We start from the raw sequence: 49,822 nt of genomic DNA, 5'->3' as shown, positions 1-49,822 counted from the left end.
CCCGGGGGCACGAGGGTGCGGACGGGGACGGGGAGACACGTACGCATGAAGAGGTCTTCATGCGTACGTCCAGCGCTGGGCGAGGAGAATGGCGAAGCCGACCAGGATGGTGACGCCGTTGACGAACAGGAACGTCAGCGGGAACGCCAGGAACATGCGCAGCAGCTGAAGGTCGGTCGTGCCGCGCGCACCCCCTCCCGGGAGGGGGTGTGCCCGGCCCGTCCGTCAGGCCACCGTGTCGTGGGCCAGGTCGATGTCGAACCCGGTACGGCCGCCGTCCTCCAGCCGCAGCGACGCCACGGCCGGCGCGTATCCGCTGGCGATGACCGTGTACTGGCCGCCGTCCAGGTCGGTGAAGGCGTACGCGCCGTCCTCACCGGTGATGACGGAGCCCACCGTGTTGCCCGCCGGGTCCAGCAGGGTCACCCGCGCCTCGGCGAGCGGCCCGCCCTTCGGCGACCGCACGGTGCCGGTGACCCGGGCACAGGGCGCGAGCCGCGCCTCGTAATAGTTGGCCTCGCCGGAGCCGACCTCGGCCTGGAGCGCCGCGGGGCGGTGGCCCGCCGCGCTGACGGCCAGCGTGTAGCTGCCCGGGACCAGGTCGGCGAAGACGAAGCCGCCGTCCTCGCCGGCCACGGCCGTGGCGACCACGTCACCGCGCAGGTCGGTTGCCACGACCAGCGCGCCCGGCACCGGGGCCGCGCCCCGGCCGTCGCGCACCTGGCCGGTCAGCCCGGCCGCGCCCTTCAGCGCCAGGTCGTACTGGACGGGCTCGTCCCCGACCACCACGGTCGCCGCCTGCGGCTGGCGGGTGCCGGCCGACGCGATCAGGACGTACGTCCCGGCCCCCGGAGCGGACAGGCCGTAGCTGCCGTCCTGCGCGGTACGGGCGTGGCCGAGCTGGCGGCCGCCGATGTCGATCAGCGTCACCGCGGCGCCGGCCAGCGGGTCGCCCTGGCCGTCGCGCACCTGGCCGGCGATGCCGGGGCCCGTGACCGGACCGGCACTGGCCGGCAGCGCGCCGGCCGGCGCGGGCACGGGGTCGGGCGCGGCATCGGCCACGCTTTCCGTACCGGCGGCGGGGGCCACCGCGTCAACGGCAGCAGCCGTTCCGGTACCGGCGTCCGCATCGGCGCCGGCCGCCTCGCCCGCTTCCTCGGAGGCGCGCGCCTGGAGGCCGGAGACCTGCCGCAGCGGCACCTCCTTGATGAAGAGCACCAGCACGAACGCCACCGCGATGATGATCGCACCCAGCAGGAACACGCCGTGCATCGAGTCGGTGAAGCCGCGCTTGAACGGCTCGGCCAGCCGCGGGTCGAGGTGCTGGATGAAGGAGGAGTCGTTCAGGACCGACGGCGAACCGCCGCCGCCCGAGCCCTTGAACATCTCCAGCACCGGCTTGTTGGCCGGGTCCCGCAGGACCGCCGGGTCGTGCAGCGCCGCCTGGAAGCCGTCGGTGGAGACCGCCGCCCTGAAGGCCGAGGAGATCTTGTCGCCGACCGTGCTGAACAGCAGGGACAGGAAGATCGCGGTACCGGCGGTGGCGCCCATCTGACGGAAGAACGTGGACGAGGCGGTCGCCACGCCCATGTCGCCCGGCGGCACGGCGTTCTGCACCGCGAGCACCAGCGTCTGCATGCAGGAGCCCAGGCCCAGGCCGAAGACGACCATGTAGACCATGGTCTGCCACAGCGGGGTGTCCCACTGGACCCGGAAGTGGAAGAGCAGCAGGGCCGCCACCATCAGGGCCGTGCCGATGACGGGGAAGATCTTGTAGCGGCCGGTCTTCGAGGTGATCTGGCCGGTGACGATCGAGGCGATCATCATGCCCGCCATCAGCGGCAGCATCTCCAGGCCGGACTTGGTGGGGCTGGAGCCCTTCACGATCTGGAGGTACTGCGGGATCATCATCATCCCGCCGAACATGCCCATGCCGATGAACACGGACAGCAGGCTGGTCTTGCTGAAGGTGCCGTTGCGGAACAGCCGCATCGGGATGAGCGCGTCGTCGCCGATCCGCCGCTCGACGAAGATCCAGGCGATGATGCCCACCACGCCGATGACGTAGCAGCTGAGGGACCGCGTCGAGTCCCAGCCCCACTCGCGGCCCTGTTCGGCGACGAGCAGCAGCGGGACCACGCCGATGGCGATGGTGAGCGCGCCCCACCAGTCGATCCGCCGGTCGCGGCGGGTGTGCGGGATGTTGAGCACCTTGGCGACCACGAAGAGCGCGATGATGCCCACCGGCACGTTGACCAGGAAGACCCAGCGCCAGCCGGTGATGCCCAGCAGGGTCGCCTGGCCGGCCAGCGCGCCGCCGATGAGCGGCCCGGCCACGCTGGACGTGGCGAACGTACCGAGCATGTAGCCCTGGTACCGGGCGCGTTCCCGCGGCGGGACGATGTCACCGATGATCGCCAGGGCCAGCGACATCAGGCCGCCGGCGCCGAGGCCCTGGACCGCCCGGAAGACGGCCAGTTCGGTCATCGAGGTGGAGAAGGTGCACAGCACCGATCCCACGACGAAGATGGTGATCGCCGCGAGGTAGTACGGCTTCCGCCCGTGCAGGTCGGAGAGCTTGCCGTACAGCGGCGTGGCGATCGTCGAGGTGATCAGGTAGGCGGTGGTCGCCCAGGCCTGCTGGCTGAGACCGTGCAGATCGTCGGCGATGGTCCGGATGGACGTGGAGACGATGGTCTGGTCGAGCGCGGCCAGGAACATGCCCAGCATCAGGCCGCTGAGGATGGTCAGAATCTGCCGGTGACTGAGGGCCCCGGTCCCGGCCTTCGGCGCCGCCCCGGATATGTGGGGGGATTTCGTGGTGCTCACGCTGCTGCGTCTTTCTCCTTCACGGCGGTGTCCCGGCATTCCGCGGGTTCGGACGAGGGGCGGACGTGCCGCGCCTCCTCCAGATCGTCATTGAGGCGGCCCATGAGCCGGACCAGCTGTTCCCGGTCCTCCTCGGGCCAGGGCTCCAGTACCGCGGCCAGCTTGCTGTCGCGCTGTCGCCGGTACTCGCCGAAGGCCGCGTGCCCGGCGTCGGTGGCGCGCAGGAGTGTTCCCCTGCGGTCCTCCGGATCCGGGTAGCGCTCGACGAGTCCCCGGTCCACCAGCGAGCGCACCTGGCGGCTCACGGTCGAGAGGTCGAGCAGGGCGTCGGCCGCCAGGTCGGTGGCGCGCCGGTCCCCGTTGGTGACCAGCTTGGCCAGCAGGACGCGGTCGGCGGCGCCGGCGTCCGTCTTGGCGCTCCGTCGCCAAGCGGTGACCAGCCGTCCGAACCGTACGATCTCCGAGCCCAGCCCGGCGGCCGCCTGCTCCAGCCGCGCCGCGGTCTCCGCGGCGCCGGCCCCCTCTTCCTCCCGGGCGCGGACGGCGTCATCCATCGCCCCTCCCCCTTGTATTCATGGTTGCTTGTAGCTACCAATGGAGTCTCCCCGATGTTGCTTGTATTCAGCAAGCCGAGGTGGCGGCGCCGACACAGGCGCCGCGTCGCCTTCGCAAAGGGATGGACCCGAAAGCCTCAGCAGGCAGTCAGGAACAGGCAAACAGGAAACAAAAGAGCGTCCGGAACCGGCAGCAAACGCCGAGATTGTCGACCACACAGACCGTGTGTCGACTTGGTGAGTTTTTACTCTTGCGATCCGCTCGCCGCCGGAGGCAGCGGCGCTCACGTACTCGGGAGAGGCGTGCCCGGAGCCGGACTTGAACCGGCACGGCCCGAAGGCCAGCGAGGTTTAAGCTCGCCGTGTCTGCATTCCACCATCCGGGCCCGAATCCCCCCACGCCGTCACGAAGACGGCACCACGAGCCTAGCCCGCGACACCACTCGAACAGCGGCGGGAGGCCCTGAGGTTGTCTTATTTTATTGGCAACTGAGGGTGCATCAGCACGTGGTACTCGCCTTCGGCACATGCCCAGGGCCGAACCGCCCCGCTCACGCGTCAACGGTGCCGTCGCCCCCGGATTGACGGAAACTCGCTGTCCTCCACCCCCTGCTCCCCAGTCTCCCCGGGCCCCCGCCGTCGCGTCAGCGCCTCAGGGTCGCCCTCATCCCCAAGGAGGACCCAGGGGCTCACGGGTCCGACCGCAGTCCCCCCGAGAGACCGGCGCAGGGGCTGACGCCCGGCCCGATCCGTTCGCGGACGATGGAATCCGACCGTTTACACGGCCCCTACGTCCCGACAGGAGCACCATCCCGTGACCACCACCCACTCCGGCGTACCCACCGCCACCCGCGCCACCGCGGTGGCCGCCCGCGCCACGGATCTCACCAAGGTCTACGGACAGGGCGAGACCCAGGTGGTCGCCCTGGACGGCGTGAGCGTCGAGTTCCGGCAGGCCGAGTTCACCGCGATCATGGGCCCCTCCGGCTCCGGCAAGTCCACGCTGATGCACTGCATGGCCGGCCTGGACGCCATCTCCCGCGGCTCGGCACGGATCGGCGAGACCGAGCTGACCGGCCTGAAGGACAAGAAGCTCACCCAGCTCCGCCGGGACAAGATCGGCTTCATCTTCCAGGCGTTCAACCTGCTGCCCACGCTCACCGCGCTGGAGAACATCACGCTGCCGATGGACATCGCGGGCCGCAGGCCCGACAAGGAGTGGCTGGACCGGGTCGTGGAGACCGTCGGCCTCTCCGGGCGGCTCAAGCACCGCCCGAGCGAGCTCTCCGGCGGCCAGCAGCAGCGCGTCGCGGTGGCCCGCGCGCTGGCCTCCAAGCCCGAGATCATCTTCGCGGACGAGCCCACCGGCAACCTCGACTCCCGCTCCGGCGCCGAGGTCCTGGGCTTCCTCCGCAACTCCGTGCGCGAGCTCGGCCAGACCGTGGTGATGGTCACCCACGACCCGGTGGCCGCCGCGTACGCGGACCGCGTGGTCTTCCTCGCCGACGGCCGGATCGTCGACGACATGGCCGCCCCTACCGCCGAGAAGGTGCTGGAGCGCATGAAGGGCTTCGACGCCAAGCGCCGTACGAGCTGACCCGCCCGTACGTGCCCCGCACCGCCGCCCCGTCCTCCGGACCTCACCTTCAGGACTGACCCACTCATGTTCCGTACCGCCTTGCGCAACGTCTTCGCGCACAAGGCCCGGTTGCTGATGACCGTGCTCGCCGTGCTGCTCGGCGTCGCCTTCGTCTCCGGCACCCTGGTCTTCACCTCGACCGTCTCCGACGCCTTCCAGCGCTCGTCCCAGAAGGGCTTCGACGACGTCGACGTCGCCATCACGCCCGCCTGGTCCGACAGCCCCTCCGCGAACCCGGGCCAGGCCGCCCGGCTGAGCCAGGGCCTGCTGGACAAGGCGGCCGGCGTCCCCGGCGCCGCCCGCGTCACCGGCGACGTCTCCGGCTTCGCCGCCGTCGCCGGCAAGGACGGCAAGCTCCTCGGCGACGGCTTCAGCAGCCAGGGCCACAACTACTACCCGGGCAAGGACGGCCAGGACCACCGCTACCCGATGCGGGACGGCCAGGCACCGGCGAACCCGGGCGAGATCGCGCTCGACGCGAAGACCGCCGACCGCGCCGGCTTCCACGTCGGTGACACCGTACGGCTCTCCGTCGACGGCCCGGTCCGCAAGGAGAAGCTCACCGGCATCTTCACCACCGACGACGGCAACGCCGCGGCCGGCGGCAGCATCGCCCTCTTCGACACCGCCACCGCGCAGAAGCTCTATGCCGCGCCGGGCGGGTTCGACCAGATCCAGGTCAAGGCCGCGGCCGGCACCTCCCAGGCGCAGCTGAAGGACCGTATCGACGCGATCCTGCCGAAGGACCGGGCCGAGACGACCACCGGCCGGAAGCTGGCCGACGACCAGGCGAAGTCGATCGCCGAGAGCATGAGCTCCATGCGGACCAGCCTGCTGGTGTTCGCCGGGATCGCCCTCTTCGTCGGCATCTTCATCATCGCCAACACCTTCACCATGCTGGTCGCCCAGCGCACCAAGGAACTGGCGCTGCTGCGCGCGGTCGGCGCCAGCCGCCGCCAGGTGACCCGCTCGGTCCTGATCGAGGCGTTCGTCGTGGGCGCGGTCGCCGGGGTCGCCGGACTCGCGGCCGGTATCGGCATCGGCGCCGGGATGCGCTCCCTGATGGGCGCCACCGGCCAGACCCTGCCCGACGGCCCGCTGGTCGTCTCCCCCGGCACGATCCTGGCCTCGCTCGCCGTCGGCATCGTGGTGACCATGCTGGCCGCGTGGCTGCCCGGCCGCCGCGCCGCGAAGATCCCGCCGGTGGCCGCCATGAACAGCGTGCACGCCACCGCCTCCACCAAGTCGCTGGTCGTCCGGAACACCCTCGGCGCGGTCGTCTCGGCCGCCGGCGCGGCCCTGGTCCTGCTGGCCACCGGCATGGGCGACGGCGGCAAGGCCCCCATGGGCGGCGGCGCCGCGCTGCTGCTGATCGGCATCTTCATCCTGACCCCGCTGCTGTCCCGGCCGCTGATCGCGGCGGCCGCCCCGGTCCTGCGCGTCTTCGGCATCTCCGGCAAGCTGGCCCGGCAGAACGCGGTACGCAATCCGCGCCGCACCGCCGCCACGGCCTCCGCGCTGATGATCGGCCTCACCCTGATCACCGGCCTGACCGTGATCGCGGGCAGCGCGCAGCAGGCCGTCGACAAGATGGCCACCGACTCCATGAAGGCGGACTACGTCGTCAGCATGGTCAACAAGGGTCCGCTCTCCGCGGACGTCGCCGCCGAGCTGGCCGACAACCCGAAGGTCACCGCGTCCAGCCCGATGCGCAACGCCCCGGCCCGCGTCAACGGCGACATCGAGTACCTCACCGGCGTCAACGGCAAGGACCTCGGCGAGCTGACCCGGCTGGACCTCAAGGCCGGCTCCCTCGACGGGCTCACCGCGAACAGGCCCGTCGTGGACAGCGACACCGCGAAGCGGCACGGCTGGCACGTCGGCTCGACGTTCACCACGACGTACGAGGACGGCAAGCACGGAAAGCTCACCGTCGGCGGGATCTACCAGGGCAACGAGCTGATCAGCGGCATCCTGCTGGACACCGCCACCCTGGACCCGCACCAGAAGAACGCGTCCGACATGCAGGTCATGGTCAAGACCGCGGGCGGCCCGTCGGAGGCCACCCAGACCGCGCTGGCCAAGGCGCTCGGTGACAACCCGGCCATCGCGGTCCAGGACAAGAAGGACGTCTCCGAGGGCATCGCGCAGATGATCACCCTGATGCTGAACATCCTGTACGGGCTGCTGGCCATGGCGGTGATCGTCGCGGTCCTCGGCGTGGTCAACACCCTCGCGATGTCGGTGTTCGAGCGCTCGCAGGAGATCGGCATGCTGCGGGCGATCGGCCTGGACCGGCGCGGCATCAAGCGGATGGTCCGCCTGGAGTCCCTGGTGATCTCCCTCTTCGGCGGGGTGCTCGGCATCGGCCTCGGCGTCTTCTTCGGCTGGGCCGGCGGCAAGCTCATCGAGGGCGACCTGGCCACGTACGAAATGGTGCTGCCCTGGGGCCGGATGGCGCTCTTCCTGGCGCTCGCCGCGGTGGTCGGCGTGCTGGCGGCGCTCTGGCCCGCCCGCCGCGCGGCCCGGCTGAACATGCTGGGCGCGATCAAGGCGGAGTAGCCGCACCGCCGCACACGACGGGAGCCCCGGTCCATGCGGACCGGGGCTCCCGTCGTGTCACGGCCGGGCGTTCAGCCCCGCCACTCCCGTGCCCTCAGCGGCATGCCGGAGTCCCCGCCCTCCGGCGTGCGGACCGCGAGGACCTGGTTCACGCCGATGCGGTTGCGCTCGAAGGAGAGCGCCGAAGCGGCCATGTACAGCCGCCAGACCCGGGCCCGGCCCGGCGTGGTCGCGCGTACGGCGCGGTCCCAGTGGCGCTCCAGGTTGGTCACCCACTGACGCAGCGTCAGCGCGTAGTGCTCGCGGATCGCCTCCACGTCGCGCACCTCGAAGCCGGCGTCCTCCAGCTGCGTCACGGTCCTGCCGACGGGGGCCAGTTCGCCGTCGGGGAAGACGTACCGGTCGATGAACTCGTCGACGTGGTAGCTGTCCTCGTCGGCCATCGGGCGGCGGCCGATCTGGTGGTTGAGCAGCCGGCCGCCGGGCTTGAGCAGGCCGTAGAGGTCGGCGGCGTACTCGGCGTACCGGGCCCGGCCCACGTGCTCGGCCATCCCGATGGAGGAGATCGCGTCGTACGGACCGTCCTTGACCAGGCGGTAGTCCTGCACCCGGATCTCGACGCGGTCGGTGAGCCCGGCCTCGGCGACGCGCTTGCGGGCGTACGCGGCCTGCTCCTCGGAGAGGGTGACGCCGACCGCGCTCACGCCGTAGTGCTGGGCGGCGTGCAGCACCATCGAGCCCCAGCCGCAGCCCACGTCCAGCAGCCGCTCGCCCTCCTGGAGGTTCAGCTTGCGGCAGATGAGGTCGAGCTTGTCGCGCTGGGCCTCTTCCAGGGTCGCGTCCGGACTCTCCCAGTAGGCGCAGGAGTAGACCATGGACGGGCCGAGGACCAGTTCGTAGAAGTCGTTGCCGACGTCGTAGTGGTGGCTGATGGCCTGCTTGTCGCGGCGCAGCGTGTGCAGCGGGCCGTGGCTCTTGGGGGCCTCCTCGGCGGGCGGCCGGGGCGGGATCGGGGCGCCGGCGAGCGAGAGGAGCTCGCGGGCCGCGCTGCGGATCTCGGGGCGGGCCAGGGCGCGGAGGACGGCGGCGCGCTGCGGCTTGGCGTCCTCGTCGGGGTCGCGCTCCCAGATCATTTCCGCGAGACCGTCCAGGGCGGCGTAGAGGTCGCCGTCGACGTCGAGGTCTCCGGCCACCCAGGCGCGGGCCAGGCCCAGTTCGCCGGGCTTGAAGAGCAGGTGGCGCAGGGCGCGCCGGTTCCGGAAGACGAGGGCCGGGGCTCCGGGGGGACCCGACTCGCTGTGGTCCCAGGCCCGGATGCGTACGGGGAGCGGGGCGCCCAGTACCTCCTCGGCGAGCTTGGTGAGCCGTCCAGCGGCGTCGGCCATGTCGCACACCTCCGTATTGACGAGTCGGGGCGAGATAGTTTCACCCACCACGTAAACGCCTGGCGGGGCCCGGGTAGTCCCGTTCGTTCGTAAGGGAACAGCAAAGCCCGGCACCGGCGCCATTGTGAATACGCCGAAGGGGCGGCGCGCGCGGCCGGCTTGCGCACCGGCGTGCGGCCCCTTGCCACGAACACGCCGAAGGGCGCCTGCCCCACGGATGGCAGGCGCCCTTCGGCGGATGTGTGCGGCCGGCTTCCCGGCGGGGCCGGGAAGCCAGAACTCAAGAAGCCTTGGCGGCCGTCTTGTCGTCCTTCTTCTCCTCGGCGGCGGCAGCCGGCTTCGGAGCGGGCTTGGCGGCCTCGTAGAACTCCTCGCGGGGGTTCTCCATGGCGCCGAGCGAGGTGATGTCGCGCTTCTGGAACACGTTGAGCGTCCACTCGGCGATCACCCGGACCTTGCGGTTCCAGGTCGGCATCGCCAGACCGTGGTAGCCGCGGTGCATGTACCAGGCGAGACGGCCCTTGAGCTTGATCTTCATCTTGCCCATGACGATCATCGCGACGCCCTTGTGCAGGCCGAGACCGGCCACCGCACCCTTGTTGGCGTGCTTGTACTCCTTCTGCGGGAAGCCCCGCATACCGGAGACCACGTTGTCGCCGAGGACCTTGGCCTGACGCATCGCGTGCTGGGCGTTCGGCGGGCACCAGGCGTTCTCGTTGCCGTTGGCGCGGCCGACCAGGTCCGGGACCTGGGCGTTGTCGCCCGCGGCCCAGATGTAGTCGGTGCCCTGCACCTGAAGGGTGGCGGCCGCGTCGACGTGACCCCGCGGGCCGAGCGGGAGACCGAAGCGCGCGAGCGCCGGGTTCGGCTTGACGCCGGCCGTCCACACGATGGTGTTGGCGTCGACCTCGAGGCCGTTGCTGAGCACCACGTGACCGTCGACGCAGGACGGCATGGTGGTCTTCAGGTAGACCTCGATACCGCGGGACTCCAGGTGCTCCTTGCCGTACTGGCCGAGCTCGGGCCCGACCTCCGGCAGCACCTTGTCGGCGGCGTCGACGAGCACGAAGCGCATGTCCTCGCGCTTCACGTTGTTGTAGAACTTGGCAGCGTCGCGCGCCAGGTCCTCGACCTCGCCGATGGTCTCGGCGCCCGCGAAGCCACCACCGATGAAGACGAAGGTGAGCGCCTTGCGGCGGATCTCCTCGTCGGTCGTCGACTCGGCCTTGTCGAGCTGCTCGAGCACGTGGTTGCGCAGGCCGATGCCTTCCTCGACACCCTTCATTCCGATGCCCTGCTCGGCCAGGCCGGGGGTCGGGAAGGTGCGGGAGACCGCGCCCATGGCGATGACCAGGTAGTCGAAGGGCAGCTCGTACGCCTCGCCCACCAGCGGGGCGATCGTGGCGACCTTGCGGTCCTGGTCGATGGTGGTGACGCGGCCGGTGAGAATCTCGGCACCCGGCACAGCGCGTCGCAGCGGGACGACGACGTTGCGCGGCGAGATGCTGCCGGCGGCAGTCTCGGGGAGGAAGGGCTGGTACGTCATGTACGAGCGCGGGTCGACGACCGTGACGGTCGCCTCGCCGTACCGCATCTTCTTGAGGATGCGGCGTGCCGCGTACAGGCCTACGTACCCACCGCCTACTACGAGGATCCTGGGACGCTCCGTGGTGCTCATGTCATCGAGTATCCACCCCCACTTGGGGGGTCGCTCGTGAGGGCCTTCACAAGCAGGGAAGAGGGGTCTGCTACACTCCGCGCCTCCGTGATCGACGCCATAGTCACGCGGGGGAACCACAGGGTCCCGCCGAGCGTTGCACACCCCTCCTCATCAGGGCTTGCGGCCCTTTGTGAGGCTGGACCACGCGTCACATAAGCGCGTCTTTAAGCCCGCCGAAACCGCACATTCCCCGGTGCGCGCTCACAGGTGAGCCCCGAAGGGGCGAGTGCGGGTCGACTTGTTGCCCCATCGGGCGCTTTTTTCATGTGAAGAGTTTCACGAACATTTTCTCCGGCACGACGCGAAGGGGCCCCGGAACGCGTCACTCACGCGCTCCGAAGCCCCTCTCAGCACCTTCCAGAAGCCCTCAGCGGGCCGCTCGGGCAACGCTCCAGGCGATGCCGTCCGGCAGTGCCTACGAAGCGCTAATCGAGCTCGTCTGCCACTTTCCAGGCGATGCCGTCCAGGATGTCGTGCTCGGACACGACGACCTCCTCAGCGCCCGTACGCTCCATGATCGAAAGCAGTACGAGGGCACCCGCGGCGATCACGTCCACCCGGCCCGCGTGCATCACCGGGATCGCCGCGCGCTCGTCGTGCGTGGAGCGCAGCAGCCGCTCGGTGATCTCCCGGACCTCCGTCAGCGGGATCCGCGCGTGGTGGATGGCGGCCGAGTCGTACTCCGGCAGCCGCAGGGCGATGCCCGCGAGCGTCGTCACCGAGCCCGCCAGCCCCACCAGGGTGTGCGCCCCGTCCAGCGGCACGGTCTCCGCGGCCTTGTCCAGCGCCGCCGCGATGTCCGCCTTTATCGCGGCGATCTGCTCGGCCCCCGGCGGGTCGATGACCTCGCCGTCCCGGACGAGGTGCCGCTCGGTCATCCGGACACAGCCGACGTCCACGGAGCGCGCGGCGCGGACGGAGTCCGAGCCGAGCACGAACTCCGTAGACCCGCCGCCGATGTCCACGACCAGGTACGGCTTCTCAAGGCCCGCCCGTCGCCCGCCACCACCCTCCACGGGAAGGCGCTCCGCGCCTGCTGCTTCCAGGCCGGTCAGCTCCTTCGTCGCGCCCGTGAAGGAGAACTCCGCCTCCTGGTCGCCGGTGATCACCTCGGGCTCGACGCCCAGGATGTCCACGACGCCGCGTACGAAGTCGTCCCGGTTCTCCGCGTCGCGCGAGGCCGAGGTCGCCACGAAGCGCAGCCGCTCCGCGCCCAGCTCCTCGATCACGGCGGCGTACTCCCGGCAGGCCGCGAAGGTCCGCTCCAGCGCCTCCGGCGCCAGCCGGCCCGTACGGTCCACGCCCTGGCCGAGCCGGACGATCTTCATCCGGCGGTCCAGGTCCTTCAGCTCGCCGGTCTCCGGGTCCAGGTCCGCGACGAGCAGACGGATGGAGTTGGTACCGCAGTCGATGGCGGCGACGCGCTTCACTCGGAGGCTCCCTCTTCCTGGTTTCCCTCGTTCCCGCACGGGCTCACGCAGGGGCCCTTCCGCCACCACTCCGGCAGCATGGCGATGGCCTCGTCACCCAGCGGGTTCACGCCGGGCCCCGCCGCCAGCGAGTGGCCGACCAGGACGTGCAGGCACTTCACCCGGTCCGGCATCCCGCCCGCGCTCGGGAAGCCCTTCAGCTCCTCGATGGCGTCGCGGCGCCGGATGTAGTCGTCGTGGGCCGCGCGGTAGGCGTCGGCCAGCTCCGGGTCCGTGGCCAGCCGGTCGGTCATCTCCTTCATCACGCCGTTCGCCTCCAGCGTGCCGATCGCGGAGGCCGCGCGCGGGCAGGTGAGGTAGTACAGCGTGGGGAAGGGCGTGCCGTCCTCCAGGCGCGGGGCCGTCTCGACGACGTCCGGGTTGCCACAGGGGCAGCGGTGCGCGATGGCGCGCAGGCCGCGGGGCGGGCGGCCCAGCTGCTCCCGGAACGCCGCGACGTCCGCGTCGGTGGGCTCGGTGGGCTCGGTCTGGGGAGGCGGCGTGTCCATGCAGGCTTCTCTTGTCGTCAGGGTTGTACGGTCGGCCGCCCCATCATCCCCCGGCGGCGCGCCCTCGCGCGTCGGCGGAGTCCAGTCCGGACCAGATCGCTTCGTACCACGGGCGCTGCACTGCGCCCTGTCCGGCGCGCGGCCGGCTCGCGCCGGTGCCGTCCACGACGGTGTAGCCCGTCTCGCCGGGCAGTACGTAGTGCAGGTGGCGGCGGGCCTGCTGGCGCACGTACGCGGGGTCCTGCCAGCGGGCCTTCTCCTGGCGCAGCCGCTGTACGGCGTCCTGGGTGGTCTCGGCCTGGCGGCGCTGGTCCTCGATGTCCGAGCGCTGGGAGACGTAGGCCCTTATCGGGTACGCGAGGGCCACGACCAGCGAGCACAGGACGAGCGCGAGCAGCGCGGCGCGGCCGGTGAGCCGGCTGCGGCGCGGGGAGCGCGCGCGGTAGACCCGGGCCGCGGCCTGCTCGCCGAGCGCCTTGAGCCGGGTCGCGGTCGAGAAGCGTTCCGCGGACACCTGCCGCCTCCCCTGCCTCGCCTCGTACATACGTCCCCGGCAACGGTACGGGACCGCTGCCGGGGACGTACGGAAGCCGGGGCTTTCCGGCCGCCGGGGCCGTCAGCACTCAGCCTTTGAGGCGCAGGGCGTCAGCCCTTGAAGCGCGGGAACGCGCTGCGGCCCGCGTACACCGCGGCGTCGTCGAGGATCTCCTCGATGCGCAGCAGCTGGTTGTACTTGGCGACGCGCTCGGAGCGGGCCGGGGCGCCGGTCTTGATCTGGCCGCAGTTGGTGGCGACGGCCAGGTCGGCGATGGTGACGTCCTCGGTCTCGCCGGAGCGGTGCGACATCATGCACTTGAAGCCGTTGCGCTGGGCCAGCTCGACGGCGTCCAGGGTCTCGGTCAGCGAGCCGATCTGGTTGACCTTGACCAGGAGGGCGTTGGCGGAGTTCTCCTCGATGCCGCGGGCCAGGCGCTCGGGGTTGGTGACGAACAGGTCGTCGCCCACGAGCTGCACCTTGCTGCCGAGCTTCTCGGTGATGACGTTCCAGCCGGCCCAGTCGTCCTCGAACAGCGGGTCCTCGATGGACACGAGCGGGTACGAGGCGACGAGCTCCTCGTAGTACTCGGTCATCTCGGCGGCCGAGCGCTCCTTGCCCTCGAACTGGTACTTGCCGTCCTTGTAGAACTCGGAGGCGGCGACGTCCAGCGCGAGCGCGATGTCCTGGCCGGGGGCGTAGCCGGCCTCCTTGATGGCCTCCAGGATGAGGTCGAGGGCCTCACGGTTGGAGCCCAGGTTCGGGGCGAAGCCGCCCTCGTCGCCCAGGCCGGTGGCCAGGCCCTTGGCCTTCAGGACCTTCTTGAGGGTGTGGTAGACCTCGGCACCCCAGCGCAGCGCCTCGGAGAAGGACTCCGCGCCGATCGGGGCGATCATGAACTCCTGGATGTCCACGTTGGAGTCGGCGTGCGACCCGCCGTTGAGGATGTTCATCATCGGAACGGGCAGCACGTGCGCGTTCGGGCCGCCGAGGTAGCGGAACAGCGGCAGGTCGCTGGCCTCGGACGCGGCGTGCGCGACGGCCAGGGAGACGCCCAGGATCGCGTTGGCGCCCAGGGAGCCCTTGTTGTCGGTGGCGTCCAGGTCGAACATCGCCTGGTCGATGAGGCGCTGCTCGGTGGCGTCGTAGCCGACCAGCTCGGGGCCGATCTGCTCGATCACGGCGAGGACGGCCTTCTCGACGCCCTTGCCGAGGTAACGGTTCGGGTCGCCGTCACGCAGCTCGATGGCCTCGAAGGCGCCGGTGGAGGCGCCGGACGGCACGGCAGCGCGGCCGGTGCTGCCATCGTCGAGGCCGACCTCGACCTCGACCGTGGGGTTGCCTCGCGAGTCGAGGATCTCGCGAGCTACGACGACGTCGATCGACGGCACGTTGTCTCCTTCATGGGTGTCATCTGGAGTTCTGCAACACGAGCCTAACGGCCCGGGGACCGTCCGCCTGCCCCTAGCCCCTTCCGTGAGACGAAAAAGGACCCAAAGGCCCTCAATACGGGAGGTAAGAACCGGTTTTCATGGCGGACATCTCCGTCATAACAGGCACTACGCATCTGAGCGGCGGCCCGCCCGGATGCCTGCACGCAGAAGCCGCCCCGCAAACGTGAAGCCCCGCCGTGACGCGCTCGGGGGCTTCGCGTCGCGGCGGGGCGGTCACACGGGCCGGGCCGCGCGCCGATCGTGCACCGATCGGACGGCGGCCCCGGCCGGGGGCCTGTCAGGACCCGTCAGAGGCGGATCAGACCTCGAGCTTCTGGCCCGGGAAGATCAGGTCGGCGTTGTCACCGACGGTCGACTTGTTGTTCTCGTAGACCGTCTTCCAGTTCTTGCCGTGCGCCTTGGCGATCTTGCCCAGGGTGTCGCCGGACTTCACGGTGTAGTTGCCGTGGCCCTGCTTCGGGGCGGCCTTGGGCTGCACCGGCTGCGGCTTCGGGGCGGCCTGCTGCTTCGGCGCCTCCTGCTGGGGGGCGGCCTGCTGCTTGGGGGCCTCCTGCTTCGGGGCCTGCTGCTGGGCCTGGCCGGAGCCGGTGTCCACCTGCGCGGCCGGGCCACCGGAGGTCAGGCCGCCGGCACCGGCGCAGCCCCAGGCACCCGGGCCCTGCATGGCGAGCAGCTTCTCGGCGGTGGCGATCTGCTGGTCCTTGGTGGCCAGGTCGGCACGCGGCGCGTACTTGGTACCGCCCGCGGCGGCCCAGGACTGGTTGTTGAACTGCAGGCCACCGTAGTAGCCGTTACCGGTGTTGATCGACCAGTTGCCGCCGGACTCGCACTGGGCGACCTTGTCCCAGGTGGCGACCGAGGCGGCGTTGGCGGAACCGGCGGTCATCAGCGGGACGGCCACGGCGGCGCCGGCGACACCGGCGAGCGTGACGACGCGGACGGCCTTCGAGGGGCGGCGGTGCTTGCCCTTGAGCATGGTTGTTCTTCCTCACCGACGCCTGCGAGGTGAGCTGTCGGGTTCGGGCTGTGAGTGGCCCGGCCGGATGCGCTGTCCGCACACCCGGCTTCACCCCAAGCCGCCCGCTGCGTTTCCACTGCGGTGACGGCACTTACCTTGGGTCCCCCGCTCCTGCCTACGGCGCTTGCGCGACGGTTGTCCGACCGATCACCGGCAGGATTCGGCGAATGATCGGCGGGCTCGCTTGGTGCGAGCGGTGAAGAACGTAAACACACACCCCTCGGCGGTTCAAACCACTCTTTCGTAGGACAGTTGACCGTTTTCGATCATCGAAACCATCCGTTTGCGCAGGTCGAACACGGTATGGAAACAACGGACACGGCGGGCGGAAACGCTCCGGGACGAGACCCATGTCTCACTTTCCCCAATTGGGTACAACCCGGCCGCACTTATGCCGCCCGCCCCCTCCGTCACTGCCCCAGAACGAGCCGCTGACCAGGGTGGATAAGGTCCGGATCGGTCCCGATGACGCCCTCGTTGGCGTCGTACAGGCCGGTCCAGCCCCCGGCCAGCCCGCGCTCCTCGACGATCGCGGACAGGCTGTCGCCGGGCCGCACCGTGTACGTGTCGTCGCCCCCCGAGGTACCGCGGTGCGCGTCGCCGCCGCGCGAGGCGTGCCGCCCCGCGGAACGGCCGTCCTTCCCCTTGCCGTCCGCCTTCTCGTCCGCGCCGTCACCCGCCGAACCGCGGTGGCGGCCGGTACCGGGGGCCGAGGGGTCGCCGGAGGGCGCGGACGCGTCGCCGGAGGGCGTGGAAGCGTCGCCGGAGGGCGTGGAAGCGTCGCCGGAGGACCGGTCGGCGGAGTCGCCGGCGCGCTGCCCCGCGGAGTCCTCGCCGGAGCCCGCGCCGGAACCCTTGTCGGCGTCCTCGGCATCCCCGGCGCCCTTGTCCGTGGCGCCGTCGGACGGCTTGGAGGTGGCGTCGCCGGACGGCTCGGCGTCGGGCTCGTCCGCCGACGGGCTCGTGGCGTCGCCGGAGGGCTCGGCGGAGGCGTCGCCGGACGGCTGCGCCGTGTCTGCGCCGTCTTCGTCGCCCGTACCGGCAGAGGCTTCGTCGCCGGACTCCGAGGGCTGCGGGTCGGGCGTCTCCGACCCGCCCGGGTCCACGTCGGGTATCAGGCCGTCCACGTCCAGCCGGGCATTGACGGCGCAGCTGGGCCAGGCGTCCGGGCCGCGGTCGTTCAGGATCGACTCGGCGACCGCGATCTGCTGGGAGCGGCTGGCGAGGTCCGGGCGCTCGGCGTAGGACTCGCCGCCGTAGTCCCGCCACATCTGGAGGGTCAGCTGGAGCCCTCCGTAGAAGCCGTTGCCGGCGTTGGCGCTCCACATGCCGCCGCTCTCGCACATCGCGACGCGGTCCCAGGTGGCGGTGTCGGCGGCCTGCGCGCCGCCCGCCGTCAGCAGCGGCAGGGCCAGGCCTGCACCCGTGACGGAGGCCGCCACCAGGAGGGCGGGGGCCTGGCGGGGGCGGCGGTGTCTACCGTTGCCGGAGCGCATGCGAGTGCCTTTCGAGCGGCGGCTTGAGTTGTCGCACGCAAGGTAGCGGGGGCCCGGTCCGGTCTCAAGCCGGTGTAGCGGAGATCACGCGTAGATCACGCCGCTGACGCCACGTCAGTTCAGGCCCTGGTCCGCACCCTTGTCTCGTTCCGGTACCTGCGGGAATGCCCGTTCTGACGCCCCGTCCGAAGCGCCCGATTGCTCCGGTGTGAACCGCACCGGCAGGGCCCGGAGACCGCGCATGATCAGGCCGCCGCGCCACCGCAAATCGTCCGGATCCGCAGCCGCCTCCAGATCGGGCAGCCGGGCCAGCAGGGTCGCCAGCGCCGTACGGCCTTCGAGGCGGGCCAGCGGCGCGCCCAGGCAGTAGTGGATGCCGTGCCCGTACCCGAGGTGCTGGTTGTCGCGGCGCCCGAGGTCCAGCGTGTCCGGCTCCTCGAAGCGCTCCGGGTCCCGGTCCGCGGCCGCCAGCACGACCAGTACGGGGTCGCCAGCGGCGACCGTCTGCCCGCCGATGGTCAGCTCCTCCGTCGCGAACCGCCAGGTCGCCAGCTCCACCGGCCCGTCGTAGCGCAGCAGTTCCTCGACCCCGGTCGCGAGCAGTTCCTCGTCGCCCGCGGCCAGCGCGGCCTGCAGCCGCGCCCGCTGCTCGGGGTTGCGCAGCAGCGCGTACGTACCGTTCCCGATCAGGTTGACCGTCGTCTCGAACCCGGCGAAGAGCAGGATGAACGCCATCGCCGCCGCCTCGTTCTCGGTGAGGTGCTCGCCGTGGTCGGAGGCCCGGATGAGGGCCGAGATCAGATCCTCGTCCCCGGTCTCCTCGGCCGCCAGCGTCTCCCGCTTGCGGTGGATCAAGTCGGCCAGATACGCACGCATCTTCTTCACGGACCGGGCGACCCCGCCGCGCGGTCCTCCGCCGTGCCGGATCATCATCCCGGCCCAGTCCCGGAAGTCGTCCTGGTCCTCGCGCGGCACGCCCAGCAGGTCGCAGATCGCGTAGATGGGGAGCGGGAAGGCGAACTCGTGGATGAGGTCGGCCTCGCCGCGCGCCGCGAAGCCGTCGATCAGCTGGTCGGTCAGCTCCTGCACGCGCGGCGCGAACCGGGCCACGGTGCGTGGGGTGAACGCCTTGGCGACGAGGCGGCGCAGCCGGGTGTGGTCCGGCGGGTCGATGTTGAGCAGGTGCGTCATCAGGTTGGCGCTGCGCTCGCCGGGGATGCCGACCTTGCCCTTGCCGTGCGCGGCCTCGCTGTGGTGCTGCGGGTTCTTCGACAGCCGGGGGTCGGCCAGCGCCTCGCGCGCGTCGGCGTAGCGGGTGACCAGCCAGGCCTCGACGCCGCTGGGCAGCGTGGTCCTGCGCACCGGCGCGTGCTCCCGGAGCCAGGCGTACGCGGGATACGGATCGGCGGCGAACTCCCAGGTGAAGAGCTCGGGACAGGCGGGGGCGGAAGCAGTGGAGTCGTGCACCCCTTGACCGTAACCGGTTGTCCACAGGGCCCGGTCACTGTCAGTTGCGGCCGGTAGCGTTTGTGGGAGTGCGGTGGAGGTGGGGGAGGGGCTTTCGCCGTGGGGGTGGGGGGTGGGTGGGTGTGACGCCGTCCCCGGCTCGACTCCCTGTGGTTGGGGAGAGGGAGGGGTCCTGCCAGGAATCAGCTAGAGCGCCCGCTCCGCCGCCACAATCGCGTCCCGGTACGTACGTGCCGCCGCCCGCAAGGCGGTTTCCGGGTCGGTGCCCTCTTCCTGGGCCCGCGCGGCCAGCGCCAGCAGTTCGTAGCCGATGCCCTCGCCCGTGACCGGCACGTCGAGGCCGGCGGTACGGGCCCGGGAGGCCAGCTTCGCGGCCAGCGCCAGCGCCGGCTGCCCCAGCGGTACGCCGTCCGTCACCGACTCGCGCTGCTTCTCCTCGGCCTTGGTGCGCAGCCAGTGCGCCCGGACGTCCTCCGGTGTCGCGGCCTCCTCGTCGCCGAAGACGTGCGGGTGCCGGTTGATCAGCTTGTCGACGATGATGCCCGCGACGTCGTCGACGGAGAACGGCTCGTCGGGGTCGTCCTGCGCGATCCGGGAGTGGAAGACGACCTGGAGCAGTACGTCGCCCAGCTCCTCGGCCAGCGCCTCCCGGTCGCCCTCCTCGATCGCCTCGACCAGCTCGTACATCTCCTCCAGGCCGTACTTCGCCAGATCCTCGTGGGTCCGGACGCCGCTCCACGGGCAGGCGACCCGGATCCGGTCCATGACCTGTACGAGGTCCAGCAGCCGGGCGCCGGGCAGATCGTACGAACCGGGCAGCAGCTCCAGGTCGGGCATCGCCTCGCGCCCCGAACCGGCGAGGCGGGCGAGCCCGTCGGTCAGCGCGCTCTCCCCGGCGGCCGAGGTCAGCACGACGGCCGTACGGGCCCCGGTCACGCAGTAGTCGACCAGCTCGCGGGCGGTGGGCTCGGCGGTCTCGGCCGCGATGCCCGCCTCGGCGAGGTAGGGCAGCTGCGGGTGGTCGGGGTCGCCGCACAGCACGCGGTCGGCGGTGCGCAGCGTCTGCCACGCGGGCCAGGACAGCAGGCCGGGTGCGACCCGGTGGCTGGTGGTGAGCAGGACCAGGCGGCCGGTGGCGGAAGCGTTCACCCGTCGAACGTAACGCACCGCCGGGCCGGAGGCGGCGGCAGGCCGGGCCTGCCGCCCCGGTCTCAGACCTGCTGCTTCTGCTCCGTACGCACCCACGGGGTCTTCGCCTCGCCGAGCATGACCTGGCGGTCGTTCCACTTGCCGAAGCGCGGGTTCACGTCGATGCCGAGGTCGCGCGAGCTCTTGGCCAGTGCCTCGGCGAGCTTCTGCTGCCCCTGCGGCGTCTGGCGGTTCACGCCGAGCTTCTTCGCGATCCCGTCCATCAGGATCTGGTTGCGGGCCATGCCGTCGATCTCGCCCGGCGCGATGGCCTGCTGGAGCGACATCGCCTTCAGCCGCTCGGCGCCGCCGGCCCGCCGCTCGGCGGTGTTGCGCCACTTCTGTACGTCGGACCGGCTGGCCTCGACGCCGGCGTCCTTCGCGCTGCGTGCCAGCACCCGGTCGAAGATCATGCTGTTGAGCATGGTCACGCTGAGCCGTCCGGTGTTCTGGATCATCTGCGCGCCCTGCGGGGCGCCCTCCTGGGCGGTACGGACGTTCTTCACCCGCGCCTGGAGCTGCGCCACGGTGATCCGCTCGCCTCCCACGACGGCCGCGGCACCGGGGTGCGCGTCGCTGCCGCAGGCGGACAGGAGCGGGGCCGCCACGAGCGCGGCGGCGGAAACGGCGAGCGCAGTCCTACGGCGGAGCATTCGGCCTCCCGGCGAAGATCATGAACGCAGCGGGGGGCCTTCAGCACCTCGCGGGCGTATCGGTCCTGGCGTTGATCGATGGTATGGAGTCCGCGCGACGCGGACCAGCAATTCGACCAACGATTGCGGCACTTTTGTGTTTCGTACCCCGTGTCCGGCAGGTGTCCCCCGTCTACGAGGGACGCTGCGCCCCGGCGCCACCGCCCCGTTCAGCGGACGCGGGCCAGCCACTCCAGGGTGCGGCGCACCTCGGCCGGGAACGCGTGGTGCGCGCCGTGCACCCGCTCCGCGTCGTACAGCAGCCGGGCGAGCGTCTCCTGCGCCGCGCCGCGCTCGCCGAGCGCCAGCAGCAGGTGGCCGATGGAACGGCGTATCTCCAGCGGGCGTACGGGGTCCTCGGGCGCCGCTTCGAAGTGCGGCAGCAGCGTGCGGTACTCCTCCAGGGCGGCCGCGGCCTCGCCCAGCTGCTCCAGGCACTGGGCGGCCTCGAAGCGGAACTGCAGCGCCTGGCGTCCCGCGCGCGGCCCGGAGTCGCGCGCGAACTCCTCCGCCAGCAACCGTAGTTCCGGCAGCGCGCGGCGGTACTGCCCGTCGTCCATGAGCGTGGCGGCGTACTGCTTGCGCAGCGTACGGACGACCGGTGAGTGCGCGCCGTGCCGTGCGGCCGCGGCCGGCAGGATGCCGCCGAGGATGTCCACGGCCTGCGTGATCCGCCCGTGGTCGAGCAGCCGCTTGACCTCTTCGACGGCGGCGGCGACGTCCACGGTGGCGGCGCCCGGCCCGCCGGTCACGGCCGCGGGGGCGGGTACGGGTACGGGCGCCGGTCCGGAGGTGCGCGGGTCCGTGCTCACGGCCATCGGGGGCGGGACGGCGGCGGCAGCGACGGCCGGGGCGAACGGCACGGGGACGGCGATGGCGGGCGGGGCGAGCGGGTACGCCTCGGCCGGGGCCTCCGCCGCTGCCGTGCGCGGCGCCGGTACGGCTGCGCTCGGCGCCGGTACGGGCGTGACCGCCGTCGCCACGGCCGTGGCCGCCGCCCGGGGCGCGCCCGGCGGGCGGCCCGCCCGTCCCGGCCACGGTGCGTGCGGAAGCAGGAAGGGCCGGGTCGGGTCCATGGGCGCGACGGGCAGCGGCAGCCCGCCGGCCCCTTCGGTCCCGCCTCCCGCGCCCGCGCGGGGCAGGAGGGGAGCCAGCGCCTGGTACACCTCCTGCGCGTCGGCCGGGCGGTGCTCGGGGTCCTTGGCCAGCAGCCGCAGCACCAGCGCCTCCAGCTCCGCCGGGACGTCGGCCCGCAGTTGCCGCACCGGTACCGGCTGCTCGTACAGATGCCGGTGCAGCACGCCGAGCGCCGTGGAACCGGCGAACGGCACGGAACCGCTGAGCAGTTCGTGCAGCAGCACCCCGAGCGCGTACAGGTCGGTGTACGGGCCGACCGTGCCGCCCATGGCCTGCTCGGGCGCCATGTAGGCGGGGCTGCCGATGGGCGAGCCGGTGTGGGTGAGTCGGGTGGTGTCGGTGTCCAGCGCCGAGGCGATGCCGAGGTCCAGGACGGTGACGGTGCCGTCCGCCTTGACCATGACGTTCCGGGGCTTGAGGTCGCGGTGCACGATCGGTACCGCGTGCACGGACGCCAGCACCGCGCAGAGCTGGGCGGCCACGCACACCGCCCAGGTCCAGGGGTACGGGTCGTGCTCGGCGAGGTGGTCCGCCAGGTCGGCCCCCTCCACGTACTGCATGACCAGGTAGAGGTCGTCGCCGTCGCTGCCCGCGTCGTGCACGGTGACCAGGCCCGGGTGGTCGACCTGCGCGGTCACCCGGCACTCGCGCGCGAAGCGGTGGCGCAGCTCCTCGGCGTCCGGGGCGCCGGCCAGCCGGTCGGGGCGGAGCAGTTTGACGCCGACGCGGCGGTCCAGGCGGCGGTCGTAGGCGATCCAGACCTGGCCCATGCCGCCCTGGCCGAGCAGTGCGGAGAGTTCGTACCGCCCGGTGATGACTCTGCCGTTCACGGCCTCCCCTCCTCGTACGGCTCCCGACCCCCGCGGCCGTCACCCGCGGAGCCGTTACCCGGGGAGCCGTCGCTCCGCCGGAGGTAGTCGCTCAGCTCGTCCAGTTCGGCCCGCACCTGCTCGATGCGCTGCGGCCGGGCCGGAGCTGCGTGACCGGTTGCCGGAGCGGCGTATCCGGTTCCCGGGGCGGTTGCCGGAGCGGCGTATCCGGTTCCCGGGGCGGTTGCCGGAGCGGCGTATCCGGCCGGTGTGTTCGGGGCTGCCGTTGCGCCCGGGCCGCCGGGTGCTCCGTACGCAGCTGTGCCGTACGCAGGGGCTCCGTACGCAGGTGTCCCGTACGCCGGGGCCCCGTGGGCGGGGATGCCGTACGCGGGTGCGCCGTACGGGGCTGCCCCGTGCGGCTGCGTGGTCCGGCTGTGGTCGGGCGGGTACGCCGCGAGGGAGCGGGCGCGGGCGCGGATGTCGACGGCGAGGTAGTACGCGACGGCGGCGGCCATCTGAAGGAGGATCAGCACCATCGCGGCGTCCCCGCGCCAGTCGTTCTCGGGCACCGAACCGAGTACGGCGAACAGGGGCATGACCAGGCCCGCGTCCACGCCGAAGAGCCACCAGGCGACCGGCCGCCGGTGCACCAGCGCGGCGCGCAGCAGCGCCACCCAGGCGAGCATGCCGAGGCTGAGCACGGCGACGCCCACGAGGACCACCCGGAGCAGCACGGCCGTACCGAACCGGAGGGGGCGGGGCGGCGGCGGAGCCGGGGCTGGGCCGTGCATTGCTGCTCCTGGTCGGTATGGCCGTCGTGGCGGTTTTTGTCGGGGCGGGTCTTTCCGAGCGTATATACCGACACCGACACTGCCGCCGGGGTTGTACGGAACCGCATCGCGGTCCGGTCACAACCGCCGCCCGGCCGCCGGACGGAGACGCCGAGTGCCCGGAGAGCCTGCCCCGAAAACCTGCCGTGGACTCACCCCGGCGGCAGGGAACCGTCCGTCAGGCCGTCGTAGAGGCCCTGCGTCAGCCGCTCCCCCAGGCGGGCCGAGTCCCGCAGCGCTTCCTCGAAGGCGGCGAGCGCCCGGAAGCGTTCGCCGTACGCGCGCTGCTCGGCCGGGGGCAGCCGGGGCAGTTGGAGGCGGCGGACGTCGAGCCGGGTGGCGGTGGAGGCGTAGCTGCTGGCCTGGCGGTTGTTGGCGGTGCCGCGCAGGAACCCGGCCAGGAACCAGGGGTCCAGCGCGGCCGGGTCGGGCCGCAGCAGGAAGAGGTTCCGGCCGAGCGCCGCGCCTTCGGTGGCGGCGTCGGCGACCCGGGCGATGGCCCCGCCGCCCAGCACGGGCACGACGACGTCGCCCGCCCGGAGGAGGACGGGCTCCTCGGGGGCGTCGCCGGTGCCCGGTTCGGGGAGGGTGCCGGAGGGCGGCGTGCCGCCGATGACGTCGTGCTCGGTGAGCTGGACGGGGCCCTCGCCCGGCGCCGCGGTGCCGGGTCCGCCGGCCCGCAGCAGCAGCGCGCCGGCCCGGGCCAGCTCGCCGACGGTGGTCAGCGGCCAGCGCGCGGGCGCCGCCCGGCCGGCGGGTGCGGGGGCCGGGGCGAGGTCGGCCGTACGGGCGAGGGCCGCGGTCAGCTCCTCGTGCGCGCGGGCCAGTTCGGCGGGGCCGCCGGCCGCGGCGGGCGGCGGGAGGTGCCGGGCGGGGGCGAGGTCGACGTCGTCGTCGAGCAGGTCGATGGCGGCCAGCGAGCGCCGTACGCCCGGCCGTTCCTCGATGCCACCCGCGTGGTCGAAGGCCCGCCAGGCGTCCAGGACCGTGGAGCGCACCGTCTGCCAGTCGAGCTTGTCGCGGCCGCCCGGGGCCAGTTCGGCGGTGTCGACGACGAGGAGGTGCGGGGCGGGCGGCGGGGCGCTGCCCGGCCGGTGCAGCACCCAGAGGTGCAGCGGGATGCCGTACGGCGGGGCCGCGCCGGCGGGCAGGGCGATGACGGCCCGCAGCGCGCCGCGGCGCAGCAGGTCGGCGCGGATGCGGCGGCCGGAGCGGCGGGAGGCGGCGGCGGGCGGCATGAGCAGGACGGCCGTACCGCCGTCCCGGAGACGGGCCAGGGCGTGCTGGACCCAGGCCAGCTCCGATTCCGTGCGGGCGGGGAAGCCGTACTCCCAGCGGGGATCGTAGGCGAGGGTGTCGTGCCCCCAGTTGCGCTCATTGAAGGGCGGGTGGCTGAGGACGGCGTCGACCGCCAGGTCGGGGAAGGCGTCGGCGCGCAGGGTGTCGGCGGCCTGCACCCGGACCCGGGTCTCCGGTGCTTGCAGGGCCAGGCGCAGGGCGGTGAGCGCGGCGAGATCGGCGTCGGACTCCTGCCCGTACAGCGCGGCGGGTCCCCGCGGCGCCCCGACTCCGCCGCGGTCCGCTCCGCCCGTACCGGGTGGGGTGTGTCCCTCGCCGAGGGGCGCCGCGTCGTCCGGGCCGTCCCCGGCGGCGGGCTCCCGCAGGGGGTGCAGCAGCGTGCCGGTGCCCGCCGCCGGGTCGAGGACGGCCGCGGCGGGGCCGGCCAGCTCGGCCATGAGGGCGGCGAGGCCGGGCGGGGTGAGGGTGTACTGCCGGGGGTTGGCGTCCAGGTGGCGGCCGAGCAGGAACTCGTAGGCGTGCGGCGCGCCTTCGGCCTCCTCGGCCAGCTCCGCCGCCGCCCGCACCAGGGCGCTGGAGGGGGCGAGGGCCTCGCGGGTGAGGCCGGTGACGGGGTGGGCGGGGCCGAGCCGGGCGGTCAGGACGGCGTCCAGGGCGGGCGGCAGGAGGCCGGTCAGCTCGGCGTCGTCACCGGCCCTGGCCAGCCCGCGCCAGACGGCGGGGCGGTCGCGTACGAGGAGGAGGACGGCGCCGACGTGCCGCAGGGCGACCGCGGCGCCGGCCGGGTGGCCCGCGACCTGCTGCCACACCCGCTCGCGCAGCGGGACTTCGGCGAGCTTGCCCTGATCGCGCAGCCACTGCTCGACGGCGGTCAGCGCGAAGGCGGGGCTGGCCTCCGTCCCGCCGACCGGTTTGGGGAAGTCGGCGTGACGGCGACGCCAGTTGCTGACCGCGGCCCGTCCCACGCCTGCCAGGCGCGCGATGCCCGCAGCGGTCACCTCCGCCGCGACCGCGGCTTCCAGCGGGGTCTCCGCCGGGGTCTCCGGTGTTGCGTTGTCCGGCACCTGACTGGCTCCCGTCCCGTCGCTCCGTCGCGCGCTGTGACGCCTGTGTCAGCGAGCATACCCACGACGCCACCGCCAACCCTTTCACGGCGTGAATACACACTTTCCCGTGAATCGTGTTGACTCGGTTCACAGCCTCTGGTGTTATTGAGCCATCGCGGTACCTGCTCCACCTTTCTCGGCTTTCTCCGCTCTCTCCGTTTTTCTCCTCTTTCTCCTTCAGGTCGCTTCGCCAGAACCGATCGAGACTCCCGGAAGGGACCCACAGCCATGTCCCAGCAGATGCAGTTCCCGCCCGGTCCGCCGGCTCCGATGGGCGCCCCGGCGCCGCAGACCGCGCGCAACGGCCTGGGTGTCGCGGCCCTCGTGCTCGGCGTGATCGGCGTGCTGTCCGGCCTGATACCGCTGCTGTTCTGGCTCGCCGGCACGCTCGGTCTGCTGGCCCTGATCTTCGGCCTGGTCGGCCGCAGCCGCGTCAAGCGCGGTCAGGCCACCAATAAGGGGGTCGCGCTCGCCGGCCTGCTGCTGGGCATCGCCGCGATGGTGGCGGCGGTGATCGGCGCAGTGATCACCTTCACCGCGGTCAAGGGCGCGGTGGACGAGATCAACAAGTCGCTGGAGACGTCCACGGCGCAGCCGAAGACCGGCACGAAGGGTGAGGACGCCGCCGCCACCGAGGGCGGCGCGAGCGGCTCGGAGGGCGAGGCGCTGCACGCCGGTGACACCGCCGAGTACGACAGCGGGCTGAGCGTCACGGTCTCCAAGGCCACCTCGTACAGCCCCGACGACTTCGCCGTCGGCCACAAGGGCAGCAACAAGGCCTACAAGATCACCGTGCAGCTGGAGAACAAGGGCAAGGAGAAGTTCGACAGCACGCTGACCCTGGTCGAGGCGCGGGCCGGCGAGGACGGCAAGAACGCCGAGCAGATATTCGACGGCTCGGTCGGCAAGGGCTTCACCGGCAAGATCCTGCCGGGCAAGTCGGCCTCCGTGGAGTTCGCCTTCGACGCCCCGGCCTCCGCGAAGAACCTCGACGTCGAGGTGGCGCCGGGCCTGGAGCTGGACGCGGCCCAGTGGGAGCTGAAGCTGTAACCCCCGGAGCAGTTCCGCGACGGGGCCCGGCCACCACGGCCGGGCCCCGGTGCGTTCCCCCGCTTCATGCGGAAGCGGGGTGAGGCCCCTGCTGCGCAGGGACGCGGGACGAGGCCGCACGCCGGGCACCCGCCCGGCATGCGGCTGCGGCCGGGGACGCTACTTCGCGTGGAAGCGGGGTGGGGCCGCGGTGGGGTTGCCGCCGGTGGGGAGCTTCTCGGCCGGGCAGGTGCGGAGGACCTTGCCCATCGCGGCCTTCTCCGCCCGGGTGACCCACAGGCCGTACTTCTTCTTCACCGCGACCTGGTGGGCGATGTAGTCGCAGCGGTAGCTCTTGGCGGCCGGGAGCCAGGTGGCCGCGTCGCCGTCGCTCTTCTGCCGGTTGGCGGAGGCACCGACGGCGATGAGGTTCAGCGGATCGTTGGCCAGCGCGATCCGCTTGGCGGCCGGCCACTGCCCGGCGCCCTTCTGCCAGGCGTCCGACAGCGCCACCACATGGTCGATGTCGACCAGGCTGTCGCCGCGCCGGAAGAACACCCGCTGCCCCGTGTACGGATCCTTCGACAGCTCGCCCGAGGCCACCTTGCAGTGCCCGTCCTGGAAACGCACCCGCGTCAGGTCACGCTTGAGGATGTCCTCGCGCGTCGGGCAGCCGTTGCTGTCGGTGTCGGCCCAGGCGGTACCGAACCGCTCCCGCTCGTAGCCGGTCTTCGGGGCGCGGCCCTTGACCGTCAGCGAGCCGAGCCCCGACAGCGCGCTGCCCGGTTCGCCGGTCACCGAGGGAACGTCCGGGCTGCCCCGTCCGTCTCCCTGGGGAGAGCCGCCCGACGGGGTGCAGCCGGCCAGGGCGAGCGTCGCGGCCAGGGCGGCAGCGGGGAGCGCGGCGCGGCGCAGGGGAAGCGCGGACCGTATCAAGGGGGCATCCAATCTTCGGTTGAGGCAGGACGGGCGGCGGAGCGCGGCGGCGCGTGCCGTCACCGGGTGACCGTACGACGGCCACCCCGCACGACGGGCCGTCCGACGCAGGACGAACCGTCCGACGTGCAGCACGGGCCGTCCGACGTGCAGGACGAGCCGTCCGACGTGCAGGGCGAACCGTCCGACGTGCAGGACGAACCGCCCGACGTGCAGCACGGGCCGTCCGACGTGTAGGACGAGCCGTCCGATTCGAAGGTTTCGAGTACCTTTTCGGAAGTCGACAGAGTAAGGATCCGCATGGAAACGGCCGCAGCCACCGCGGCGGGCGACGCCGGCACCCGGACCCCGGCCGCGGCCGAAGACCGCCCCGGGCGCGGACCGGGCCGCCTTCGCGGCGCGGCCGCCGCGCTCCGCGCCCCGCGCCTGGACCCGTACTGGACGGCCGTCGTCCTCTTCGCCCTGTTCACCACGCTGTCCGTGCAGCGCTACCGCACCCTGGGCACGATCTCCTGGGACCTCGGGATATTCGAGCAGGTCATACGGTCCTACGCGCATCTCCGGGCGCCGGTCGCGGATCTCAAGGGGCCGGGCGCGAACATCCTCGGGGACCACTTCAGCCCGGTCCTCGCCCTGCTCGCCCCGCTCTACCGGCTGCTCCCCTCCCCCATCACGCTGCTCACGGCGCAGGCCGCGCTCTTCGCGCTGTCCGCCGTCCCCGTCACCCGGTGCGCGGCCCGGCTGCTCGGCCGCCGCGCCGGGCTCGCGATCGGTGCGGCGTACGGACTGTCCTGGGGACTGCAGCGCGCCGTCGACTTCGACTTCCACGAGATCGCGTTCGCGCTGCCGCTGATCGCCTTCGCGCTGGAAGCGGTGGTGCGCGGGCGGTGGACCGCGGCGGCCTGCTGGGCGGCACCGCTGGTCCTGGTCAAGGAGGACCTGGGGGTGACCGCGGCGGCCATCGGCGTGATCATCGTGATCCGGGCGCGGCGGGCGGTGCCCGCGGGCATCGCGCTGGCCGTCTTCGGGCTCGCCGCCACCGCCCTCACCCTCGGCGTGATCATCCCCGCGTTCAACGGCGCCGGCTCGTACGACTACTGGACCAAGCTCAGCGGCGACGGCGGCCCGGCCCCCGTCATCCCCCTGGACACGGCCGTCCGCACGCTGCTGTGGACCCTGCTGCCCACGACGGGCCTGCTGGCGCTGCGTTCACCGCTGCTGCTCGCCGCCGTCCCGACGATCGGCTGGCGGTTCGTCTCGCACGACGACCACTACTGGGGCACCGACTGGCACTACAGCGCCGTCCTGATGCCGGTGGTCTTCCTGGCGCTGATCGACGCGCTGCCCCGGTTCCGTACGAGCGGCCGTCCCTGGCTGCGTGGTTACGCCGCGCACCTGCCGGCCGCGGCGGCGGCCGCCGCGCTCGCGCTGACCACGTCGCTGCCGCTGGCCCGGCTCACCGAAGCGGCCACGTACCGCGTACCGGCCTCCGTCGCCCAGGCCGAGGCGCTGCTCGCCCGCGTCCCCGACGGCGCGACCGTCGAGGCCGACGTCCGGCCCATCAGCCGCCTCACCGGGCGTACGACGGTGTACTGGATAGGTGACACCCGCGGCATAGCCCCGGACTACGTCGCGGTCCAGCTCCGCGACGGGCGGACCACGCCGCAGGCCGTCACGGAGGCCGCCGACCGCCACCCGGGCACGGTCTACGTACCGGACGGCGAGGCGGGCGGCCTGACCCTCCTCAAACGGGCCGGCAAGGACTGACGGGCGGCGGGACCGCGGCCCCGCCACGCGCCGCCGGCCCCGCCACGACCCAAGGCCGGCGTCAGGATCTCCCCGGTCCTCGTCACGCCCCCAGGACCGACCAGCAACTCCCGGCCCTCGTCACGACCCCAGGGCCGACGTCAGCAACTCCCCGCTCCTCGTCACGACCCCAGGATCGACGTCAGGAACTCCCCGACCCACGACAGCAGTTCGCGGCCGACGACGGGCTTGCCGCCGATCTTGCCGGTGGTCGGGCGGGGCACCAGGACCTGGTGGGTGGCGGGCTTGATGACCGTACGCGGGTACAGCCGCTTCAGCCGCAGCTCCTGGGACTCGCGCAGCTCGACCGGGCCGAAGCGAACGTTGGAGCCCTGGAGGGTGATGTCGGTGACGCCGCAGGCCCGGGCGAGCATCCGCAGGCCCGCGACGAGCAGGAGGTTCTCGACCGGCTCGGGCAGCTTGCCGTAACGGTCGGTCAGCTCCTCGCGGACGGCCTTGATGTCCTCCTCGGTGCCGGCGGAGGCGATCGCGCGGTACGCCTGGAGGCGCAGCCGCTCGCCGGGCGCGTAGTCGTGCGGGACGTGCGCGTCGACCGGCAGCTCGATCTTGACCTCCAGCGGCGGCTCCTCCTCCACGCCGCCCTCCAGGGAGGCGCGGTAGTCCGCGACGGCCTCGCCGACCATGCGGACGTACAGGTCGAAGCCGACGCCCGCGATGTGGCCCGACTGCTCGCCGCCGAGGAGGTTGCCCGCGCCGCGGATCTCCAGGTCCTTCATGGCGACGTACATGCCGGCGCCCATCTCGGTGTGCTGGGCGATGGTCGCCAGGCGTTCGTGCGCGGTCTCGGTGAGCGGCTTCTCCGGCGGGTAGAGGAAGTAGGCGTAGCCGCGCTCGCGGCCACGGCCGACCCGGCCGCGCAGCTGATGGAGCTGGGAGAGGCCGAAGTTGTCGCCGCGTTCGACGATCAGGGTGTTGGCGTTGGAGATGTCGATGCCGGACTCGACGATGGTCGTGGCGACCAGCACGTCGGACTTCTTCTCCCAGAAGTCGACCACGACCTGTTCGAGGGCGGATTCCGACATCTGGCCGTGGGCCGTGGCGATGCGCGCCTCGGGGACGATCTCGCGCAGCCGGGCGGCCGCGCGGTCGATGGACTCCACACGGTTGTGGATGTAGAAGACCTGGCCCTCGCGGAGCAGTTCGCGGCGGATGGCGGCGCCGATCTGCTTCTCCTCGTACGGCCCGACGAAGGTGAGGACGGGGTGCCGCTCCTCGGGCGGGGTGGTGATGGTGGACATCTCGCGGATGCCCGTCACCGCCATTTCGAGCGTACGGGGGATGGGGGTCGCGGACATGGTCAGCACGTCGACGTTGGCGCGGAGCTTCTTCAGCTGCTCCTTGTGCTCGACGCCGAAGCGCTGCTCCTCGTCGACGATGACCAGGCCCAGGTCCTTGAACTTGGTCTCGGAGGAGAACAGGCGGTGGGTGCCGATGACGATGTCGACGGAGCCGTCCTTGAGCCCTTCGAGGGTGGCCTTGGACTCGGTCTCGGTCTGGAAGCGGGAGAGCGCGCGGACGTTCACGGGGAACTGGCCGTAGCGCTCGGTGAAGGTGCCGAAGTGCTGCTGCACGAGCAGCGTGGTCGGCACGAGCACGGCGACCTGCTTGCCGTCCTGGACCGCCTTGAAGGCCGCGCGGACCGCGATCTCGGTCTTGCCGTAGCCGACGTCGCCGCAGATCAGCCGGTCCATCGGGACCGTCTTCTCCATGTCCTCCTTGACCTCGGCGATGGTGGTGAGCTGGTCGGGCGTCTCCGCGTAGGGGAACGCGTCCTCCAGCTCGCGCTGCCAGGGGGTGTCCGAGCCGAAGGCGTGGCCGGGCGCCGCCATCCGCGCCGAGTAGAGCTTGATCAGGTCGGCGGCGATTTCCTTGACGGCCTTCTTCGCGCGCGCCTTGGTCTTGGTCCAGTCGGCGCCGCCGAGCCGGTGCAGCGTCGGGGCCTCGCCGCCGACGTACTTGGTGACCTGCTCCAGCTGGTCGGTGGGGATGTAGAGGCGGTCGCCGGGCTGGCCGCGCTTGGCGGGCGCGTACTCCACGAGGAGGTACTCGCGGGTGGCGCCCTGGACCGTGCGCTGGATCATCTCGATGTACCGGCCCACGCCGTGCTGTTCGTGGACGATGTAGTCGCCCGCTTCGAGGGTGAGCGGGTCGATGGTCTTGCGGCGCCGGGCCGGCATCCGCGTGGCGTCCTTGCCGGCCGCCTTCTGGCCCGAGAGGTCGGTCTCGGTGAGCACCGCGAGCTTCAGCTGCGGATCGACGAAGCCGTTGTCGATCGAACCGCAGGAGACGTGCACGACGGACGGGGAGATCTCCGCCAGTTCCGGGTCCAGGCGGGCGGCGATGCCCTCGCCGCCGAGCACCTCGACCGTACGGGCCGCGGGGCCGTGGCCCTCGGTGAGGTAGACCGTGCGCCAGCCGTCGGCCAGCCACTGCTTGGTGTCGGCCAGCGCGCGCTGGGTGTCGCCTCTGTACGTCTCGGGGGCGTGCATGCCGAGCTTGAGGGTGTCGCCGTCGTCGGCGCCCGCCTCGTCGGCGGCGAACTGGGAGACCGACCACCACATCATGCCCAGCTCACGGGCGCGGTCGCGGACGTCGGCGATGCCCCACAGGGAGGCCGCGTCCACGTCGATCGGCGCCTCTCCCCCGCCGGCCGTCGCGGCCCAGGAGGCCTGGAGGAACTCCTGGCTGGTGGCGACCAGGTCGGCGGCGCGCGTACGGACCCGCTCGGGGTCGCAGACCACGGTCATGGCGCCGGCCGGGAGGACGTCGAGCAGCAGCTCCATGTCGTCCACGAGGACCGGGGCGAGGGACTCCATGCCCTCGACCGCGATGCCCTCGGCGATCTTTCCGAGCAGTTCGCCCAGCTCGGGGTGGTCCTCGGCGAGGGCCGCCGCGCGCTCCCGTACGGAGTCGGTGAGCAGCAGCTCGCGGCAGGGCGGTGCCCACAGACCGTGCTCGGCGATCTCCAGGGAGCGCTGGTCGGCGACCTTGAAGTAACGGATCTCCTCGACGTCGTCGCCCCAGAACTCGACCCGCAGGGGGTGTTCCTCGGTGGGCGGGAAGACGTCCAGGATGCCGCCGCGGACCGCGAACTCGCCGCGCTTCTCGACCAGTTCGACGCGGGCGTACGCGGCGGCCGCGAGCCCGTCGACGACCTCGCCGAGGTCGGCGGTCTGCCCGGTGCGCAGCGCGACGGGCTCCAGCTCGCCGAGCCCCTTGACCTGCGGCTGCAGTACGGAACGGACGGGCGCGACGACGACGGAGACGGGGCCGGCGGCCGGGTCGTCCTCGCTCGGGTGGGTCAGGCGGCGCAGCACGGCGAGGCGGCGGCCGACGGTGTCCGAGCGGGGCGAGAGACGTTCGTGCGGCAGGGTCTCCCAGGACGGGTACTCCACGACGCCGTCCGCGGGCAGCACAGAGCGCAGCGCGGCCGCCAGGTCCTCGGCCTCCCGGCCGGTCGCGGTGACCGCGAGCACCGGGCGCCGCGCATCGCGGGCCAGCGCGGCGACGGCGAACGGGCGGGCGGCCGGCGGGCCGACCAGGTCCACATGGCGGCGGTGCCCGTCGACGGCGGCCTCGACCGCTTCGGCCAGCGCCGGGTCCCGTACGACGGCGTCGAGCAGTCCTGTCAGGCTCATGAAAAGGCTTCCGTCCCAGGGAGTCGGACAACGCGAACGACCGGCCGCTTCCTACCGCGGGCTGGGCGCGACGCACGGGGCGTACGTGACGCCGGCAGCCGGTGCGCGGTGAGCGGGCCGGGGTTTCCCAGGGTACGCCCGCCCGCCGACAGCCACCGGTCGTACCGGCCGCCGGCACCCGTCCGCCCCGGCCCGCCCCTTTCCGCCGTCGCCCGCTCCGGTGCGCGGGCCGTCTCGTCGCATGCGCGGGCCGTCTCGTTGCACGAGAAGCACCGTTCCGCAATCCGGGCCCGCGTGGAATGGTGTCCCGTACACGGATACGGCGGAGGGGGCACGGTGGGCGGGACCGGTGGAGGCGGCACGGCGAGCGGGGCCGGCGGACGTACGGACCCGGAGCGGACCGCGGCGGCAGCACCGGAGACGGCGGGGACGGCCGAATCGGCAACGAAGGCGGCCCGCAGGCCCGGGGGCGCGACCACCCGCCGCGGTCCCGTCGTCGCGGCCCTCATGCTCGGCATGGCGCTGGCCGCGCTGGACTCCACGATCATCGCCACCGCCGTCCCGCAGATCGTCGGCGACCTCGGCGGCTTCTCGGTCTTCTCCTGGCTCTTCTCCGGCTACCTGCTGGCCGTCACCGTCACCCTGCCCGTCTACGGCAAGCTCTCGGACACCTTCGGCCGCAAGCCCGTCCTCGTCACCGGCATCGTGATCTTCCTCGCCGGATCGCTGCTGTGCGCGGGTGCCTGGAACATGGCCTCCCTGATCGCCTTCCGCGTCCTGCAGGGCCTCGGTGGCGGCGCGCTGCAGGGCACCGTGCAGACCATCGCCGCCGACCTGTACCCCATGAAGGAGCGGCCGCGCATACAGGCGAAGCTCTCCACCGTCTGGGCCACCTCCTCCGTGGCCGGGCCCGCGCTCGGCGGCCTCCTCGCGGCGTACGCGGACTGGCGCTGGATCTTCCTCGTCAACCTGCCGGTCGGCGCGCTCGCCCTCTGGCTCGTCCTGCGCCACTTCTTCGAGGACCCCGCGCGCCGTACGCGGACGACCCGCCCGGTCATCGACTGGCCCGGCGCGCTGGCCATCTTCGCCTGCGGCGGGCTGCTGCTGACCGCGCTCGTCCAGGGCGGCGTCGCCTGGCCCTGGTTCTCCACGCCCTCGCTGCTCCTGCTGGGCGGCAGCGCCCTGTGCGCGGCCGCCACCGTGCTCATCGAACGCCGCGCCGCCGAGCCGATCATCCCCGGCTGGGTCTGGCGCCGCCGCACCATCTCCACCGTCAACCTCGCGCTCGGCGCTCTCGGCCTGCTGATGGTCGCCCCGACCGTCTTCCTGCCCACCTACGCGCAGGCGGTACTGGGCCTCGGCCCGATCGCGGCCGGCTTCGTGCTGTCCACCATGACCATGAGCTGGCCGATAGCCGCCGCGCTCAGCAGCCACGTCTACAACCGCCTCGGCATCCGCACCTGCGCGCTCATCGGCATGGCCGCGAGCACGCTCGTCCTGCTGGCCTTCCCGCAGCTGCCCTACCCGGGCGCGGCCTGGCAGCCTGCGCTGCTGTCGCTCGCGCTGGGCGCCACCCTCGGCCTCTTCCAGCTGCCGCTGATCATCGGCGTGCAGTCCTCCGTCGGGTACGCCGAACGGGGCACGGCCACCGCCTCGATCCTCTTCTGCCGCCAGGTCGGCCAGTCCGTCGGGGCCGCGCTCTTCGGGGCCGTCGCCAACGCCACCCTCGCCGGGCGGCTCGCGGACGCGCCCGCCGACCTCCGCGCCGGGCTGCCGGACGGCCTGGACGCGGTGTCCCGCGCCCTGGAACACGCCGGCGCGCTCACCGACCGCGCCGCCGACTACCTGCGCCGCGCCGTGGACGTCACCGTCGAGCACGTCTACTACGGCGCGGCGGTCGCCGGACTCCTGGCGCTGGTCGCGCTGCTCTTCGCACCGCGCCGCTTCCCCGTGCACGCGGACGCACGGGACGGAGACGTGCGCGACACGGACGTACGGGACGGTGCGGAGGCCGCGCCCGCCAAGAAGAGCTGACGGACCGCCGGCTCCGGGGGCAGCGGCCTCAGCCCTCCGTGCGCGGCAGCTCGGTTTCGAGCGTGTCCTCCTCGTCCGGGTCCACGCCACGCTTGGCGGGCGCCTCCTCGGGGGCGGAGACGGCGGCCGCCTCGGGGGCGGCCTCCGCGCTGCCCTCGTACGCGGGCGCCTCTTCGTACACGGGGGCCTCGTACGCGGGGGCCTCCTCGTACGACTCGTGCGCGGGCCCCTCTTCGTACGACGCCGCGCCGTACGAGGTCTCCGCGCCGTGAGCGGCCTCCGCGTCGTACGCGGCCTCCGCACCGTACGAAGCTTCTCGCGCCGCCTCTTGGCCGGCGTCCTCGGCCGTGTCGTGCTGCGCGGCCGGGGTCTCTTCGGTGTGCTCGCGCACGGCCTCGGGGCTGTCCGCCGTCACGTCGTACACATGGCCGGAATCCTGTGCGTCCGCCGTGCCGCCGGCGTCCGGCTCCGGCTCGGCCGCGTCCGGATCCTTGCCCATGAGGGTGGCCAGGCTGCTGCGTACGTGGGCCATGTGGGAGCGGAGCTCCTCACGGCGTTCCTCGTGCTCGCGCAGCGTCCGCTCCGTGGCGCGTTCGACGCGGGCGGCCTCGGCCTCGGCCCGCGCGATCAGATCGGCGCTGCGGGCCGCGGCCTCCTCGTCGATCTCGCGCGCGGTCTCCTCCATCTTGGCGTAGTAGCGCTGCACCTCCACGATGCGCGACTCGCCGCGCTCCTCCAGGACGGCGACCCGCTGATCCATGGCCGCGTCCTGCTCGGCCAGCTGCTGCTCGGCCGCCGCCCACTTGTCGGCCAGGCTCTTCTCCTGGTCCTCCAGCACCTCGGCGGTGCGCCGGCGCATCTCGCGCAGCGCCTCCTGGGCCTCCTGGCGCACCTCCTCGGCCTCGTCGGTGGCCGCCGCGACCGCCGCAGCGGCCTCGGCCTCGGCCGCCTCCACGGCGCGCACCGCGGCGTCCTCGGTGTCCCGGTGCAGTTCGAGCGCGTAGGTGTCGGCGGCGTCGCCCTGCTCCCGCGCGTACTCCGCCGCCTCGTCCCGCAGCCGCTCGGCGGTCGACGCCGCCTCGGTGCGCAGCCGCTCCGCCTCGGACTCCGTCGTGGTCAGGATCAGCCGCGCCTGCTCACTCAGGGATTCGTAGGTCTGGGGCGGCATCTGGGCGAGGTACTCGCGCAGCCGCTCCAGCTCCGCGGTCATCTCGTTGGCCAGCACGGTGAGGCGGGCCGCCCGCTCCCAGCAGGAGTCGCGGTCCACCGAGAGCCCTTCGACCCTGCGGTCCACGTCCTCCGGACGGTAGCCACGCCCTCGTACGACCTCGAACCCGTGAGGCGACACCGATGCACTCATCCCTCAAAGCCCCTCTCCGACAGTGACGTGGTCCGGCGCACATCTTTGTTGATCCGTCCGAAGCACCCATAACGCGACACTCCGCACCTATCCCTGCCCAAGGATGCGTCACTTTTCGGCAGAAGTCGGAATCGGCTCGTCGGCGCGCACGGCACGGAAGAGCCGCCGGGCCCTCTCCTCGTCCCACACGAGCACGTCCCCCGCGCCCGCGATCTGCTCGCCGGGGCCGGTCACCGGCACCGTCACGGCCTTCCCCGAGCCGTCCGCCACCTGTTTCATCGACAGTCCCATCTGCGTCAGGTCCACCACGCCCGTACGGTCGTCCACCCGCAGCGCCGCCAGTGCCGCGTCGAGCGCCGGCACCACCCGGAAGGGGTTCAGCAGCACTCCGGGGCCGAGCATCCGCGCCGACACCGCGCTGATCAGTGCCCGCTGCCGCTGCACGCGTCCCAGATCGCCCCGTGGATCGCTGTAACGGGCCCGTACGTACGCCAGCGCCTGCACGCCGTTCATGTGCGAGCAGCCCGCCGGGAAGTCCGCGCCCGACTTCTCGTCCTTCAACGGCGCGTCGAGGCACAGCCGGACCCCGCCGAGCGCGTCCACGACCCGGACCAGGCCGAGGAAGTCGACCTCGGCGTAGTGGTCGACGCGCAGGCCCGTGGCCTGTTCGACGGTGCGCGAGAGCAGCTTCGCGCCGCCGATCCCGTACGCCGCGTTGATCTTGTTCTTGCCGTGCCCGGGGACCGTGACATAGCTGTCCCGCGGCAGGCTCACCAGATACGGCCCGCTGTCCCCGTAGTGCAGCAGCATCACCGTATCGGTGTTGCGCCCCGCGTCATGGCCCACGTGCAGCTCCTGCTGCTGCCGGGGGGACAGATCGCGCCGAGTGTCGGAACCGACCAGCAGCCAGTTCGTGCCCTTGCCGGAGGACGGCCGCCCCGAGTAGCCGCTCACTGCGTCCATCTGGCGCAGCTGTCCGCCCGCCCAGAAGAACAGCGCGACCGCCAGCGCGAGGGCCAGCAGCACGAGCACCGTCACCAGCAGCGCGATCCGCCGCGGCCAGGACCGCTCACGGCGGCGCCGCGCACGCCCGCCGCGGTACAGCGTCGACGAGCTCGGCTGCGGCAGCGACGGAGGGGCCATACCGGCATGATCGTGGCGCCCGACCCGCCTCGCAGGTCGAGCGCCACGTATGACACGTCGTCACCGCCGTACGGGGGACACTCCCCCGCGGCGGGACCGGGCCGTACCGCCTACAGCAGGCCGTCCCACATCTGCTCCAGCAGGACCGACCACCAGGTCTCGGGCGAGCCGAGCGCCGCCGGGTCCAGCGCCGCCAGCTGCACCTGGAAGTCCGTGGTCCAGCGGCCCGCCTGCTCCGGGTTCAGCCCGTACCGCAGCCGCCACATCCGGCCCAGCATCGCCAGACAGCGCACGAACTCGGGCAGCCCGGTGTTCACGAACTGCGGCGTCGCCGCCTGCCCGCCGGGGCCGGCCTCCAGCGGCACCGCCACGATGTGCGCCGTGCCGTACTGGACGCACAGCTGACGGCCGAAGTCCGTGCCCATCACCAGGTACGAGCCCGCATCCGGAGCCGGCTGCACGCCGCGCTCCTGGGCCAGCTCGGCCAGCGTCGGCACCGGCCGGCCCGGCTGCGCCTGCCCCCAGAAGAACGGGCCGAAATCGACCGGCACACCGGCCCACACCAGGGTCTGCGCCACGACGTCGGGCACGCCCTGCCGGGAGACCGCCCGCTGGTCGAAGCGGAACACCCCCTGCGGCCCGAACGCCTGCTCGAGCTCCTGGCCGATCACCTGCGGCGGTGCCGGCGGCACGGGCTGGATCTGCGACGGGTGCGGCAGCGGCACCCGCACCGGAGCCGGCCGGGCCGGGCCGTCCGCCACCTGGTGCAGCTCGCCCTGGTGCTCGACCAGATGCCGTACGCCCTGCTGCCGCGAGGCGTGGTCGTGGCCGTACGCGGCGGTGTGGCTGATCCGCACCTGCGGCCAGGTCTCGCGGATCATCCGGGCGCAGTAACCGCCCGGCAGGTCGCAGGACTCCAGCTCGGTGTGGAGCTCCAGCACCTGCTGCGGCGGCACGTTCAGGCCGCGCAGCTCGTGCAGGATCTGCCACTCCGGATGCGGCGTACCGGGCGCCGAACGCCGGATGATCTGCTGCTCGGAGCCGTCGGGCGCGCGGTACCGCAGCACGGCCATGTAGCCGGGGCCGACGGTCGGCTGACCGGTCGGCGCCTGCGGATAGCCGTACGCGCCCGGCCCGGCGGGCGCACCGGGGTGCTGTCCCACGGGCGGCGCGGGCGGCGGCGCACCGGGCCCTGCGGGCGGCGCACCGGGGCCGGGCGGGGGCGTACCGGGGCTCGCCAGCATCGTGGCCGCCGCGTGCACGCCCCCACCGGGCGCGCCGGGAGCGGCCGGAACGGCCGGCGGCGGCGTGTGGGGAGCCGGGGGCGGCGGCGGAGGCGTACCGGGACCCGCCGCGCCGGGCGTACCGGGCGGCGAGGGAGGCGGCGGCGTGCCGCCACCGGCCCGGCCGGCCGCGGGGTTGCCGCCCAGTGACGCGCCGTCGGCCAGCATCGTGGCGGCCGCGTGCACGCCCCCACCCGGAGCGCCGGGGGCAGCAGGCACAGCGGGGGCGCCGGGCCCTGCGGGGGCACCGGGCGCGCCCGGAGGCGGCGTCTGCGCGCCGTCCGCCGTGTCCGGGGGGCCGGCGGGCCCCGCCGCATTCGGGTCCAGCTGGGACACCAGCTGCGTCGGCACGTACCCGCCCGCCGGGCCGGCGGGCGGCGCCGACGGCGTACCGGGGTCGTGCGGGGTGATCTCGGCCTTGTCGGTCGCCTCGTCCGCGATCTCGGCGGGCGACGGCCGGCCGGCCCCGGGGACACCGGGAGGCGGCGGCGTACCGGGCGCAGCGGACTGCGGCATACCGGGAGCCGCAGGTGACGGCACATCAGGGGCTGCGGTCGGCGGCGCACCGGGCGCGGCGGGGTGCTGCGTCCCAGGAGCAGCGGGCGGCGGCATATCGGGGGCGGCGGGCGGCGGCGCACTCGGGCCCGGCGCCGGGGCCGCCCCGGGGGGCGGCGGCAGGTGCGTCACGGGCGGGCCGGACGGCGGCGGCAGCTCCGAGAGCACCGGGCCGGCTCCGGGAGCCGCGGCGTGCGGGTCCTCGATGGCGGGCGCGACCGCGGTGCGCGGCAGGTTGCTGCCGCCCGGCAGCAGTTCGGTCTTGGCGTCCGGGCGCACCGAGGGCCGGTCCGACTCCGCGGCCGCGCCCTCCTCCATGTCCAGCTGCGGCGCGAACACCGTCGCGGGCAGCCCCACCGACCGGTCGTCGGCCTCGTCGTCCGCGGTGATGTCCGTGCCCTCCCAGGAAGGCGCGGCAGGCGCGCCGGAAGCCGGCGCGACGGACTCCTCCGGGCCCCGCTCCGCCGCCGTCACCGGCTGCGGCTCCGGCGCGACAGGCGGCGCGGGAGGCGCCGGAGGCGCGACAGGCGCGGCCGGCGGCTGAGCGGGCGGCGGCACGGCAGCGGCAGCCGGCGGCTCGGCATGCGGCGTCACAGCCGACGACGCCTCAGCGGCAGCCGGCTCAGCCGAAGGCTCAGCAGCAGGCGACTCAGCAGCCGACGGCTCAGCAACCGGCTCGGCGGCAGGCTGGGCCGCCGACGGCTGTGTCCCCGCCGGCTCCGCGCCCGACCGCCGGTCCGGGATGCCGATCGCGTCCGCCGCCTCCTGGAGCCACTCCGGCGGCGTCAGCAGGAACGACGTCTGCTCCAGATCGATGCGCTGCGGCGGCACCTCGGGCGCCGGCGCGGCGTCCGGCACCGCGCCGTACTCCTCCTCGTACCGGCGGATCACCTCACCCACCGGCAGCCCCGGCCACAGCGTCGTCTCACCGCTGTCCCGGGCGATCACCAGCCGCTGCCGGCCGCCGTCCCCGACCGGGCCGCCCTCGCGGTCCTCCGCCCAGGCCACGAAGCCCAGGTCGAACTCCCGTACCCGCACCTCACGCTGCTGGTACGCCGGCACCTCGCCGTTGACCCAGCGCTCCGCGCGCTCCTGCGCCTGCGCGAACGTCACCATCGCGCCTCACCCCTCCACCGGAACGGCGTGCGCGAAGCCGCCGTCCACCATCAGGTTCGCCACGGTCTCCAGCTCCGGCGGATTGCCCGCGAGGCGCTCCAGGAACTCGTCGAAGTCCGCGCCGCACGGCAACAGCAGCCGCTCCACCCGCTCCTGGACCGTCCAGCCGTCCCGGTCCCGCGCGTCGTCGTACGCGCAGAACCACACCGACCCGACCGCGTCCCCCTTCACCTTCACGGCGATCACGCCGCCCTGGACGAACCCGACGCCCAGATAGTCCTTCGTGAAGTGGTCCCGCAGGCACTTGTTCACGTAGACCAGATCGTTCACGGCCGCGTCGTCCCGCACCGTGAAGAACGGCTGGTCCACCAGCAGTCCCAGCTCCGGGTCGAGCGCGGCGCCCACGGGCGCGCACCCGCCCGCCGCCTTCAGGAACGCCCGGTACGCGCCCGGCAGGCGGTACCCCAGCGCCTCCTCGGCCTGCAGCACCGCGTCCTCGGTCACCGACACGTCGCGGTACGGCAGTCCGAAGTGCGCGGGCCGCGTCTCCTGAAGGGGCCGCGTGCCGCGCTTCTCGTGGTCCACCGCCGCCGTCGTCAGTCCGCCGTGGTGCCGCAGCAGCGCCTTCACCTCGACCGGCACCAGCTGGAGCCGCCGGGTGCCCGCCACGTGGTCCCAGGTCCAGCCGTGCGGCGTCGCCACCGACGGCACGTCCTCCCACAGCTCGTGGCCCTCGGCGTGCAGCGCGGCATTGGCCGACACGAAGTCCGTGAGCCGCAGCTCGTCGACCCCGAAACCGTCCGGCGGCTCGGCGATCTCCGCCGCAGCGCGCGCGTACGGCGAGAAGTCCGGGAACCCGTTCCCGTCCATCCGCACGCCCCTCGGGAAGCGCGCCGCCCGCACCGGGTCCGGGAAGTGCACGACCTGCCCGGCGTAGGCCGTGTTCGGTGGCGCGGCATGTCCCCCAGCCTGGCGGCTGGGCGGTACCCCCAGCCCACTGAATGGACCTGTCGTCATGGCGGATGCCCCCTGGCTGGAACTGGCTACTGCCGCACAGCCTAAGCGGTACGGCAACCCCCGCCCCCGCCCCCGGCCACCCGCGGCGACCGGCCGACGGGCGCCCGTCGGCCGGTCGCGGCAGGCCCGTACACCCGTACTGGCACACCCCCGACCGGCCGACTGTCACGGACCGGTGACAAGGACTGTCACCGACCAGTGACACCCGCACGGCAAGCCCGACTTCCGCAACACCCAGCGCGTTTGGCAGGCTGACCCCCGCAGACGGGGGGATGCAGGGAGGGAAAGCACCGCATGAGCACAACCGCACAGTCCACCGCACAGTCCAAAGAGCGGACCGCGGACGAGCACACCGCACCGACGCCGGCGCACCCCGCCGGCGATCCCAGGATCGGCTGGAGCAGCACCGCCGACCACGACGGACCGCCCATACTCCGGCACCGCCGCGACGGCATCCTCCCCACCGTCGCCGCCGCCCTGTCCGTCCGCGGCGAGACCCTCACCTGCACCGCGAGCAAGTCCGAACAGCCGCCCACGCTCCACCCGCTCGTCCAGGACTTCCTCGACACCCTCAGCACCGCTCAGCGCGAGCGCTTCACCGGCCGCTGTCCCGAAGCCGTCCTGCTCTCCCGGCACCTCACCGCCGTCGAGGCCAACCGCTCCAAACGGCAGTCCAAAAAGCCCCTCACCAACGGTGAGGCCCGCCGCTCCCTGAAGCACTCCAAGCTCACCGCCCGCCACATCCGCGAGGACGGCGACCCCCAGCACGGCCACTACGCGGCACCCTGCCGCTCCTGCGACGCGCTCCTCGCCTTCTTCGGCGTCATGCCCGTCGGCTTCGCCTCGGCAGGGAGCTGAACCGCACCATGACCCCCTCCACCCCCGCCACCACCGCGTACGACCGCGCCGCCGGCGACACCACGCGCTTCCCCGTCGCCGTCGACGCCGCCCTGCAGGAAGCCGGCTGGCAGCCCGGCCGCTGGGACATCAAGCAGGCCGAACGCTGGGCCGACGCCCTCCGCGAGCACACCTCGCCCGGCGGCCACCGGCACACCGTCTTCCCCGCCGCCGTCGAGGCCTGGGCCGAATTCGGCACCCTGCGCATCAGCGCGCCCGGCCCCGGCCGGCACATCGCGCCCACGCCCTTCGAGATCGACCCGCTGTACGGCATCCACCTCGCCCGCACGCTGGGCGACCTCGGCCGCGCGCTGGACACCCAGGTCGCCCCCCTCGGCCGCGAGGCCGACAGCCAGGCCACCCTCGCCATCGACGCACAGGGCCGGGTCTACAGCCTCGACCACACCGGCGACTGGTACCTCGGCCACGACCTCGACCAGGCCCTCGGCACCCTCGTCCTCGGCAGCCGCCCCACCCGCCTGACGGTCGCCACGGACTGACCCCGCGACACCTGGACCGGCCCCGGGAGAGGGGCCAACGCCACGCCGTACGGGCCGCCGCTGGGCGGCCCCGTTCTCGCTACGGCTGCGGCGCCTCGCCCGCCGGGAGCACCGCCGACACCCGGAAACCGCCCGCGTCCGTCGGGCCCGAGACGAACACCCCGCCCAGCCCGGTCACCCGCTCACGCATCCCCAGCAGGCCGTTGCCCCCGCTCGGCAGGCCGGCGTCCGCCGCGCCGCGCGCCGACGGACCGTTCTCCACCTGCACCGCGACCTCCCCCTCGCGGTGCGCCAGCCGCACCCGCACCGCCGCCCCCGGCGCGTGCTTGTGCACGTTCGTCAGCGCCTCCTGCACCACACGGAACGCGGTCTGCTCCACCCCCGGCCCGTACGCCCCCGGCTCCCCGTCCACCGACAGCTCCACCACCGTGCCCGCGGCGCGCGACTGGTCCACCAGCGCCGCCACCTCCGCCAGCGACGGCCCCTCCCCTTCGCTCTCCGCCGGCCCGGACGCCGCGCGGCCCGCCTCGGCGCGCGCCCGCACCGCACCCGGCGCACCGCCCGCGGCCGCCCCGCCGGCCCCGGCGTCCGCCGGTCCCGCGGGCTCCGGCGTCTGCGGCACCCGCGACACCTTGGACGCCACCGCCACCAGGCGCTCCGGCTCGTCCGACACCCGCGCCGACGCCGCCGCGCCCTCCCCCGTACGCAGCACCCCCAGCATTTCCCGCAGTTCCGTCAGCGCCTGCCGGCCCATGTCCCCCACCAGGCCCGCGTTCCGCGACGCCTTCTCGGGGTCCTTCAGCGCCACCGCCTGCAACGCCGCCGCGTGCACCACCATCAGGCTCACCCGGTGCGCCACCACGTCGTGCATCTCGCGCGCGATCCGCGTCCGCTCCTCGTTGCGCGCCCACTCCGCGCGCTCCTCGGCGCGCTCCGCGAGCAGCATCAGCTCCCGCTCCAGGCCGTCCGCGCGCTCCCGCAGGCTCTCCACCAGCCGGCGCCGCGCCCCCACGTACAGCCCCATCAGCACCGGCGGTGCCGTCAGGACCAGGCCCAGCGCCACCGACGACAGCGGCACGAACCACCACGGCGGGTCGAAGTCCTCCTGCGACGCCACGTCCTGCGCCATGTTGAGGCTCGTGATGATCAGCGTGCCGACGACGGACATTCCCGCCAGCAGCACCGTGAACCGCCGCGGCACGTCCGACGCCGCCAGCGTGTAGAGGCCCACGACCGTCAGCAGCCCGCCCAGCTCCGCCGGGGACACCGCGATCGAGACCAGTACGACGACAATCGGCCACTTGCGGCGCACCAGCAGCACCGGGCCGACCAGCAGTCCGAGCACGATTCCCGCCGCCATCGGCAGCCGGGACTCCTCGGCGAACTGCACCCCCTCGAAGACGCACTCCACCGTCGAGGCGACCGCCAGGAACACGTCCAGCACGGCGCCGCGGCGGCGTTCCCACCACCACGGCCCGCTGTGCGGCGCACCCCTGACGCCCCCGGCGTCCCTTACCCCCGTCGTGGTCATACCGCCCACCCTACGGGCGCCCGCCACCGTTTTCCGGCCACGGCCACCACCCTGCGACCCGTCCGTTACGGACCGATACCTGCGGCTTTCCCGCGCCCCCGGGAACGTGGACGCCGACTACCGCCGGCGTCCCGTGGTACGGGTGGGACAGGGCGCCGACCCATACCGTCGCGTGGAAGGCGGGTGGTACGGCATAGTGTTGGGTGCTGAACGGGATCAGCCGGAACGATGTCTGGTTTGATCTTGGTTGCTATCCCCTGTGGTGTAATTGGCAGCACTGGGGCTTTTGGTGCCCTATGTCCGGGTTCGAGTCCTGGCAGGGGAGCAGGGAACAACACTGCTCGGTTCGGGTCCCGACGGACACGTCGGGACCCGTCCGCGTTTCGGCTGCAATACGCACCGGTATCCTTCGGGTGTCCACCACCCGAAGTAGCCAAGAAGCCGAAGGGCATCCCCGTGAGCGCCAACCGCCCGGCCGCCGTCGTCGTTCTCGCAGCGGGTGAGGGCACCCGCATGAAGTCGGCGACCCCGAAGGTCCTGCACGCGATCTGCGGCCGCTCCCTCGTCGGCCACGTCGTCTCCGCCTCCCGTGAGCTCGACCCCGAGCACCTCGTCGTGGTCGTGGGCCACGCCCGCGAACAGGTCACCGCGCATCTCGCCGAGATCGACGCGGGCGTTCGCACGGCGGTGCAGCACGAGCAGAACGGCACCGGGCACGCCGTCCGGATGGGGCTGGAGGAGCTGACCTCCGGCGGTTCCGGCGAGGCCGGCGCACCGGGTGTGGAGCTGGACGGCACCGTGGTCGTCGTGTGCGGCGACACCCCGCTGCTCACCGGCGCGACCCTCAAGGCACTGTCCGAGACGCACGCCGCCGACGGCAACGCCGTCACGGTGCTGTCCGCGGAGGTGCCGGACGCGACCGGGTACGGACGGATCGTGCGGGACGAGGCCACCGGCGCGGTCACCGCGATCGTGGAGCACAAGGACGCCACCGACGCGCAGCGCGCGATCCGGGAGATCAACTCCGGCGTGTTCGCGTTCGACGCGCGGCTGCTGATCGACGCGCTGGGCAAGGTGCGGACGGACAACAGCCAGGGCGAGGAGTACCTCACCGACGTGCTGGGGATCGTTCGGGAGGCCGGGCACCGGGTGGGTGCGGCGGTCGCGGACGATCACCGGGAGATCCTGGGCATCAACAACCGCGTGCAGCTGGCGGAGGCGCGCCGGCTGCTGAACGACCGGCTGCTGGAAGCGGCGATGCTCAGCGGTGTGACGGTCGTGGACCCGGCGACGACGTGGCTGGACGCTGCGGTGACGTTCGAGCCGGACGCGGTGGTGCACCCCGGTACGCAGCTGCTGGGTGCGACGCATGTCGGCGCGTTCGCCGAGGTGGGCCCGCAGTCGCGGCTGTCGGACACGACGGTCGGCGAGGGCGCGGTGGTGTCGTTCACGGTGGCGGACGGGGTGAAGGTCGGCCCGGGGGCGAGCGTGGGCCCGTACGCGTATCTGCGGCCGGGTACGGAGCTGGGGCCGAAGGCGAAGGCCGGCACGTACGTCGAGATGAAGAACTCGAAGATCGGCGAGGGCACGAAGGTGCCGCATCTGTCCTATGTGGGGGATGCGACCATTGGTGAGTACACCAACATCGGTGCGGCGAGCGTCTTCGTGAACTACGACGGTGAGGCGAAGCACCACACGACAGTGGGATCTCACTGCAAGACGGGGTCGGACAACATGTTTGTGGCTCCTGTCACGATCGGGGACGGTGCGTACACCGCGGCGGGCTCCGTGATCACCAAGGATGTGCCCCCGGGTTCGCTGGCTGTCGCGCGTGGACAGCAGCGGAATATCGAGGGCTGGGTCGCTCGCAAGCGACCGGGAAGCGCCGCCGCGCAGGCCGCTTCGGCTGCTCGCCAGGAGAGCAAGGACGAGCAGTGACCGGGCAACGGGTGCGCCGTGCGGGGCGTACCGTGATAAGCGCACGCAACGTGGACGGCGCACCCCCCGCGCCCTCATGTTTGACAGCTTGGCAAGGAGATTTGCTGTGACCGGGATCAAGACGACCGGCGAGAAGAAGCTGATGCTCTTCTCCGGCCGCGCCCACCCCGAGCTGGCGGAGGAGGTTGCTCACCAGCTGGGTGTCGGCCTGGTCCCGACGAAGGCGTTCGACTTCGCGAACGGTGAGATCTACGTCCGCTACCAGGAGTCGGCGCGTGGCGCGGACTGCTTTTTGATTCAGAGCCACACGGCTCCGATCAACAAGTGGATCATGGAACAGCTGATCATGATCGATGCTCTGAAGCGCGCTTCCGCGCGGAGCATCACGGTGGTCATCCCGTCGTACGGTTACGCCCGTCAGGACAAGAAGCACCGCGGCCGCGAGCCCATCTCGGCCCGCCTGGTGGCGGATCTGCTGAAGACGGCGGGTGCGGACCGCATCGTCACGGTGGACCTGCACACCGACCAGATCCAGGGCTTCTTCGACGGCCCGGTGGACCACCTGTTCGCGCTGCCGGTGCTGGCGGACTACGTGGGCGCCAAGGTCGACCGGAACAAGCTGACGGTGGTCTCCCCCGACGCCGGCCGCGTGCGGGTGGCCGACCGCTGGTGCGACCGGCTGGACGCCCCGCTGGCGATCGTGCACAAGCGGCGCGACAAGGACGTGGCGAACCAGGTCACGGTCCACGAGGTCGTGGGTGACGTGAAGGACCGCGTGTGCGTCCTGGTCGACGACATGGTGGACACCGGCGGCACGATCTGCGCGGCCGCCGACGCCCTGTTCGCGAACGGCGCGGCCGACGTCATCGTCACGGCGACGCACGGCATCCTGTCCGGCCCGGCCGCCGACCGCCTGAAGAACTCCAAGGTGAGCGAGTTCGTGTTCACCAACACCCTGCCGACGCCGGGTGAGCTGGAGCTCGACAAGATCACGGTGCTGTCGATGGCGCCGACGATCGCGCGGGCGATCCAGGAGGTCTTCGAGGACGGCTCGGTGACCAGCCTCTTCGAGGAGCAGTGAGCTGATTTCCGGTTTAACCGGGGCTTCCACGCGGAGCTCCCGCAGATCACCCGCGCCGGAAGGCGCTAGAGATCAATTTCCTGGGCGGCCTCCCCGCCGGGTAGACTCATCGAGTTGCTCGGCGAGGGAGGCCGTACTCATACGTACGGGGCTCCGTTATCGACGCGCTCTTCGTAGCAGGTCTGTCGTGGGCCGGGTGACGGTCGTCAGATCCGAAAAAGTACTACGAGGAGTGCACCATGGCCGAGGTGAAGATTTCCGCCGAGCTGCGTACCGAGTTCGGCAAGGGCAGCGCCCGTCGTCTGCGTCGTGAGGACAAGGTTCCCGCCGTTATTTACGGTCACGGTTCCGAGCCGCGCCACGTGGCCCTGCCGCACCACGACACGCTGATGGCCCTGAAGAACTCGAACGTCCTGATCAGCCTGGACGTCGACGGCAAGCAGGAGCTGGTGATCCCCAAGGACGTGCAGCGTGCCACGCTCCGCATGGGCATCATCAACCACGTCGACCTGCTGCTGGTCCGCCGTGGCGAGAAGGTCAACGTCGAGCTGTCGATCCACACCGAGGGCGAGCTGGCCCCGGGCGGCAACCTGCTCGAGCACGTCCTGAACACCCTGCCGGTCCAGGCCGAGGCGACCCACATCCCCGAGTCGGTCACCGCCGACATCTCGGGTCTGGACGCCGGCCAGTCGGTCCTGGCGAAGGACATCAAGCTGCCCAAGGGCGTCTCCCTGGACGTCGAGGACGACGCCATCGTGCTGCAGGTCGTGGCCGCGCAGGCCGAGGCCCCCGCCGAGGGCGAGGGCGAGGCCGAGGAGGGCGCCGAGGCCTGAGCCTCGGACCGCCTCTGACGGCCGTCCGTTCCGACGGTCGCCGTCACCGGTTCTTCCGCCGCCGTCCCGTTCGTTGCGAGCGGGGCGGCGGTTTTTCTTACGTACAGGAGTGCAGCTGTGAGTGAGGGCACGGCGGGGCCGTGGCTGGTGGTGGGTCTGGGGAATCCGGGCCCCGAGTACGCCGGCAACCGGCACAACGTGGGATTCATGGTGGCCGATCTGCTGGCGGAGCGGATGGGTGGCCGGTTCAAGGCGCACAAGGCGCGGGCGCAGGTGGTCGAGGGCCGGATCGGTCCGCCGGGGCCGATGAGCCGCCGGGTCGTGGTGGCGAAGCCGTCGTCGTACATGAACCTGTCGGGCGGCCCGGTCACGGCGCTGCGGGACTTCTACAAGGTCCCGGTGGAGCAGATCGTGGCGATCCACGACGAGCTGGACATCGACTACGGGGCGCTGCGGCTGAAGCTGGGCGGCGGCGACAACGGGCACAACGGCCTGAAGTCGATGACGAAGTCGATGGGCGCGGAGTACCACCGCGTGCGGTTCGGCATCGGGCGGCCGCCGGGGCGGATGCAGGTCGCGGACTTCGTCCTGAAGGACTTCTCGTCGGCGGAGCGCAAGGAGCTGGACTACTTCGTGGACCGCGCGGCGGACGCGGTGGAAGCGCTGGTCACAGAGGGGTTGGAACGGGCGCAATCCGCCTACAACTCCTGAGCGGGACAGCTCGGGACGACGTCTGACGAACCGTTCTGATCGAGTTGACCGCGCGTACTCGCATGGCCAAGGATCACCGCCATGTCCAGGACAGGTACGACAGGGACCAAGAAGCGCAGCCGTACCCGGCGGGCGGGCGAGAGCGCCTTCGGGTTGCTGCTCGTGCTGAAGAACACGCTGATGGCGCTGCTCGCGCTGCTGCTGCTGGTGGCCGGCGCATGGACGTCGTGGAACACGGCGCAGTACGCGATGCTCGTGCAGGCCAAGGAGCGCGGCACGATGACGGTCGCGGGATGCGACGACGACCGCTGCTGGGGTCCCTACGTACCGACGGGCGGGGACGGGCAGCGCCGGGCGAAGGTCGTGCTCGCGGAGACGGCGGCACCGGAGAAGGGCCAGCGGGTCGAGGTCACGGTGGAGCCGGACACGGAGCGCGCGGTGCGTACGGGTCCCGGCGGAATCCTGTACGCGTGGGTGCCGCTGGGCGGCGCGCTGCTGCTGGCTTCCCTCGTAGTGGCGGGGGGCCTGCGTATGCGGCGGACGGCGTGGGGCATCGGTCTCGCCGGGGTTGCGCTGCTGGTGGCGGCGTTCTTCACGCTCTGAAAACGACGAGGCGGCCGGTCACGGAAACGCTCGGCCGTCCGCCAGAGGAGGACGGGAACGGGCCCGAGCTGGGTGCTCACCGCCCGGCC

Annotated in this window: 36 protein-coding genes, 2 tRNA genes and 1 riboswitch; of the genes, 14 read left to right on the top strand and 24 right to left on the bottom strand. The window is 72.6% G+C overall.

Features of this window, described 5'->3' with window-relative positions:
* Positions 1-225 precede the first annotated feature (225 nt).
* From ABZ840_RS36350 to ABZ840_RS36340, 3 genes are all read right to left on the bottom strand, one after another.
* On the bottom strand, positions 226-2,829 hold the full coding sequence (locus ABZ840_RS36350; protein ID WP_361567903.1) for an MFS transporter: 2,604 nt from the start codon (positions 2,827-2,829) through the stop codon (positions 226-228).
* Positions 2,826-3,383 carry a MarR family winged helix-turn-helix transcriptional regulator gene (locus ABZ840_RS36345; protein ID WP_361567901.1) on the bottom strand — a complete coding sequence of 186 codons (558 nt, stop codon included), beginning with the start codon at positions 3,381-3,383 and terminating at the stop codon, positions 2,826-2,828. Before ABZ840_RS36345 ends, ABZ840_RS36350 begins: the two co-directional genes overlap by 4 nt.
* Before the next feature lie 304 nt (positions 3,384-3,687).
* Positions 3,688-3,769, bottom strand: a tRNA-Leu gene (locus ABZ840_RS36340).
* A 428-nt stretch (positions 3,770-4,197) separates the two neighbouring features.
* Between ABZ840_RS36340 and ABZ840_RS36335 the strand changes: the two genes are divergently transcribed.
* Together ABZ840_RS36335 and ABZ840_RS36330 are read left to right on the top strand one after the other, a co-directional pair.
* On the top strand, positions 4,198-4,980 hold the full coding sequence (locus tag ABZ840_RS36335; protein ID WP_361567898.1) for an ABC transporter ATP-binding protein: 783 nt from the start codon (positions 4,198-4,200) through the stop codon (positions 4,978-4,980).
* Between the two features lie 66 nt (positions 4,981-5,046).
* Positions 5,047-7,584 carry an FtsX-like permease family protein gene (locus ABZ840_RS36330; RefSeq protein ID WP_361567895.1) on the top strand — a complete coding sequence of 846 codons (2,538 nt, stop codon included), beginning with the start codon at positions 5,047-5,049 and terminating at the stop codon, positions 7,582-7,584.
* 71 nt (positions 7,585-7,655) lie between these two features.
* Here the strand turns inward: ABZ840_RS36330 and ABZ840_RS36325 are convergent, their stop codons facing one another.
* From ABZ840_RS36325 to ABZ840_RS36260, 14 genes are all read right to left on the bottom strand, one after another.
* The gene (locus ABZ840_RS36325; RefSeq protein WP_361567891.1) at positions 7,656-8,969 is read right to left on the bottom strand and encodes a cyclopropane-fatty-acyl-phospholipid synthase family protein; all 1,314 of its coding nucleotides are present in this window, start codon (positions 8,967-8,969) and stop codon (positions 7,656-7,658) included.
* A gap of 280 nt (positions 8,970-9,249) precedes the next feature.
* Complete coding sequence (locus tag ABZ840_RS36320) at positions 9,250-10,647, bottom strand: NAD(P)/FAD-dependent oxidoreductase (RefSeq protein ID WP_361567888.1); 1,398 nt, start codon at positions 10,645-10,647, stop codon at positions 9,250-9,252.
* A gap of 467 nt (positions 10,648-11,114) precedes the next feature.
* Positions 11,115-12,119, bottom strand: a complete 1,005-nt coding sequence (locus ABZ840_RS36315; RefSeq protein WP_361567886.1) for a Ppx/GppA phosphatase family protein — start codon at positions 12,117-12,119, stop codon at positions 11,115-11,117.
* Entirely contained in the window at positions 12,116-12,667 is a 552-nt protein-coding gene (locus ABZ840_RS36310; RefSeq protein WP_361567884.1) for a DUF501 domain-containing protein, read from the bottom strand. Before ABZ840_RS36310 ends, ABZ840_RS36315 begins: the two co-directional genes overlap by 4 nt.
* 43 nt (positions 12,668-12,710) lie before the next feature.
* Complete coding sequence (locus tag ABZ840_RS36305) at positions 12,711-13,181, bottom strand: septum formation initiator family protein (protein WP_361567881.1); 471 nt, start codon at positions 13,179-13,181, stop codon at positions 12,711-12,713.
* A gap of 131 nt (positions 13,182-13,312) precedes the next feature.
* A complete protein-coding gene (gene eno / locus ABZ840_RS36300; protein ID WP_361567878.1) occupies positions 13,313-14,593 on the bottom strand; it encodes a phosphopyruvate hydratase in 1,281 nt (426 codons plus the stop codon).
* 361 nt (positions 14,594-14,954) lie between these two features.
* The gene (locus ABZ840_RS36295) at positions 14,955-15,632 is read right to left on the bottom strand and encodes a transglycosylase family protein (protein WP_361567875.1); all 678 of its coding nucleotides are present in this window, start codon (positions 15,630-15,632) and stop codon (positions 14,955-14,957) included.
* Between the two features lie 4 nt (positions 15,633-15,636).
* A riboswitch (cyclic di-AMP (ydaO/yuaA leader) is annotated at positions 15,637-15,850 on the bottom strand.
* Between the two features lie 234 nt (positions 15,851-16,084).
* On the bottom strand, positions 16,085-17,170 hold the full coding sequence (locus ABZ840_RS36290) for a transglycosylase family protein (RefSeq protein ID WP_361567873.1): 1,086 nt from the start codon (positions 17,168-17,170) through the stop codon (positions 16,085-16,087).
* Positions 17,171-17,284: 114 nt separating this feature from the next.
* Positions 17,285-18,637 (bottom strand): cytochrome P450, encoded by a 1,353-nt coding sequence (locus ABZ840_RS36285; protein WP_361567870.1) that lies wholly within the window; start codon positions 18,635-18,637, stop codon positions 17,285-17,287.
* A gap of 186 nt (positions 18,638-18,823) precedes the next feature.
* Positions 18,824-19,786, bottom strand: coding sequence for a nucleoside triphosphate pyrophosphohydrolase (locus tag ABZ840_RS36280; RefSeq protein ID WP_361567868.1), 963 nt, complete (start codon positions 19,784-19,786; stop codon positions 18,824-18,826).
* A gap of 62 nt (positions 19,787-19,848) precedes the next feature.
* Complete coding sequence (locus ABZ840_RS36275; RefSeq protein WP_361567866.1) at positions 19,849-20,478, bottom strand: SurA N-terminal domain-containing protein; 630 nt, start codon at positions 20,476-20,478, stop codon at positions 19,849-19,851.
* Between the two features lie 209 nt (positions 20,479-20,687).
* Positions 20,688-22,484 (bottom strand): protein kinase, encoded by a 1,797-nt coding sequence (locus tag ABZ840_RS36270; protein WP_361567864.1) that lies wholly within the window; start codon positions 22,482-22,484, stop codon positions 20,688-20,690.
* Entirely contained in the window at positions 22,481-23,257 is a 777-nt protein-coding gene (locus ABZ840_RS36265; protein ID WP_361567862.1) for a hypothetical protein, read from the bottom strand. The genes ABZ840_RS36270 and ABZ840_RS36265 overlap by 4 nt, the downstream gene beginning before the upstream one ends.
* Before the next feature lie 191 nt (positions 23,258-23,448).
* Complete coding sequence (locus ABZ840_RS36260) at positions 23,449-25,617, bottom strand: N-6 DNA methylase (protein ID WP_361567909.1); 2,169 nt, start codon at positions 25,615-25,617, stop codon at positions 23,449-23,451.
* Between the two features lie 312 nt (positions 25,618-25,929).
* On the opposite strand from ABZ840_RS36260, the gene ABZ840_RS36255 reads away from it, so the two are divergent.
* Positions 25,930-26,751 carry a DUF4190 domain-containing protein gene (locus ABZ840_RS36255; RefSeq protein WP_361567859.1) on the top strand — a complete coding sequence of 274 codons (822 nt, stop codon included), beginning with the start codon at positions 25,930-25,932 and terminating at the stop codon, positions 26,749-26,751.
* Between the two features lie 159 nt (positions 26,752-26,910).
* Here ABZ840_RS36255 and ABZ840_RS36250 read toward each other — a convergent pair whose 3' ends face one another.
* Positions 26,911-27,729, bottom strand: coding sequence for an HNH endonuclease family protein (locus ABZ840_RS36250; RefSeq protein ID WP_361567857.1), 819 nt, complete (start codon positions 27,727-27,729; stop codon positions 26,911-26,913).
* Positions 27,730-27,732: 3 nt separating this feature from the next.
* Here ABZ840_RS36250 and ABZ840_RS36245 point away from each other — a divergent pair, with 3 nt between their 5' ends.
* Entirely contained in the window at positions 27,733-27,903 is a 171-nt protein-coding gene (locus ABZ840_RS36245) for a hypothetical protein (protein WP_361567855.1), read from the top strand.
* Between the two features lie 63 nt (positions 27,904-27,966).
* Positions 27,967-29,433, top strand: a complete 1,467-nt coding sequence (locus ABZ840_RS36240) for a DUF2079 domain-containing protein (RefSeq protein ID WP_361567852.1) — start codon at positions 27,967-27,969, stop codon at positions 29,431-29,433.
* Positions 29,434-29,594: 161 nt separating this feature from the next.
* Here ABZ840_RS36240 and mfd read toward each other — a convergent pair whose 3' ends face one another.
* A complete protein-coding gene (gene mfd, locus ABZ840_RS36235; RefSeq protein ID WP_361567850.1) occupies positions 29,595-33,131 on the bottom strand; it encodes a transcription-repair coupling factor in 3,537 nt (1,178 codons plus the stop codon).
* Positions 33,132-33,467: 336 nt separating this feature from the next.
* On the opposite strand from mfd, the gene ABZ840_RS36230 reads away from it, so the two are divergent.
* Positions 33,468-35,165, top strand: a complete 1,698-nt coding sequence (locus ABZ840_RS36230) for an MFS transporter (protein ID WP_361567848.1) — start codon at positions 33,468-33,470, stop codon at positions 35,163-35,165.
* A 28-nt stretch (positions 35,166-35,193) separates the two neighbouring features.
* On the opposite strand, the gene ABZ840_RS36225 is transcribed toward ABZ840_RS36230, so the two are convergent.
* From ABZ840_RS36225 to ABZ840_RS36210, 4 genes are all read right to left on the bottom strand, one after another.
* On the bottom strand, positions 35,194-36,459 hold the full coding sequence (locus ABZ840_RS36225; protein ID WP_361567846.1) for a cellulose-binding protein: 1,266 nt from the start codon (positions 36,457-36,459) through the stop codon (positions 35,194-35,196).
* Between the two features lie 174 nt (positions 36,460-36,633).
* A complete protein-coding gene (locus ABZ840_RS36220; RefSeq protein WP_361567906.1) occupies positions 36,634-37,569 on the bottom strand; it encodes an LCP family protein in 936 nt (311 codons plus the stop codon).
* A gap of 209 nt (positions 37,570-37,778) precedes the next feature.
* On the bottom strand, positions 37,779-40,622 hold the full coding sequence (locus ABZ840_RS36215) for an SUKH-4 family immunity protein (protein WP_361567844.1): 2,844 nt from the start codon (positions 40,620-40,622) through the stop codon (positions 37,779-37,781).
* A gap of 6 nt (positions 40,623-40,628) precedes the next feature.
* On the bottom strand, positions 40,629-41,639 hold the full coding sequence (locus tag ABZ840_RS36210) for an SMI1/KNR4 family protein (RefSeq protein WP_361567842.1): 1,011 nt from the start codon (positions 41,637-41,639) through the stop codon (positions 40,629-40,631).
* A 294-nt stretch (positions 41,640-41,933) separates the two neighbouring features.
* On the opposite strand from ABZ840_RS36210, the gene ABZ840_RS36205 reads away from it, so the two are divergent.
* Positions 41,934-42,497 (top strand): YwqJ-related putative deaminase, encoded by a 564-nt coding sequence (locus ABZ840_RS36205; protein WP_361567839.1) that lies wholly within the window; start codon positions 41,934-41,936, stop codon positions 42,495-42,497.
* A gap of 8 nt (positions 42,498-42,505) precedes the next feature.
* Entirely contained in the window at positions 42,506-43,036 is a 531-nt protein-coding gene (locus tag ABZ840_RS36200; RefSeq protein ID WP_361567836.1) for an SUKH-3 domain-containing protein, read from the top strand.
* Between the two features lie 79 nt (positions 43,037-43,115).
* Here the strand turns inward: ABZ840_RS36200 and ABZ840_RS36195 are convergent, their stop codons facing one another.
* Positions 43,116-44,567 carry a histidine kinase gene (locus tag ABZ840_RS36195; protein ID WP_361567833.1) on the bottom strand — a complete coding sequence of 484 codons (1,452 nt, stop codon included), beginning with the start codon at positions 44,565-44,567 and terminating at the stop codon, positions 43,116-43,118.
* A 253-nt stretch (positions 44,568-44,820) separates the two neighbouring features.
* On the opposite strand from ABZ840_RS36195, the gene ABZ840_RS36190 reads away from it, so the two are divergent.
* From ABZ840_RS36190 to ABZ840_RS36165, 6 genes are all read left to right on the top strand, one after another.
* A tRNA-Gln gene (locus tag ABZ840_RS36190) sits at positions 44,821-44,892 on the top strand.
* Between the two features lie 131 nt (positions 44,893-45,023).
* Positions 45,024-46,505, top strand: coding sequence for a bifunctional UDP-N-acetylglucosamine diphosphorylase/glucosamine-1-phosphate N-acetyltransferase GlmU (gene glmU, locus ABZ840_RS36185; protein ID WP_361567831.1), 1,482 nt, complete (start codon positions 45,024-45,026; stop codon positions 46,503-46,505).
* A 106-nt stretch (positions 46,506-46,611) separates the two neighbouring features.
* Complete coding sequence (locus tag ABZ840_RS36180) at positions 46,612-47,586, top strand: ribose-phosphate diphosphokinase (protein WP_361567829.1); 975 nt, start codon at positions 46,612-46,614, stop codon at positions 47,584-47,586.
* Positions 47,587-47,825: 239 nt separating this feature from the next.
* A complete protein-coding gene (locus ABZ840_RS36175) occupies positions 47,826-48,419 on the top strand; it encodes a 50S ribosomal protein L25/general stress protein Ctc (RefSeq protein ID WP_361567826.1) in 594 nt (197 codons plus the stop codon).
* Between the two features lie 117 nt (positions 48,420-48,536).
* The gene (pth, locus tag ABZ840_RS36170) at positions 48,537-49,130 is read left to right on the top strand and encodes an aminoacyl-tRNA hydrolase (protein WP_361567823.1); all 594 of its coding nucleotides are present in this window, start codon (positions 48,537-48,539) and stop codon (positions 49,128-49,130) included.
* A gap of 81 nt (positions 49,131-49,211) precedes the next feature.
* Positions 49,212-49,733 (top strand): hypothetical protein, encoded by a 522-nt coding sequence (locus ABZ840_RS36165; protein WP_361567821.1) that lies wholly within the window; start codon positions 49,212-49,214, stop codon positions 49,731-49,733.
* Positions 49,734-49,822 lie beyond the last annotated feature (89 nt).

Origin of the sequence: Streptomyces sp. NPDC047117 (assembly GCF_040643545.1) — a bacterium.
Taxonomy (GTDB): Bacteria; Actinomycetota; Actinomycetes; order Streptomycetales; family Streptomycetaceae; genus Streptomyces.
Note: the sequence above shows the minus strand (reverse complement) of the source record. Positions and strands in the feature narration are given on the sequence as shown.

Coding starts and splice junctions, on each gene's coding strand:
- ABZ840_RS36265 (WP_361567862.1), bottom strand. CDS start 23,257: ATGCACGGCCCAGCCCCGGCTCCGCCGCCGCCCCGCCCCCTCCGGTTC.
- ABZ840_RS36215 (WP_361567844.1), bottom strand. CDS start 40,622: ATGGTGACGTTCGCGCAGGCGCAGGAGCGCGCGGAGCGCTGGGTCAAC.
- ABZ840_RS36195 (WP_361567833.1), bottom strand. CDS start 44,567: ATGACCACGACGGGGGTAAGGGACGCCGGGGGCGTCAGGGGTGCGCCG.
- ABZ840_RS36200 (WP_361567836.1), top strand. CDS start 42,506: ATGACCCCCTCCACCCCCGCCACCACCGCGTACGACCGCGCCGCCGGC.
- ABZ840_RS36175 (WP_361567826.1), top strand. CDS start 47,826: ATGGCCGAGGTGAAGATTTCCGCCGAGCTGCGTACCGAGTTCGGCAAG.
- ABZ840_RS36320 (WP_361567888.1), bottom strand. CDS start 10,647: ATGAGCACCACGGAGCGTCCCAGGATCCTCGTAGTAGGCGGTGGGTAC.
- ABZ840_RS36205 (WP_361567839.1), top strand. CDS start 41,934: ATGAGCACAACCGCACAGTCCACCGCACAGTCCAAAGAGCGGACCGCG.
- ABZ840_RS36240 (WP_361567852.1), top strand. CDS start 27,967: ATGGAAACGGCCGCAGCCACCGCGGCGGGCGACGCCGGCACCCGGACC.
- ABZ840_RS36325 (WP_361567891.1), bottom strand. CDS start 8,969: ATGGCCGACGCCGCTGGACGGCTCACCAAGCTCGCCGAGGAGGTACTG.
- ABZ840_RS36165 (WP_361567821.1), top strand. CDS start 49,212: ATGTCCAGGACAGGTACGACAGGGACCAAGAAGCGCAGCCGTACCCGG.
- ABZ840_RS36290 (WP_361567873.1), bottom strand. CDS start 17,170: ATGCGCTCCGGCAACGGTAGACACCGCCGCCCCCGCCAGGCCCCCGCC.
- ABZ840_RS36255 (WP_361567859.1), top strand. CDS start 25,930: ATGTCCCAGCAGATGCAGTTCCCGCCCGGTCCGCCGGCTCCGATGGGC.
- mfd (WP_361567850.1), bottom strand. CDS start 33,131: ATGAGCCTGACAGGACTGCTCGACGCCGTCGTACGGGACCCGGCGCTG.
- ABZ840_RS36330 (WP_361567895.1), top strand. CDS start 5,047: ATGTTCCGTACCGCCTTGCGCAACGTCTTCGCGCACAAGGCCCGGTTG.
- ABZ840_RS36295 (WP_361567875.1), bottom strand. CDS start 15,632: ATGCTCAAGGGCAAGCACCGCCGCCCCTCGAAGGCCGTCCGCGTCGTC.
- ABZ840_RS36345 (WP_361567901.1), bottom strand. CDS start 3,383: ATGGATGACGCCGTCCGCGCCCGGGAGGAAGAGGGGGCCGGCGCCGCG.
- ABZ840_RS36310 (WP_361567884.1), bottom strand. CDS start 12,667: ATGGACACGCCGCCTCCCCAGACCGAGCCCACCGAGCCCACCGACGCG.
- ABZ840_RS36210 (WP_361567842.1), bottom strand. CDS start 41,639: ATGACGACAGGTCCATTCAGTGGGCTGGGGGTACCGCCCAGCCGCCAG.
- ABZ840_RS36275 (WP_361567866.1), bottom strand. CDS start 20,478: ATGCTCCGCCGTAGGACTGCGCTCGCCGTTTCCGCCGCCGCGCTCGTG.